General features: G+C 49.1%; 43 protein-coding genes and 2 pseudogenes. 14 read left to right on the top strand and 31 right to left on the bottom strand.

Translation table 11 applies throughout. The features are described 5' to 3' along the window. On the top strand, positions 1–326 hold a 326-nt coding region (locus Q0323_RS04730), incomplete at its 5' end, for an AIR synthase-related protein (RefSeq protein ID WP_298052035.1). 42 nt (positions 327–368) lie between these two features. Beyond that, complete coding sequence (locus tag Q0323_RS04725; RefSeq protein WP_297883025.1) at positions 369–728, top strand: Imm10 family immunity protein; 360 nt, start codon at positions 369–371, stop codon at positions 726–728. A gap of 228 nt (positions 729–956) precedes the next feature. Here the strand turns inward: Q0323_RS04725 and Q0323_RS04720 are convergent, their stop codons facing one another. Beyond that, a complete protein-coding gene (locus tag Q0323_RS04720) occupies positions 957–1121 on the bottom strand; it encodes a hypothetical protein (RefSeq protein ID WP_298052033.1) in 165 nt (54 codons plus the stop codon). A gap of 73 nt (positions 1122–1194) precedes the next feature. Then, positions 1195–2340 carry an iron-containing alcohol dehydrogenase gene (locus Q0323_RS04715; protein WP_298052031.1) on the bottom strand — a complete coding sequence of 382 codons (1146 nt, stop codon included), beginning with the start codon at positions 2338–2340 and terminating at the stop codon, positions 1195–1197. 280 nt (positions 2341–2620) lie between these two features. Between Q0323_RS04715 and Q0323_RS11260 the strand changes: the two genes are divergently transcribed. After that, positions 2621–2722: a hypothetical protein gene (locus Q0323_RS11260; protein ID WP_366939552.1), complete on the top strand. Its 102-nt coding sequence runs from the start codon at positions 2621–2623 to the stop codon at positions 2720–2722. A gap of 3 nt (positions 2723–2725) precedes the next feature. Here the strand turns inward: Q0323_RS11260 and Q0323_RS04710 are convergent, their stop codons facing one another. Next, positions 2726–2875: a hypothetical protein gene (locus Q0323_RS04710; protein ID WP_297923044.1), complete on the bottom strand. Its 150-nt coding sequence runs from the start codon at positions 2873–2875 to the stop codon at positions 2726–2728. Positions 2876–3482: 607 nt separating this feature from the next. Between Q0323_RS04710 and Q0323_RS04705 the strand changes: the two genes are divergently transcribed. The 3 genes from Q0323_RS04705 to Q0323_RS04695 are packed head-to-tail and all read left to right on the top strand — an operon-like array spanning position 3483 to position 5293. Next, positions 3483–3650 (top strand): hypothetical protein, encoded by a 168-nt coding sequence (locus Q0323_RS04705; protein WP_298052029.1) that lies wholly within the window; start codon positions 3483–3485, stop codon positions 3648–3650. Between the two features lie 9 nt (positions 3651–3659). Next, positions 3660–4397, top strand: coding sequence for a disulfide bond formation protein B (locus Q0323_RS04700; protein WP_298052026.1), 738 nt, complete (start codon positions 3660–3662; stop codon positions 4395–4397). Positions 4398–4405: 8 nt separating this feature from the next. Beyond that, positions 4406–5293, top strand: coding sequence for a hypothetical protein (locus Q0323_RS04695; protein ID WP_295150711.1), 888 nt, complete (start codon positions 4406–4408; stop codon positions 5291–5293). Positions 5294–5432: 139 nt separating this feature from the next. Here Q0323_RS04695 and Q0323_RS04690 read toward each other — a convergent pair whose 3' ends face one another. The 12 genes and pseudogenes from Q0323_RS04690 to Q0323_RS04635 form a co-directional block, all read right to left on the bottom strand. Beyond that, positions 5433–5693, bottom strand: a complete 261-nt coding sequence (locus Q0323_RS04690) for a hypothetical protein (RefSeq protein WP_298052023.1) — start codon at positions 5691–5693, stop codon at positions 5433–5435. Positions 5694–5817: 124 nt separating this feature from the next. Then, entirely contained in the window at positions 5818–6708 is an 891-nt protein-coding gene (locus Q0323_RS04685; protein WP_298052020.1) for an NTF2 fold immunity protein, read from the bottom strand. A gap of 130 nt (positions 6709–6838) precedes the next feature. Next, the gene (locus tag Q0323_RS04680; protein ID WP_298052017.1) at positions 6839–7810 is read right to left on the bottom strand and encodes a hypothetical protein; all 972 of its coding nucleotides are present in this window, start codon (positions 7808–7810) and stop codon (positions 6839–6841) included. A gap of 107 nt (positions 7811–7917) precedes the next feature. Further along, positions 7918–8625 carry a phosphoribosyl-ATP diphosphatase gene (locus Q0323_RS04675; protein ID WP_366939553.1) on the bottom strand — a complete coding sequence of 236 codons (708 nt, stop codon included), beginning with the start codon at positions 8623–8625 and terminating at the stop codon, positions 7918–7920. Then, a pseudogene (hisI, locus tag Q0323_RS04670) lies at positions 8620–8931 on the bottom strand (phosphoribosyl-AMP cyclohydrolase); the annotation flags it as partial. The gene Q0323_RS04675 and the pseudogene hisI, both read right to left, overlap by 6 nt. Before the next feature lie 289 nt (positions 8932–9220). After that, positions 9221–10297 (bottom strand): SPFH domain-containing protein, encoded by a 1077-nt coding sequence (locus Q0323_RS04665; RefSeq protein WP_298052013.1) that lies wholly within the window; start codon positions 10295–10297, stop codon positions 9221–9223. Between the two features lie 8 nt (positions 10298–10305). Further along, positions 10306–11232, bottom strand: a complete 927-nt coding sequence (locus Q0323_RS04660) for a branched-chain amino acid transaminase (protein ID WP_298052011.1) — start codon at positions 11230–11232, stop codon at positions 10306–10308. 153 nt (positions 11233–11385) lie between these two features. Beyond that, positions 11386–12522 (bottom strand): phospholipase A, encoded by a 1137-nt coding sequence (locus Q0323_RS04655; protein ID WP_298052010.1) that lies wholly within the window; start codon positions 12520–12522, stop codon positions 11386–11388. Continuing rightward, the gene (locus Q0323_RS04650) at positions 12512–13078 is read right to left on the bottom strand and encodes a molybdenum cofactor guanylyltransferase (protein WP_298052007.1); all 567 of its coding nucleotides are present in this window, start codon (positions 13076–13078) and stop codon (positions 12512–12514) included. Before Q0323_RS04650 ends, Q0323_RS04655 begins: the two co-directional genes overlap by 11 nt. A gap of 60 nt (positions 13079–13138) precedes the next feature. Continuing rightward, positions 13139–13915: a hypothetical protein gene (locus Q0323_RS04645; protein ID WP_298052006.1), complete on the bottom strand. Its 777-nt coding sequence runs from the start codon at positions 13913–13915 to the stop codon at positions 13139–13141. 253 nt (positions 13916–14168) lie between these two features. Next, positions 14169–14528 (bottom strand): nitrous oxide-stimulated promoter family protein, encoded by a 360-nt coding sequence (locus tag Q0323_RS04640; RefSeq protein WP_298052003.1) that lies wholly within the window; start codon positions 14526–14528, stop codon positions 14169–14171. Positions 14529–14629: 101 nt separating this feature from the next. After that, a complete protein-coding gene (locus Q0323_RS04635; protein WP_298052001.1) occupies positions 14630–15637 on the bottom strand; it encodes an AI-2E family transporter in 1008 nt (335 codons plus the stop codon). A 203-nt stretch (positions 15638–15840) separates the two neighbouring features. Between Q0323_RS04635 and Q0323_RS04630 the strand changes: the two genes are divergently transcribed. Together Q0323_RS04630 and Q0323_RS04625 are read left to right on the top strand one after the other, a co-directional pair. Further along, a complete protein-coding gene (locus tag Q0323_RS04630) occupies positions 15841–16929 on the top strand; it encodes a methyltransferase (protein ID WP_298051999.1) in 1089 nt (362 codons plus the stop codon). After that, on the top strand, positions 16929–17408 hold the full coding sequence (locus Q0323_RS04625; RefSeq protein WP_298051997.1) for a hypothetical protein: 480 nt from the start codon (positions 16929–16931) through the stop codon (positions 17406–17408). The genes Q0323_RS04630 and Q0323_RS04625 overlap by 1 nt, the downstream gene beginning before the upstream one ends. 580 nt (positions 17409–17988) lie before the next feature. Here the strand turns inward: Q0323_RS04625 and Q0323_RS04620 are convergent. The 9 genes and pseudogenes from Q0323_RS04620 to Q0323_RS04580 all read right to left on the bottom strand — a co-directional run bounded on the left by Q0323_RS04620 (position 17989) and on the right by Q0323_RS04580 (position 26851). Continuing rightward, on the bottom strand, positions 17989–18381 hold the full coding sequence (locus tag Q0323_RS04620; protein WP_177387146.1) for a hypothetical protein: 393 nt from the start codon (positions 18379–18381) through the stop codon (positions 17989–17991). Positions 18382–18889: 508 nt separating this feature from the next. Further along, entirely contained in the window at positions 18890–19504 is a 615-nt protein-coding gene (locus tag Q0323_RS04615) for a hypothetical protein (RefSeq protein ID WP_005871467.1), read from the bottom strand. Positions 19505–19581: 77 nt separating this feature from the next. Then, positions 19582–20433 carry a hypothetical protein gene (locus Q0323_RS04610; protein WP_298051995.1) on the bottom strand — a complete coding sequence of 284 codons (852 nt, stop codon included), beginning with the start codon at positions 20431–20433 and terminating at the stop codon, positions 19582–19584. Positions 20434–20822: 389 nt separating this feature from the next. Continuing rightward, the gene (locus Q0323_RS04605; protein WP_298051992.1) at positions 20823–21512 is read right to left on the bottom strand and encodes a hypothetical protein; all 690 of its coding nucleotides are present in this window, start codon (positions 21510–21512) and stop codon (positions 20823–20825) included. After that, positions 21512–22915, bottom strand: a complete 1404-nt coding sequence (locus Q0323_RS04600; RefSeq protein ID WP_298051990.1) for a hypothetical protein — start codon at positions 22913–22915, stop codon at positions 21512–21514. Before Q0323_RS04600 ends, Q0323_RS04605 begins: the two co-directional genes overlap by 1 nt. A gap of 128 nt (positions 22916–23043) precedes the next feature. Further along, positions 23044–24159: a chorismate synthase gene (gene aroC / locus Q0323_RS04595; protein WP_298051987.1), complete on the bottom strand. Its 1116-nt coding sequence runs from the start codon at positions 24157–24159 to the stop codon at positions 23044–23046. A 209-nt stretch (positions 24160–24368) separates the two neighbouring features. Further along, a pseudogene (gene rnc, locus Q0323_RS04590) lies at positions 24369–25031 on the bottom strand (ribonuclease III); the annotation flags it as partial. Positions 25032–25425: 394 nt separating this feature from the next. Beyond that, positions 25426–25848 carry a ribonuclease HI gene (gene rnhA / locus Q0323_RS04585; protein ID WP_291938667.1) on the bottom strand — a complete coding sequence of 141 codons (423 nt, stop codon included), beginning with the start codon at positions 25846–25848 and terminating at the stop codon, positions 25426–25428. Further along, the gene (locus Q0323_RS04580; RefSeq protein WP_298051985.1) at positions 25826–26851 is read right to left on the bottom strand and encodes a tetratricopeptide repeat protein; all 1026 of its coding nucleotides are present in this window, start codon (positions 26849–26851) and stop codon (positions 25826–25828) included. The genes rnhA and Q0323_RS04580 overlap by 23 nt, the downstream gene beginning before the upstream one ends. 60 nt (positions 26852–26911) lie before the next feature. On the opposite strand from Q0323_RS04580, the gene dnaG reads away from it, so the two are divergent. The 4 genes from dnaG (at position 26912) to Q0323_RS04560 (ending at position 30828) form a co-directional block, all read left to right on the top strand. Next, positions 26912–29068, top strand: a complete 2157-nt coding sequence (dnaG, locus tag Q0323_RS04575; RefSeq protein ID WP_298051983.1) for a DNA primase — start codon at positions 26912–26914, stop codon at positions 29066–29068. 9 nt (positions 29069–29077) lie between these two features. Further along, the gene (locus Q0323_RS04570) at positions 29078–30061 is read left to right on the top strand and encodes an argininosuccinate synthase domain-containing protein (RefSeq protein ID WP_298051980.1); all 984 of its coding nucleotides are present in this window, start codon (positions 29078–29080) and stop codon (positions 30059–30061) included. 213 nt (positions 30062–30274) lie between these two features. Continuing rightward, positions 30275–30451: a hypothetical protein gene (locus tag Q0323_RS04565; protein ID WP_298051977.1), complete on the top strand. Its 177-nt coding sequence runs from the start codon at positions 30275–30277 to the stop codon at positions 30449–30451. Further along, positions 30436–30828, top strand: coding sequence for a hypothetical protein (locus tag Q0323_RS04560; RefSeq protein ID WP_298051975.1), 393 nt, complete (start codon positions 30436–30438; stop codon positions 30826–30828). Before Q0323_RS04565 ends, Q0323_RS04560 begins: the two co-directional genes overlap by 16 nt. 99 nt (positions 30829–30927) lie before the next feature. Here the strand turns inward: Q0323_RS04560 and Q0323_RS04555 are convergent, their stop codons facing one another. From Q0323_RS04555 to Q0323_RS04535, 5 genes are all read right to left on the bottom strand, one after another. Further along, positions 30928–32280, bottom strand: a complete 1353-nt coding sequence (locus Q0323_RS04555; protein WP_298051972.1) for a CAP domain-containing protein — start codon at positions 32278–32280, stop codon at positions 30928–30930. Next, entirely contained in the window at positions 32255–33838 is a 1584-nt protein-coding gene (pckA, locus tag Q0323_RS04550; RefSeq protein ID WP_298051969.1) for a phosphoenolpyruvate carboxykinase (ATP), read from the bottom strand. Before pckA ends, Q0323_RS04555 begins: the two co-directional genes overlap by 26 nt. A 132-nt stretch (positions 33839–33970) precedes the next feature. Beyond that, the gene (locus Q0323_RS04545; RefSeq protein WP_298051967.1) at positions 33971–35809 is read right to left on the bottom strand and encodes a biotin/lipoyl-containing protein; all 1839 of its coding nucleotides are present in this window, start codon (positions 35807–35809) and stop codon (positions 33971–33973) included. A 41-nt stretch (positions 35810–35850) separates the two neighbouring features. Then, positions 35851–37212 carry a TRAP transporter large permease subunit gene (locus tag Q0323_RS04540; RefSeq protein WP_297961397.1) on the bottom strand — a complete coding sequence of 454 codons (1362 nt, stop codon included), beginning with the start codon at positions 37210–37212 and terminating at the stop codon, positions 35851–35853. 93 nt (positions 37213–37305) lie between these two features. Continuing rightward, complete coding sequence (locus Q0323_RS04535; RefSeq protein WP_298051964.1) at positions 37306–37875, bottom strand: TRAP transporter small permease subunit; 570 nt, start codon at positions 37873–37875, stop codon at positions 37306–37308. Between the two features lie 96 nt (positions 37876–37971). Between Q0323_RS04535 and Q0323_RS04530 the strand changes: the two genes are divergently transcribed. Continuing rightward, positions 37972–38601 (top strand): disulfide bond formation protein B, encoded by a 630-nt coding sequence (locus Q0323_RS04530; RefSeq protein WP_298051961.1) that lies wholly within the window; start codon positions 37972–37974, stop codon positions 38599–38601. A gap of 1 nt (position 38602) precedes the next feature. Here Q0323_RS04530 and Q0323_RS04525 read toward each other — a convergent pair whose 3' ends face one another. Both Q0323_RS04525 and Q0323_RS04520 read right to left on the bottom strand, forming a co-directional pair. After that, on the bottom strand, positions 38603–38986 hold the full coding sequence (locus Q0323_RS04525; RefSeq protein ID WP_298051958.1) for a type II secretion system protein: 384 nt from the start codon (positions 38984–38986) through the stop codon (positions 38603–38605). A gap of 63 nt (positions 38987–39049) precedes the next feature. Next, on the bottom strand, positions 39050–39823 hold the full coding sequence (locus Q0323_RS04520) for a 3'(2'),5'-bisphosphate nucleotidase CysQ (RefSeq protein WP_298051957.1): 774 nt from the start codon (positions 39821–39823) through the stop codon (positions 39050–39052). A gap of 149 nt (positions 39824–39972) precedes the next feature. On the opposite strand from Q0323_RS04520, the gene Q0323_RS04515 reads away from it, so the two are divergent. Continuing rightward, entirely contained in the window at positions 39973–40659 is a 687-nt protein-coding gene (locus Q0323_RS04515; RefSeq protein WP_298051956.1) for a SapC family protein, read from the top strand. The last annotated feature ends 564 nt before the right edge of the window (positions 40660–41223 follow it).

Here is a 41223-nt window from a genome sequence, read left to right as displayed (position 1 = left end):
CCAGGATTTACGTCGGCGACTTTTTAAATTTAAAAGACAAGATCCACGCGCTCGCGCACATCACGGGCGGCGGCATAGTGGAAAACCTGCCGCGCGTATTTCCGGAGGGGCTGGGCGCAAAGATCGCGCATGCCGCAATCCGTACTCCTGATATCTTTAAAATCATCGCGCAAAAGGTGGAGCCCGCCGAGATGATGAGGACGTTTAATATGGGCGTAGGTATGATCGTCATAGCTCCGAAAGAAAACGCGGACTTCGTACTGGCAAATACCGACGGCTACGTTATCGGCGAGGTCGTAAAAGGCGGGGGCGCGCAGCTTGCGTAAATTTAAAGCGGTAATTTGCCGCTTTTTGCCAAAGCAGAATTTATGTTTAGACTAAATTTTAAAGCAAGTATTGCGACCGCTTCCAAAAACAGCGCCGATAATTATTATATGATAGGTCTTGCGGACGACAAGTACGACTATAAGAACTATCTGCTTTTCCAAAGACCGATCAAGCTCGAGCGGTACGAGGACGCAGACGCGCCGCACAACGGCTTATACGCAGAGTGCAATGGCGACGTATGTTATAACGGCTGCAAGGCGGCGAAAATCACTAGCGAGCTTATTGTTTTTGAGATCCAATACAGCGTCATCACCGTGGATATTCGCGGCGTTAAAATTCCTAAACGTTTCATTCAGTATTGTAAAGAAATTTTCGGCGATCTGCTTAGCATCGAGGGATAAATTTAAATACGCAGCGGCACGTAAAAGCAAATTTCGCAATCACAAATATAAAGCCGAGATTCAAATTTAACGAGCGAATTTTTAGATAGCGCGAGATAAGAGCGTTTAAGCAAAGCCATTAAACGCGATAAAACTTCGCGCCGGAGTAAAATTTATTGCAAGATTTGCGTATCAAATTCGGTACAAGTATTATGTGGCAAAATTTACTCTTCCAAACATAGCTAAATTTCACGCTCGATCCGCAGTCGTCTGAGCTTTAAATTTAGGCGCACCGCTTGTCGCCGCCACCCTCTCACAGCGAGCCTCGCGGACTTTTAAGGGATACAAGACGATCATCTCGCTATCCGCGCAGCCGCTTGTTTTTTTAAAAAGGGTAATCTCTAGCGCGCCCATACTACTGCCTGCTTTTTCAGAAAAGGGCGATCGCTCGCCCCTTCGGTTTAAATTTTATCTATGCGCTAGCGACTTATTTTGCAAAATCTAAAATTTTAGCGATATTTTCGCGGCTGTAGAGCTCCGCCATATTCCACGCTTTAGCGTTTGTCGCGGCTACGTCTATGATCTCGTCCAGCACCTTACCTTCGATGCCAAGCTGCGCGAGGCTAGTCGGCGTACCGATCTTATCAAACCACGCCTTAAGCGCCAGGGTGCCTTCATTCGCGCTTTTAAGGCCGAAAATTTCACGAGCGAAACGCTCAAACGCGCTTAAATTCCTATCCTTATACCACCTCATCCACGCAGGCATCACCGCGCTAAGACCGGCTCCGTGCGCGCAGTCCACGACCGCACTCATCGCATGCTCGATCATATGATTCGGATAGCCGAAGCCGCCCACGCCCACGTAAGTTAGCCCGTTTAGTGCCATCGTCGCAGCCCACGCAAACTCGGCGCGTGCATCGTAATCGCTCGGATCTGCAAGCAGAGCTTCAGTCGTGCGGATGACGGTTTTGATGTTAGCTTCGATATAGGCTCGTACGATCTCCGGATGGACGCTAGCGGTAAAATACCCCTCGATGCTGTGCGCGATGATGTCGCTCGCACTATATACGAGATACTCGCGGCTGACGGTTACTTGTAGCTGCGGGTTTATGACCGAGACCTTCGGGTATAGACACGGCGCGCTGATCGCGTATTTTTGTTTAGTCTGCTCTTTAGTTACCACGCCGCCGCAGTTCATCTCCGAGCCCGTCGCGGCAAGGGTAATGATGTCAAAAATTTTAAGCGCGGCGCTAGGATTTTTGCCGGTGAAAAAATCCCACACGTCGCCTTCGTAGCAGGCGCCTGCGGCTACTGCTTTCGCCGAGTCCAGCACGCTTCCGCCGCCCACAGCGAGCACGCTATCGGCGCCAAATTCTTTGGCGAGCTTGATTGCTTCGTTTACCTTGCTTAGCACGGGATTTGATTTTATGCCGCCAAGCTGCGCAAATTCTATACCGTTTGCCTTTAAGCTGCTCTCCACCACGTCCATCAGCCCGCTCTTTCGCACGCGCTCGCTGCCGTATAGTACGAGAGCTTTTTTCGCGCCCGCTTCCTTCATGTACTGCCCGATATGTTTTTCTTTATCCCTGCCGAATTCTATCCTCACGGGGTTGCAAAAACTAAAATTTGTCATCTTCTCTCCTTTAAATAAAGTTGCTAAATTATAGCCTTTTTTAAAATTTTGCGGTAGCACGATAGTCCAAATTCCTTGCCTAATCGTGCAAATGTAAGTGTAATCTGCATAAATTTAAAGGAGCGAGCATGAACGAAGTAGATAAAATTTTAAAAGACGCCGCAAAGATCGCGGACGAGCTATATCCCGCCTAGAGGCACGCTCAGAAGCCTATAGAGGCGCTTAGCTTCTACCATCAAAGAAAGCCCCAGACTTCATCGCGACGATCTATGAGCCTGGCGTGTGCTTGTGTCTGCGTGGCGGTAAAATGGTGGAATTTAGCGGCAAGCAGTATCGCTACGACACGCAAAAATTCCTACAATACTGCGCTAAGCCCAATTGATTTTCAAAAGCACATTAGGTTGTAGGAAACTAGATATATCTTACAAAACGGCGGCACGAAAGCGTCGCAGGCGGCTTTTGACGTCGGATACGAAAGCTCGTCATAGTTCAGCAGGGAGTACGCAAGGATGTCTGCATGCCGCCTAAAGCCCACGCGCAAACATTTCGCGACTAAGAACGAGCAAAAATTTAAAGTGATCGGTTTGTGCAAGCTTTGTAAAATTTCAAAATTTCATTGCGCAATGCAAGCCGAAATAACTGCACAATAAAACAGCATCCGCAACCGACATAAACCGATCGCAAGGTATTGCTTGCTATCAACGAGGCGGCGTCCGCTACCGAAACGAGCACTCAGTAGGGGAAAACGCGGTGCAAGAATACAGCCTAAACGTAAGAAGATAGACATAATGCAAGAGACCGCTCCGCCGCAAGAAAAATGGATGCGCCCCAGCGATGATTGCCCCCACTCGCTTGCCGCTGCGCTAAAAGTCATTGTTCATCTTCTTACTAATTTTATAATTTCAATCGCGTGACGTTTTATCACGCGACTCGCATAAGCAAAATCAGGCTAATCGAAATGCTTTAGATAAATTTAAATCAAGCTGAAATAGAAAAAATTTTCTTAAAAATAGCTATTTTAGTATCATAAAATTTCATAAAAAATTTATTTACACTGATAAAAACACAATTTTTAATATATGTCTAATAAGCAAAATAGTAATATTTTTACGATATTAAATTTCAACGAGAAAGGAGAAAGCATGGAATTTTTGATGGTTCTGATGTTTTTCGTCGCGGGCCTTTTGTTGTGGTTTAGACCCGAGAAAAAGCGCGCGGTTATGGGCTTTGGTATCGCAGGCGTCGCGATACTCGTCATCATGATGGCATGGGTGAATAAATTTGCCGTCGTGCCTATGGGAAATTTTTAGGAGCGAGTAATGGAAAATCAAAATTTCGCGAACGGCTCCGAAAATTTGCCGAGCTGGGGCGAAGATGAAAAGCGATTTTTCAATCTTTTCGCCCTCGCGGCACTCGCCCTCATCGCTTTGCCCGTAGGTATCGCATGCCTTGTTTTGGGCTTTGGTATGGGCGATAGTCCCTGCATCATGTGCTGGCACGAGAGATTTTGCATGGTAGCGATCTCATTCGTGGCTTTGCTGATCATTAGATACGGATTTGCTGTCAAATACCTAGCCGCGATCCTCTTTTTAGGATGCCTTGGGCTATACGACGGCTTTTTGCACTACAGCCTTGACGGCACCGGCGGCGGTTACCTCGACATCAAGCAGGGCTTCGGGCTTGAAATTTTAGGCGCACACACGCAGTTTTGGGTCATAGTGGTGCATTTTTGCGTCATTATATTTTTGGGCGTGATTTTGCTGCTAGGCAAAAACGTAGGTAAAATAATGCAAAAAAGCGAAGAGGGCGCATACGGCGCGGTTTTACCCAAATTTGCGCTAGGCAAAGTTGCAGTTGCGGTCTTTGCGATCATTATGGCTTTTAACTGCGTGCAGGCCTTTATCACCGCAGGCCCGCCGCCCTATCTAGCCTCCGCGACGCCTTCGCGCATGAGCATCGATCCGTCAAAGTGGTTTTGGGAGCTTGATCACTGGGAAGAAACCGAAATTGACTTCCGCGAAAGCTGGAATCCAAAACTACCGAATTTACCGAAGTGAGGCTGAAGATGAAAAGATTTCTAAATTTGACCCTATTGTGCGCCACACTGGCGTTTGGCGGCGAGTTTAATCTAAATCCTGCGGATGGCGCAGTGACAAATTTAACGCCTCTACGCAAAAGCGGCGAGATAACGCTAAATTTAAACAACAATAATCCCGTCACGGGGCTTGACTACGACGCGGCGAGCGGAAGCTTCTTGCTCGGTACGCTAAAATTCGAGCTCTACGAAATGGACGGCGAGCTAAAAACCGTAAAAAGCTATCTACGAAGCACGCCCGATTGGATAATGCAGATGGAAGAAACCGTCGCAGCGAGCTTTTTTAAAGGCTCGGTAGGGCTCATGAGCTATAATAAAACCTATGAGTTTTTCAAGCCCGCACCGAACCAAAGCAAAGAGGAAGCAAACAAAGCGTGGCGCTATCTGCACGACGGATACGAAAATTTCACGCTCGATTTCAAGGACCGCTACTCCACTGTGCGCGCCAAACAGCAGTTCATCCTTTCGTGGGATCACTCGGATTTCTACGGCGAGTTTTTTGTCGCTAGCGTGCCAGATAACATAAAGCAAAGCTGGAGCGTGGCGAGCTTTAGCGACGCCGACAATCTACTCTCGAGCGAGTTCGTGCCGAGCTTCGATGAGGCTCTCGGCGTAAAAGACGGCAGGGACATAAACGACTACTATATCACGGGTATGGATGCGCAAGGCGAGTTTGTTTATCTACTCTCGAAGCAATACTCAAGCATCCTAAAGCTTGATCCGCGCAGCAGAAAGATCGTGGAGATTTATAGCTTTGAAGGCGCGAGCGACGCGCATGCGCTAGCTGTCAAGGATGGAAAATTTTACGTCGCATCTAGAGAAAACGGAGCGAATAAAGTTTTTGTTTTTGAGAAATGAAATTTAAGCCGTCTTTGGCGGCTTAAATTTAATTGATTTAAACGCAAATTCCACATCTAAAATTATAAAATTTTGATTAAACATTGGCTTCTAAAAAAATACATTAGTGCCGCTAAATTCCAGCGTCATTATATATGGATTATAAGTGCTGTGAAATTTTAAAGCTGCGGACGCCCGATATCGGCACCGCGATACCCTCTTCTGTGACCGCGCCCCCGTGCTCGGTCTGCGTAAAATAAGCAAGAGCGTCCCCGCTCGCAAGCCCGTGCTCATCCAGATAGCGCGCGAGTAGCGCGGGCTCGTACACCACGAAGCCGCCCAGCTCGGAGAAAATTCGCCTTTTCATTCGCACCTTTCTTTGATCGCCGTGCGCGTCGTACGCAGAAATTTTACCGCTCATTTGCCCTCTTTATCTTTGTTTTTGCAGCGCCGATGAAATTTTATCACAGTGCCCGCGGCAGGCTAAATTTTATCTCTGCGATCGCGCCGAGAATGAAATTTAAACCCCGTTTTGCGCTCAAATTTTACAGCCCGCGGTTTTTGCTGTCCATGCCTTGGTATTTATCTACGAGCCAGCGCCCATTCTTGCGCACGAGCAGGAAGCGGCGCGCGAAGCCGTGTTCGTCCTTGGCGTAGATGTAAATTTTATTTTTGCTCTCGCATTCGGCGTCCGTTAGCTCGTACCCGCCGTAGGTGCCGCCCTCCATCATCGAAAAGGAGATGCCCTCGGGGCGGAAGCCGCTGCGCCTAACGGGCGTACAGTAGCGCGCAAAGAGCTCCTCGCACCTGCGCTGCACCTCGCCGTCGTCTGCGTCATCGATTCGCGATGTGGCAAATTTCTCCCACTCGCTCATCGCCGCGAAAAATTCTAAAAGCGCACTCTGCGCCGCCGCCAGGTCATCTGGATCAAGCTTCTTTTTGCTCTTTGCGGCGTCTCTTTGCGCCTGCTCAAATTCCGCGATTTGCTCCTTGCTAAACTGCCCGCCGCTAAGATAAAACTGGATTTTCGTATCTGCCGCGGCTAGCAGCCCCGCAAAGCTCACGTGCGAATTGACCAGGCGCAGCGATTTTAGCTTCGGGATTTGCACGATCGCTTTTAGCCCCTCATCCGTGATACTGACGTTTTCGATGCCGACGTGTTCGAGCTTGGCGTGATTACGAAAATGCCTAAAGCCCTCGCCGCTTATCTTATCGCTATCTTGCAAAAGCAGATACGCAAGCTTCGGTAGCGTGGCTAGATGCTGTAGTGCCGCGTCCGTGATGGTCGTAGCTATAAAGCCCATATTTACGAGGCTTTTTACCTCGCAGATGCGGCACACCATCTCGTCGGTAAGTGCTACGTTTTCGTAGTGATGGCCTTTGCAGTAGCGCTCGCTAACCGCGACCAAAGCCTCCTGCATCGTGATCTGCTTCATCATCTGTCCTTTAAATTTGATTTTAAAATTTTAGTGAAATTTTATGATTTACGCAAGGCACTGAAATTTATAGCGCGGATTTGCACTCCGTCGATGTGTTTTAAGGCGCCGCGCCGCCGCGCGCTAGATTTCACGCCGTCCACTCGCCTAAAATTTTACCAAAATCCTCTATCATCGCGGCGAAATCATACTCAAGCTTGCTTTGCTTTTGCGCGATCTGCTTTAGCGCCGTCAAAAAATATTCGCCCATCTTTCGCTTTTGCTCCATGGGCGCTAGCTCGCTAAACTCGCGCTCAAAATGTATCAGCGCGCCCGTTTTGCCCGCGTCTTTTCTAAACGGCGAATACTCAAAGCGGTTCCGCATATAGTAACCGTCCGCGCGCTGCTCCTCCTCGCTCATCATTTCGCGTATCAGCTCCCAGGCGCGCTGCGAGCTTAGGCGCGGCTTATCGGGCGCGATGATGTAGTTTGTTTTGCAGCCGTCATCCGAGAAGCTAAATGCGCACGATAGCTTGATGTAGTTGATCGCGCAGCCGTAAATTTTAGGGCGCATTTTGGCATTTAGCGCCGGTTGTAGATCCGCAAAGAGGCTTTCTATCACGGCGCGCGAGTTTTCGTAGCAGTTGCTGATAGCGCGCGTGATGCGGATGGGGTTTTTGGCTATCCAGTTGCGCTGGCTGTTTAGCTTGAGGTCACAAATGTCCTCTTTCACGGGGCGTGCGAGCGTTTTGTCCGCCGCATCCGGGCTTTCGTGAAAAAACGTATCGCCGTCTTGCATGCTTAGCCCGGTTTTGCGTTTCGACCACATAGCTTCTACAAAGCGCGGCTCGCCGTGCGCATTTAAAAAATAGGTCATCGCATAACCGTTGTAAAATTTCCCGCGCAGCGCCTCTAAGCTCTCGCGCTCGCCCCAGCCTACGATCGCTAGGCATTCGCAAATTTTAACGGCCCTGTTCCACTCGCTAGCGTTTTTATAAAAGGCGCAGCGGTCAAATTCGCCTAGCAGCCGCTCGCGGATTAAAATTTGATCCTGGGCGCGCAGAAAAATTTCTAGTTCGGCGAGGTTTTCTATCTCATAAATTCGCTCTAAAATTTCGTTCATTATCAACCCTTAAATTTGCCTTCGCAGCGTAAAATCGCCCCCAAGCTTTACGGCTCGCTTCAGGCGTGCTTTGCTCTAAATAAACTCGCGGTCGCCGCAAGGCAGAATTAGCTTTTTTCTCGGCTGCGCTTCTCTTCGATGCCGCTTTGTCCTTGCCTGCGCGCTAGCTCGTCAAGTAGGGCGTCCGGGTGGATATTGTGCGCCGCAAGTGCGAGCAGAAGGTGAAATAAAAGATCCGCTCCCTCGTAAATCACGTCGTATCGCGGCTCGCCCACTCTATGCTCGCCGAAGCCCTCGCGCGCGACATCTGCGTAAAGTCCGCTGCGCGAGAGGTCCTTGCACGCCAGCGCGAATTCGCACGCCTCCTCGGCGATCTTTTTGAGATAGGCGTTTTCGCCCTTCGCGTAGAGCGAGGCGACGTAGGAGAGCGCGGGCTCACCGTTTAGCTTGCGATCCAAGCAGACGTGATAAATTTCGTCCAAAATGCCGTACGGGCTTTTTTCCGTAGAGTTTTTGAGCGTAGAATTTTGCGAGACGGCGTCTAAATTTTGAGTGCTGCGCTCTGCGGCGGAATTTGTGAACGCGGAATTCGTCGCAGCGGGGCTTTGCATTGCGGAGCTCTGATTGCTGCAGGAGGTAGTAGAATTTTTGGGCGTTAAATTCTGCAAGCCGTCGCAGGCGGCGAAATTTTGCCTTGCGCGAGAATTCGCGGAATTTTTCTGCGCGAGAGAGGCTGCAGAGCCGTGCTCTGCGAAATTTATCGCGCCGCAAGCGCTCGAACTATCGAAATTTTCGCCGCCTTTTTGTAGCGAAATCTCTTTAAAAAAACAGCTTCGCGAGCCCGTGTGGCAAGCGGATCCGCCGCACTGCTCGACTTTAAGTAGCAGCGCGTCGTTATCGCAGTCTAAAAACGCCTCTCGCACGAGTTGAACGTGCCCGCTGCTCTCACCCTTTTTCCAGATGCGCCCCTTGCTGCGCGAGAAGTAGTGCGCGTAGCCCGTTTGCAACGTCAGGCTTAGCGCCTCTTCGTTCATATACGCGAGCATCAAAACCGCGCCGTCACCCGCGTCCTGCACGATCGCGGGGAGCAGCCCGCCTAATTTTTGCCAATCTACCTTCATCTTTGATCCTTAGTTTGCGAAGTCGCGCGCCCTGAATTTAGCCGCCGCACGCGGAATTTGAGTTGTGAATTTACGAAGCGGCATGCCTCGTAAATTTAAAGGACAAATCTAGCGGCTAAATTTTAAGCGACCGCTAGACTTAAACCGTAACGGGCGCGAGTTCTGCTCGTCACGAGCTTTCACTCGCTACTAAGCTTGGCTCGCAAAATTACGAGTTAAGCTTATGCGCCCGGAGCAACTCGCTATTAAATTTAGTTCGCGAAATCGGGGCGTATAACCGCCTGAAATTTTAATTTTCCCGCTCGATGGCGCTTTGCTTTGCCTTATCTTTCGTATCGACCCAGATATTAGGCACCGCGCCGCCAGGAGTTAGGAAAATTTTCGCGTCGCTGTTTTCGCGCAACGCTTCGTTAAATTTAGCCTGCGTCTCGATCTGCTTGAGGCTTAAAAGATTTGCATCCAAACTCTTTGCGATCTCTTTGTTGGCGTAAGCTTGCGCGTCGGCTTCGATCTTGGCGGCATCGGCGCGACCTTGAGCCTCAATTTTAACGGCGTCTGCGTTACCTTTGGCAAGAGCAGCCTTTTTAAGTGCCTCTTGATTTGCGCGCTCGACCTCGTATTTAGTGCGCTCAGCCTCCTGCTTGGCGATCTGCACGCGCTCGATCTGCTCTTTTACCTTCGCCGGCAGGATGATCTCGCGAAGCTGCACGGCTAGCAGATCTACGGGCGAATTCGCCAGCGATTCGATAGTTTTGCGGATGCCGTCGTCGATCGCTTTAGCGATCTCGTCGCGTTTGGTAGGCAGCTCTTCGGCGGTGTAGTTGCCGATGACGCTACGCACGACGTCCTTTACGCGCGGGTCGATGATCTTATCCTCCCACAAAAAGCCCCACTCGGCGATCGTGTTGGGTGCCGTAGCTTCGTTGAGCCTGTATTGCACGGTAATGTCGATGCTGACGGGCAAATTTCGCGAATCCAAAACCGAGAGGGAATTTTTACGGATAATGCCGCCTGCGCCGCTTTTAGCTGGCATATCCGAGCTCAAATCCTCGCTGCTGGTGTAGTTGATGATACGCATGCGGGTATCGACTACGAAGATGTTTTGTATGAACGGCACGAAAAAGTGAAGTCCCGCGCCAAGAGGCGTCGGATCGTATTTACCTAAATTTGACTTGATCCCCACTTCGCCCGATTGGATCGTGACGAAGGGCTTTGCAATCACGAGCAGCGCGATTAGCGCGATTATCACGTAAAGCACGCCGCTAAACTTGCCTATCCCTCCGAAATTAGGAATTTTAAAATTTAAATTCCCGCCTTTTTTGTCGCTGTTTTTCTTATTAAAATAATCATTCAAATCCGCTGGCATGCGCGTCCTTATTTAACGTATGTGAGCCAATGCTCAAATTTAGGGTCTTTGCCCGTGACGGCGGCGAAATACGCCTTTTGCAAGTGACTCGTGATCTCGCCCATCTCGCCCTTGCCGATGATCCTACCGTCGATATTGCTAATCGGCGTGACCTCCGCGGCGGTGCCAGTAAAAAACGCTTCGTCCGCGGCATAGAGCTGATCGCGAGCGATGCGCTCTCTGCGGACTTCGTAGCCTAGGCTGCGCGCGATTTCTATGACTGAATTTTGAGTGATGCTCTCTAGGCTGGTGTCGTTAGGCGGAGTGATGATGACGCCCTCTTTTACGATAAATAGGCACTCGCCCGGCCCCTCCGCGACGAAGCCCTGCGGATCGAGCAGTATCGCCTCATCGTATCCCGCATCGACCGCTTCGAAATTTGCCATCTGCGAGTTGAAATAATTCGCGCTCGCTTTGGCTTTTGCCATCATCGAAAATTGCGCCGGCTTTATCCACGATGAAATTTTAGCCTTGATGCCCTTGCGTAGCGCCTCTTCGCCCATATACGCGCCCCACTGCCACGCTGCGACGACGACATTTACAGAGCAGTCCTTGGACGAAACGCCCATCGAGCCGTAGCCGAAGTACGCTAGCGGGCGGATATAAACGGTCTGATCGAAGAGGTTTTTCGCGACGACGTCGATCTGGGCCTGACGAAGCTGCTCGAAGCTAAACGGAAGCTTGATTAGGCAGAGTTTTGCCGAAATTTCAAGTCTGCGAGTGTGCTCGTCCAAGCGAAAAATCGCATAACCTTTGTCGGTTTTATAGGCGCGTACGCCCTCAAATACGGCATTTCCGTAGTGCAAAGAGTGCGTCAAAACGTGGGTAGTGGCCTCTGCCCATGGGATTAGCTTGCCGTCTTTCCAGATGAGCTCGGCCTCTTGAATTTGTGCCATTTCTTGATCCTTTTGTTTAAAATTTAATCTGCGATTTTAGCTAAAACAATATTAATTTCTAAGAAATTTAAAAGCGGTTGAAATTTGGTGCTATTTTAAGACGCACAACGAGTCGTGAGTTCAAATTTAGCTCGCAACTCTGTGCAGATGGCATTAAAATTCCACGAAAGAAAGTCCGATGCCGATCTTATTGACGCTGCGTTTGTAGTCCGCTAGGCTTTCGCCGTAGCCATTGAAGTAGCGCAGATAGCCGTAAAATCCGCTATTAAAGATCGGGAAGCTGTAGTTTAGCTCGATCGCGCCGCGGTTACTGCCGTCAAAATGCAGGTTGTTTCGCCACAGAGCGCTAAGTCGCTGCTTGCCGAAGGTGTATGATGCGCGCAGATCGCCGTAGCCCATATAATCCGCGATGTCCTCGTTCGTGCGGTCCAGCCAAAACGCATACCACGCCCTAGGCGTGATCGAAAATCCGTCCGCGCTCCAGGTGCTTTGCGCGTAGAGCCTATTCCACGAGCGCGATTCCTCGCCGCCCTTGCCGTTTGATTCGTGCATGGCGCCGATCTTTAGCTCATCCGCAAACGGCACCGGCGCGCTAACGTAGAGCTCGGGGCGGTAGTTACTCTCGCGAAAAGGCGCGCTATCTTGCGTGATCTGCCACCAGGAATTTTGCGCGTAAGCGAATGAAATTTTTTCTCCAAACCCCAGCGCGTCGTAGGTGATCGGGCGCTCGAAGCTAAACTCAAAATGCAGCTCATCCGCCTTGCGATCGGGCTTTTTACTGAAATCGTGGGTGAAAAGCATATAGATCGGCTCGTAGTATTTAAGCCCCAAAAATCCAAAATTTCGGCCATTTTGCTCGCCTTGCGGCGCGGAATTTAGTGCAGCGGAATTTTGCGGGAGCGAGGCGGAATTCGATGCTAAATTTGACGCGGAGCCCGACGCAGCCGAGCCTGCGTCTGCGAAATTTGATGCAGCGGAATTTAGTGCGCTGGATTTTGCCATGGCGGAATTTTGTGCTAAAGAATTTTGCGGTTTGGCGGAGTGTAAAACGGCGGCATCATCGTGCGAAGCGCGGTTTTCTGCGGACGAGGTAGAATTTTCTGCGACTTTTCGGCGCGGTTTATCGCCTTTATCCGCTAGGCTTGCCGCGGCGATCTTTTTGTAATAGATCATCGCGTTTTTGTAATCGCCTTTGGCCTCGTATTCGCTAGCCTTTGCGTACAGCTCGGTCAGGTCTTGCGCGGCTAGACTCATGGCACAAAGCGCGAGCGCTAAAGCTTTAAATTTCATCTGCGCCCTTTAAATCGTTTTGATAATTTATATTTAAAAACTGCTCTTTGTTTTTGAAATTTAGCACTTTGGAATTTGCAGATCCGATGAGCGTGCCGATCTTATGCTCTCCTGCGCGGTAGAGCTCAAGCGCGTGCGGAGCGAGAGCTGCGTCAAAAAATCCGCATAGGCTATGTCTGTGCGTCTCGTCGCCCGCCACGCAAATTTGCCCCTCCTGCTCGCTAAGAGCGCGAATGGTGGAAATTTCTACAAATGGCATATCGGCGGGGGTGATAAAAAAGCGCCCGCCGCTAAATGGTTTCAACGCCGAATACAGCGCGCCCATCGGCGAAAATTCCTCAAATTCGTCGTAGATCATAGGAAGCGGCGGGTTAAATTTAGAGCTTTTGGCGCAGGCGAAAACCCGCTCAAACTCACAGCTTAAGCGCGAAAAAAGAAAGTGCGTCATGCTGGGATGCCCGCGAAATGGAAACAGCGTTTTGTCGCTGCCGAAACGCGAGCTTTTGCCGCCGCAGAGAATGACGCAGGTTTTCATCGAAATTTCACCGGCTTTCATCGATTTATTGCGGCGAAATTTTAAATTTGAAAGTAAAATTTGAAAAGAAGCGCGGACATATCAGTCTTTTTGCATATATTTAGCTTTGCCAAGGGCGTTGTTTGCGATGAACTGATAAAGGCTCGGCGCCTGAAGCTTGGCTAACTCGGGGTATTTGGCTTTAAGCGTCTTCCAGATATCATAGACTCGCATGCCGCTTGCGTAAAGCTTCATAATCTCGCTAAAATGCGGATCGTAAAGGCTCGGCTTTTTATACAGCGAGAGTTTGCGGTCGGTATCCAGCACCGCGTTTGCCTCGATAAAAGCCGCTAGATCGCGCTCGCTTACTTTGGCAAAATCCTTTTCGTAATGAGCCTTCATATATTTTAAAATTTCTTTATTGCTAACGCCTTGAAAGTGCATTTTCTTGATCTCAAAGCGATATGCGTATAAGAAATCTTCGCTTTTTTTTGCGATTGCGCGAAGTCTTGTTTTTTCATCTTTGAACGTCACGGAGATAAAGTGCGTAAGCCCGGGCGCAGTAACGGCATTTTTGAACGCTTCGTCCTCCTCGCCGATCTTTTTTAAGATCGCCTTGACGGTATAGCCCTCGGCAATAAGGTTTGAAATTTTATCTTTATATGGCTTGTAGTCGAATCGCACGCGCCTAAAACCCGTCTCGACGCTGATTTTTTTGTAGATCCTCGCATGCTCTCTAGATGTAAAATATCTCGATTTCAGCCCTTTGCGGAGTTGTTCGGCAACCGCGGTAAAATCGTCATAATCGGCGATGGACGCGATTAATTCCTTTTCGTTTACGACCCTGCCGTTAACGACCGCGATGGTAATGACCTTCATATTTTCTCCTTTGATTGGGCACAATTCTAACTTAAAACTATAAACTCAAATTTAATTATTTATTATCAAGGATTGTGGAGGATTTGTGTTTGCGAGGTAGAATTTTACGCGCTAAGATTTAGTATTTTGATTGATTTTTATATCTTTTTTGCGCTTGTTCTCACGCCGCTTTTTATACTTTTTTGCATAAGGATGAAGCGAGCTTGCAAAGATAAATTTTACCCGCAAACTCTAGCTAAATTGCCCGCACAAATTAGCTTTTTTTAAACGAAAAAAGTTTTTTGATCTTCGTAAGCCCAAGCTTCATACCGCTATATTTCATCATCTTAGCCATATTTACCCACATTTCGCGCTCGTAGCACGGATGCGGGCAGTGGTGACAGCGTGGCTTTTCGGTATGCGGGCAGGCGCGCAGGCGTGCGTAGGCGTAACGCAACATCCGCTCGCAGTCGCTACAGAGATGAAAGTGCGTCTGCACTAGCCCCTTATCGTCTTTGTAGTCATGAAGCACGGCACCATCTCTTTTAGGCGCATCCACATGCTTACCATCGCAGTAAATTTGAATAAATTTCGTCACCGTATTTACTTCGTAAATAAATTTTTCGCTAGTCATATTTGATCCTTTGGGCGGATTTTATCTAAAAGAGACAAAAATACTCTTGAGCGCGCTCAAGCTAAAATTGATGGAATTTTAAAATTCCGCGGAATTTCGCTTTATCTTTCGACCTTGTTGCTTAATAGAGTCGCGATGAAGCGTGTTTTGTCGTTTGAGGCAAGCGCGATTTGCAAGCTCATCGTAAGCGGTACAGCCAAAAATAGCCCGCCGATACCAAGCACGAAGCCCCACAACAGTAGCCCTGCAAGCACGCTGATCGTTGAAAGCCCGAGCCCTTGTCCTAAAAATCGCGGCTCGATGATATTTCCGATCGCTACGTTTACGACTAAATAGATTGCGATAGTCCAGATGCTAGAGCTTATATCCATCGTAGCTAATGTCACGAAAAGCGTCGGAAAGACCGCTACGATCGAGCCAATGGTGGGGATGAAATTTAGCACGAAGGCTAAAATCCCCCACAGCGCGGCATATGGAACACCAAGAGCCCACAGCCCAAGCCCGATGAGCGCACCGGTGCAAGCTGAAGCGATAGTTTTGATTAGCAGATATTTTTTGAGGCTGGAGGCAAATTTCTTCACGAAAGTGTGCGTAGCGCGGCTACTTTGCGAAAAATAGCAGATTTTTTCGTCGATCACGGAGCTTTCAAAGACCATAAATGAAACCATTATAAAAATGAAAAATCCCGTCGAAACTATTGAGCCTGTCTTACGCAGTAATGCCGATAGCTGCGCGGCGGCTTCGCTCGGATCGATGCCTAGGCTTGCGGCGTTAAGCTCTATGCCGAATCGAGAGAGCTTCGCACTCACGCCTCCTAGCACCTCTTCAAATTTCGCTTGAAGCTCGGGCAGGCGCGCTGAAAATTCCTTGATCGCATCGAAGATGACTGCGCCGAAAAACACTATAATCGCCACGAAAGCGAAAGTGATGATGAGGAAGCTAAAAACGCGCCCGACGCGGATCTTTTGGACATAAAGCACCAGCGGCGAGACGAGCACCGTGATGAAAATAGCTAGCAAAAATGGCACGACGATAGCCTGCGCGGCTTTAAGACCAGCCAGGATGATTATGACGCAAGCAACCGACATCAAGGACATTTGAAGCTTCAAGGATTCTCCTAAATTTGACATTTTCGCAGAGCTTTTACGCGAAATTTTGATGAAAAGATTTTAACTAAAATTCCATAAATTTTAAGACGGAATTTTAAAATTTCATCGCAAAATTCTAAGATGCGCGCAAATTCTTAGCGGGCGCAAGAAAAGTTAGAATTTTTTGCTAAAATTTTGCGAAATTTACACGAGCAGGATCGAAAATGAAACTCCCTAAACATCTTTTAGACCGTTACGCCGCGGAGCGCCAAAGCGCGGGCGAGGCGCAGCGGACGGCGAATGAGATCGCCTTTGCGCCGGTGGTCTTTCAAGTCTCGCGGCTGATGAAAAAATTTGGAATTTTAAGCGCGCTTAATGAGGCGCGGGACGGACTAAGTATAGAAGAGATCGCGAAGAAGACCTCGCTTAGCGAATACGCCGTAAAGCTGCTTTTGGAAAGCTCGCTTAGCATCGGCACGGTGCTGCTGTGCGGCGAGAAATTTCGGCTTAGCAAGGCGGGATATTTTCTGCTCACCGACGAGCTCGTCGGCGTGGATATGGACTTCATCCACGACGTGTGCTACGAGGGGCTATTTAGGCTCGAAGAGACGCTAAAATCGGGCAAACCAGAGGGGTTAAAGGTTTTTGGGCAGTGGGCTACGATCTACGAGGCGCTTTCGCATCTGCCGCCGCACGTGCGCAAGAGCTGGCTCGCGTTTGATCATTTTTATTCGGATTTGGCGTTTGAGCCCGCGCTAGAGATCATTTTCTCGCGCAAGACGGATAAAATTTTAGACGTAGGCGGCAACACGGGGCGCTTTGCTAAGCGGTGCGTAGGCTACGATGAAAATGTGCGCGTCACGATAATGGATCTTGCGGGGCAAATTTCGATGATGAAAGACGCCGTCGCAGGCGCGCAGGGCGCTGAGCGCATAGAGGGGCTTGCGGCCGATCTGCTAGATGCTGCTACGCGCTTTCCGCGCGGCTTTGACGCGATCTGGCTTAGTCAGTTTTTGGACTGCTTTGCAGAGGAGCAGATCGTAAGCATCCTCTCGCGTGCGGCGGAGTCGATGAGCGAGCAGGCGCGGCTTTATATTTTGGAGCCGTTTTGGGATAGGCAGCGCTACGAAACCGCCGCGTATAGTATGACGCAGATCAGCGTGTATTTCGCCGCGATGGCAAACGGCAATAGCAAAATTTATCACTCGGACGATATGATTAAATTTGCTCAGCGCGCGGGACTTAAAATTTCGCAAATTCACGACGGGCTGGGCGTCGGACACACGCTGCTGTGCTGCGAAAGGGCGCGCTGATGGACGCGCAAAGTTTAAGCGCGCGGCTAAATAAGCCGATTAAAATTTTGCTAGTGCTCTTTGGAATAGGAATTTTGGCAAATGTGGCGATGGAATTTTATGCGGAGAAAAAACGCGGCGAGCTAGAGCGAAATTTCTGCGAAAGCAAACAGGTGCGAGATGCGCTAGCGCGGATAAACGAGGGCGCGCCGCGCAGGATCGACGATGCTACGATTTTAAAAGGCGTCGCATGCGAAGAGGGTAGCTTCATATACGATTATGCGTTAAATAGCTCGTCAAATTTAGACCTTAGCGCGCTGGATGCGGGCGATGCGGAAATTTTAAAAAAGATGCTGTTTGCTAAGGCGAAGGCCAGCTTTTGCAGCACGGAATTCTCGCAACGCCTGCGGGAGCTAGGCAAAACGATGGTGTTAAATTACGAGATAGAGGGTTTGCCGCCAATACAGCTAAAGCTTGATAAAAATAGCTGTGCGCGGTGAATTTTAAAACCCAAGCGAGGCATTTGATTAGCCGCGTTTTGTGTGGCGGCGCGTTGGTGGCTGGTACCTCTGTAAGCTCGCAAGCAAGCTCATGGTTTGACGCAGAATTTTATTGCGAGCAGGTCGAGAACGAAATTTAGCAAAATTTCATCGCAGCAGGTGCAGCGTAGTAATAAATCCTAAAATTTTGACTCAAAATCTACGATGCTATTTCAAATAAAATTCCGCGCAAATTATAGAATTTCGCGTTAAAGCTTTACGTGGTGTTTGCGCTGCTACACAGATATAATCCCGCGTGAAATAGTCAAATTTTAATGAAAAACGCCACTGGCAGAATCTGACGCAAAATTAGATCGCGGCTTAAAAAAGACTCGGCGCGTTTAGCGCTTTGTGACGGCAAAATGCACGCTGATCCGCGCCATGCTATACGCGGCGGCGCTGTAAAAGCTAAGCAGAGATTTTAGCATGTTGCTTTTGCACAGGCGAAATCAAAAGCGAAGCGGATAAATTTTAAACGAATTCGGCGCGAGCAAGCAGGCAAAGACTCACGCCGCGCTAAATTTTAAATCTCGCGCAAGCCCTACTTGCAGTCGCTAGGCTTAAATTCTACCCTTATAAATTCTTCGCCACTTTTTATCTTATAGCTCCATATCGCGCTGTTTATTAGCGGATGCATTACCTTCATCTGATTGCAAAAAATTTGCTTATTTTGGCTATCTATGACATTTTGTATCACGGTTTTTTGATCATTTCCGACACTGTCAAATTTCATCCCCATGCCGTCATTTAGCTCGTAGTTATAGATGAAGCTACCATCCTTGCACTCGGCGCCCGTTAAAGTGGTAATCTCATCGACTCTCAGCGGTGCACTCTTATTGATACCTTCCACAGCCGCTTTGAGCTGGACATTATCGCAGCTTGGTGCCGCAAAAAGCGCCGCGAAAGCAAACGGAAGTAATAAAAACTTTTTCATAATTCTCTCCTTAAAAAATTTAGTAATGATATAAAAATTAATATTAATCGGTGCTTTAAATTTAGATCGAATTTTTGGTACTGCAAATATGGAATTTTATGCAAGTGCAGCAGCGAACGCGAAAAGTTTATTTGCGGAGATTAGCCCTAAAAAACGGAATTAGGCGGTATGTCAAGGTGAGGAATTTATCGGCTCGCCGCACTTAAATACAAACTGCTGAGTTAAATTTCATAGTGCATTTTACGGAATTTACCCAGCTTGCGGGATTAAATTTGATGCCTGGAGCGCTGGCAAACTCGATATCAAAATCCAATGCCCCAAATGAGTAAATACCGCAAGAAAGCGCGTCTATGGGAGCTTTAAAGCCATGCTAATTATATCGCAGAGCTTTAGGCGCAACGATCCGCAAGTGCGTGTCGTAAGATCGCCGCGACAAATTTTACCACAAGACGGCAGGCAAAAATAATCGACCAGATGCCGCTTACCACGCACAAAGGCGCAAGCGCGATTAATTATCGTTGATTACGTCCAAAATCTCTCTGGCGTGTACGGCGTAATCATTCGCCATAGATTTTTGAAAGATCCCGCCGATCTGCGCATACGAGCCCTGACCGCCGCCGAAGAATTCCTCCTCGCCGAAGTTGCGCTCGTTTACGGCGATATTTTGGTTGTAGATCGGCTTTCCGTTTTTAAACATTTTTAGACGTAGATTGTAGCGCACGTAGGGCTTTGCCGAAACGTCGATGCCGTCGGAGCTGTAAAAGCCAAAGCCGAATGAGCTAAGCTCGGGTGCGATGACGAGCCCTTTGCCTTGCAACGCTTTTTCGTCGTCGGTGACGCTCACGCGCCTTAGGTAGGTGCCAAAGAAGCGCTTTGCCTCGCCTGCGACGAACTCGCCGACATCGATTTTAAGCTCATCGTCTCTGCCTAACTTCGAGCTTGCGGCGTAGCTTTTCGTCCCCATTAGCTCGCTAGGGATATAAATGAGCGCACTTTGCATGGCGTTGGTCGCGCTTATAGTGTCGTCAAACGGCGCCACATCGGCGTTTTGATTAAACTGCGCTTCATATGCGCAACCGCTAAAAAGCGCGCAAACTATTGCGGCTAGAAAGAAATTTTTCATTGTTTGCTCCATGTAAAAATTTTTGTAATTCTACCCCGCGGGTCTAAATTTTACGCTGAAACGGACGGAATCGCTCTTTAATCCAAGCTAAAAAATCGCCTAAGCTTACGCTTAAACGTATCTTTTGGAATTTGCGTATCACCAAAATCATCGCTCCAAATTTCGTTCTTATCGGCAAAGAGACCTTTATTTTGTGCTTGTGGCATAAAGACTACTTTGTCTACAATCTGGATATTCTTTTGCTTAAAATACTCTAGTATCTCATCCAGATCTCGCCTAGAATATATATTTATAAGGAAGTAATTTCTATTTTTGAACCTTAACACGATATTTTTGCGGATTAGACCTAAAGACTCTCTCGCTCCTATTAGCATATAAATTTTAAACGGCAAGATGAACAATATGAAATTTATCGTATGATATAAAAACAATACAACCTTTCCTATGTGTACCCCTATGGACGACTTTTTATACAGCTCGTATGACGAAAAATAATGAAATCTTCCGTAGCTATCATATAGCTCTGATATAATGCAAAAACTTACCTTATCTATATCGCAGGCATCGCAAATTTTTATTACTCCCTCTTTCTTGACAAAATAAAAATCATTTAGCGCCTGATTTAGCGATCCGGGCTTATCGTCGAAAGCATTTATATAGCTGATTTTATTATTTTCCAATAAAAAATACGCGGGACTGCCCTTTCTTTTAATAGGCCAAAGTAATGTAGCCGGCAACAATAAAAAGACCACTACGATAAACATAACTAAATCGGCACTAAAATGCGTGTAAAATTTCAAGTTTAACGGAGTAACTTCTAAATTGAATATTTTATATAAGCAACCGAGTGAAAGAAAAAGAACAATATTGTTTTGAAAGTAAACCGCCCTATCTATGATTTTGATCGGCTCTTTGTCATAGTCTCGCATAAAATTCCTTTTCGGTATGATTTTCGTATTTTATCGTCGTCTAGCTTTCGGTGCGTTTAAAGATGCGGGGTATTTGCCGAGGCGCTTGCGGCGAGGCGAGTTGCGACGAGCGGCGATCATCCTCGTTAAGCGGACGGACAATGTGAATCTTTGCAACTAATTATGGGGCTTTTCAGACACACAGAGCGAGCTTGTCTGCGACTACTTCGAGGATTACTTCGGGTGCCGAGTGATCTCATCTGCGATTGCCGCGGGCAGAATTTTGCTCGAAATCAAGCCCCAATCTCGCCGCGAAATACTCGCGCGGCATCCGCCTTTGCGCTTCGTTTACGTTTAGCTTTATCCGGACATCTAGCGGGTCTAAATTTTACGCTGAAAACCGAAAAATTTCACGCCTTAATGTCGTAGCTGAAATTTCTCAAAAAATATATCCGTAAAGCTTCGCGCTCGGCGCGGCTAGGACGGATGCAAAAAAATACCGCCGCACCCGTATCGTCCCTCCCGCGCAGTAGCAAGCAATCGCGTAGTCGTAGCCCCGCTCGTCCGTCTAACCTTCGCGCTACTACGAGCTTTGAAGCGATTAAAATCGCAAAAATGCCCGCCGCTGCATAGATTGCAGCCTCAGCAAAGTCAAATTTGATCGTCAAAAACACGCCCGCGGCGTATGCAAAAAGAAGCAATAATTTTAAAATTTCTTGCAGTTTCAAAAACCGTTCGTAGCTTAGAAACGGCACGCGAAACGTCCGCACGAAGCCGAACGACGGCTCTATCAGATCGACGCATCCAAGCATAAGATCGTATTTGTCTAGCCCTCTGCGAAAGGATATTTTAAGCTCGTCAAATTCCACGCGCGCCGTCTCTTTGCTACCGCTTCGCAGATAAAGTAACGCCAAAAACAAAAAAACGATCGTCAGGCTGGGCTTGGCTCGCTGCGAGCGTAGCGGGCTGTCCGTGTAAAATAGCTCCCCCGATCCGCCGATGTCCAAAGAGATAAAAATGCAAAAAAACGCAAGGATAGAGGCGGAGAAAATTCTATAAAACGTATCGTCGCAGATGAGGCTGAATTCGGGCTTTTGCATCAGTTTTTATATAGCGGTGCGTCGGTGATTTTAAATCTAAATTTATTGCCCGCGCCGATAAATTTCACGAAGCTCGCTACGCCAAATCCCTGCTGCGGCGCGCTTAGCGGCGGCTTGGCAAGGATCTCGAAGCTTAGACCTGCATAGTTGAAAAACTTACCGCAGCACCGAAAGCCGTGCCTGCCGTAGAATTCTATGCGGCGCAGGCGCTGCGCGAGATTGGGCGCGTCCTCGTGCGGCGGCTCGACGTCAAGGACGATTTGCGCGCGCGGATTTTGCTCGGCGATGAGCGCGAGTAGCCTTGAGCCAACCCCCAGCCCGCGAAATTTCGCATCGATGCCGAGGTAGGCCACGTAAAAAATCTCGCCCTGCTTGCCGCTTGAGGGTTCGCTCTTCTCGCAACTCGAAATTTTACTTTCATCGCGGCACGAAATCCCGCTTTCATCGTAGCACAAAATCTTTCCCTTTGCGGCATCGGACGAAATTTCGCCCTCCGTAGCGCTCGGTAAAATTTCGTCGTGCGCGCTCACATTTGAAATTTTATCTGTCGCGACACCGCGATATAGAATTTCTTCCGCACTCGCCTGCTTTAAATCGTCGTCCGCATGTTTTATATTTTCGCTCGCTAGCCCTTGATCCGCGCCCGCGCCCAAAACCCCGTCGCTAACGCTTAAATATGAAATTTCATTGCTCGTAACGTAGTTTGAAATTTCGTCGCTCGCAGTACCGAAAGATCCCGCATCGCAAGCGAATTCCGCGCCGCTATGGGCTTTGGATCTTAAAATTTTATCCGCATTTAGGCGAAGCGGTGGCTGTTTGTGGTTCAAAACCGCGCGCTTGTAGGTTTGCTCGGTCCTATAGACGCAAAACCCCACCAGCTCCTCGCCGCTTAAATTTTGCGCCGCCGTGGCGCAATTACCCGCAGAGCCGCAATTTTGACTCGCTTCGCCGTAATCTTGCAGCGCGCATAAATTTTCGCTCGCCGCGCTGGAATTTTTACTTTTCAAGCTGGATTTTTCATACGTCGTATTAGATTTTTTATCTGCCGCGTCGCGATTTTCGGAACTCAAAGAGGCGAATTCTGCCGCGCCGCAGTCGCTCGCATCGGAATTTTTACTCGCAGCATCGCGATCTTGGCTCGCTTCGCCGCAATCCCGCTTTACCGCGCAAAAATCTTGTTTCGACGCGTTTAAATTTTCGCTCGCCGCGTGATGTTTATCAGCCGCGCCACCGCCCAGGGCGCTAAAATCCTCGAAAATCGCCGCGATTTCAAGCTGTCCTTTGCGCGACATTTTTAAGAAATTTTTTATGCTGATACGCTCGATTTCGGGGAACGCCGCGACGTTGATCGCCTCTATGCGCGCGATCAGCGCCGAGTCCTCGCCGATACGCTCAAGTCTCATTTTGCCCTCCTTGTCGCGATAGGTCTACCGTGTAAATTTAAAATTTGCCCGCCTAACTCGCGGGGATTTCATAGCTCGGCCCTGCAATTTCATGAAATTTTACAAAATTTAAGGGTGCCCGTCTAAATTTAATCCTCGCCGTAAATTCGCTTTAAATTCCCCAGCGTCGCGCTCGCGTTTAGCAGCAGCGCATCGGCGATTACCAGTCGCGCCATCGCGGTAGCTACGACGCTGCCGCGCACGGCGATACACGGATCGTGCCGCCCGCGCAGCTCGCAGACCGCGTCTGCGCCGCGCACGTCCACGCTGCGCTGCGCCATGAAAATGCTCGGAGTGGGCTTAAAATGGGTCATAATCTCGATAGGCACGCCGCTGCTTATACCGCCTAAGATCCCGCCTGCGTTGTTGCTTGCGAAATTTGCGCCGATCTTGCCGCCGTTGGTGCGGATCGCATTCTTGCTAGCGCCCATAAAATCATTGTTTTCACTGCCTTTTAGCGCGCTTACTTTCACTCCGGCGCCGATCTGCACGGCCTTTACGCCGTTTATGCCCATCAGCGCGCCCGCAAGCGTCGCATCCAGCTTGCCGTACAGCGGCTCGCCGAGCCCCGCAGGCACGCCCGTGACGCGCGTTAGCACGCAGCCGCCGATACTATCGCCAGCATTTTTGACGCTTAGAATTAACTCCTTCTGCGCGCCCTCCACAGCGGGATCGAGCGCGAAAATTTCGCTGTTTTGCGCAAAGTCGAAGTCTAAATTTGCGGCGTAAATTTCGCCCACGCCGTAAATCCCGCTTTTTACGGAAATTTTAAAGTGATTTAGCAAAATTTGCGCAAACGCTCCCGCAGCCGCGCGTACGGCGGTTTCGCGCGCGCTTGCTCGCCCGCCGCCTCGGTAATCGCGCAGTCCGTATTTGGCAAAATATGAAAAATCGGCGTGTGCGGGGCGGAAAATATCCTTTAGATTTTCGTAGTCCTTCGAGTGCTGGTTTGCGTTGCGGATGATAAATCCGATCGGCGCGCCGGTGCTACGACCGTCAAAAATCCCGCTTAAAATTTCGATCTCGTCGGCTTCTTTGCGCGGCGTAGCGTATTTGCCGCCCGGCTTGCGGCGGTCAAGCTCGCTTTGGATATTTGAAATCTCGATCGCCACGCCTGCCGGAAAGCCGTCCAAAACGCCGCCGATCGCCGCGCCGTGGCTCTCACCGAAGGTGCTAAGGCGCAATCTCTCACCGAAGGTATTCATAGCGCGCCTCCTTGATCGCCGCCGTCCGTATCGCGCCCGCTTCTTTTACCGCCTCGATTATTATGCTCGCTCTTTGTGCTGCCCCGCGCTCGTTCGCCGCTTCGTGAGCCTTTTTTGCCGTTCTGAGCGCAGTTCGCGCCGTTTTGTGCGTCGCTAGGGTATGCTGTTTGCTCGCCATTTGTTGCGCCAGTGCCGTGCGAGACACCGTTTTGTAAAAGCTCGAGCGCGATTTGCGCGCATTTTTGCTCGGCCTCCTTTTTGCTTGCTCCCACGGCGGATGAGAGCCGCCTGCCGCCAACAAGCGCCGCCATTTCGAAGCTTTTTTTGTGATCGGGGCCGCTCGAGCCTAAAAGAACATATTCGGGCGTGACGCCGAATTTTGCCTGCGTGAGCTCTTGCAGCGCGGTTTTGTAGTCTCGCACGAGCTCGTTAAAGCTTATGCGCGGATAGAGGATTTCTAAAATTGCAGTCGCGATGCGGGCGGTGTTTTGCAGCCCGCTCTCAAGATAGACGGCGCCCATTATCGCCTCAAACGCGTCCGAAAGCAGCGATGGCTTCTCGCGTCCGCCGTTGCGCTCCTCGGATAGCGACATATTCAGGTTCTCGCCGATGCCTAAAAATTTTGCAAATTTAGAAAAGCTGCTTTCGTTCACGAGCGCGGCGCGCAGCTTGCTCAGATCGCCCTCGTCGCTGCTAAATTTTTTGAAAAGATACTCGCCGACGATCAGATCCATCACCGCATCGCCTAAAAATTCCAGTCTCTCGTTGTTGTGTCCGTTTTTGGCGCTTTTGTGCGTAAGAGCGATCTTGAGGTGGGTTAAATTTTTAAATTTGTAGCCCAGTTTTTCTTGTAATTTTTCTAAATTTTGCATTATCAACCTTTTTATAAAATTCTACGAAATCCGCGGCGGTCCGCACGCAAACGACATCTGGCGCAAACAAAACCTACGCAAGCGAAACGAACGCGAGCAGGACCTGCGCTAAATTTGTATTAACGCCGAATGAAACGCGCTAGTGCCAATCTGCGACGAATAAAATTTAAACGTGCCCGCCAATTCTAATGCAAACCGCGCCGAAGCTCGCCTGCCGCGAATTTAATTCTCGCCAAAAACGCGCCTGCTTTCAAATATAAGAACCCAATTGCGTGAACGAGCGCACTAAAACCGGCTTCGGGCGATAAAATTTACGCCGAAGCGGCTCTGCGTGCAAAGCAAACGCGGGTAATCTATGCTAAATCCGCGTAACCGCAAACTTCGCCGCAGAATTTCAGCCCTTTATCGCTTCTGCAGCTGCGCGAGCCATAGCGTCGCACTCCTCGTTTTGCGGATGACCAGCATGCCCTTTGACCCACGAGGCCTTGATCTCGTGAGGCGCCGCCGCCGCAAGGTATCTGCGCCACAGATCCGCGTTTTTCTTGCCCTTAAAATCGGTAACGACCCACTTTGCGAGCCAGGAATTTATCGCCTTTACGACATATTCACTATCGGTAAAAAGCTCGACGCGGCAGGGCTGCTTAAGCGCGCTAAGCCCCATTATAGCGGCTGTTAACTCCATTTGATTATTAGTCGTCATCGCTTCTGCGCCGCTTGCCTTTTTTATCGCGTCGCCGTATTGCAGTATGTAAGCCCAGCCGCCCGCTCCAGGGTTTCCGAGGCAGCTGCCGTCGCTAAAAAGTTTGACCGATTTCACCGGTTTTCTCCGAAATTTGCGCTCTGATCTCCATGCTACCTAGCTCGTAGCAGACCGGACAGCGGTGCGAGAAAAGCCCCACCGAGCTTTTGCACTTCGCGCAGGTGTAGCTAAAGCTAAGCCCCGCGTCCTCAAAGCCCGCGTCTTTCATAGCCATAAGCGCGTTGATCTCAAAAATTTTACTCGCGCTCTGCGGCTTTTGATCGCTTTTTCCAAGCGCGTAAAAAAGCGCATTGTACTCCGCATCCTGCGTATTTACCGCCGCAGGGAAATCATAGATCAGATCGATCGCCTGCTCGATCGGCGGGAAGCGGTCAAAGCCCTCCATAGGCTCTTTGTTTTTGATAAAAAGCTCCATGCAAAACCGCCCCGCGCCTTTGAAGTTTAGCTTTGAAATTTTAGCGATTTTCTTGTTAAACGGCGTATTGGCGTCGTTTGCGATGATCTGAGCGCGCTCGAACTGGCTTTGAGCATATACTTCGGCGTCCTGTTCGCGCAGCGCGTCAAGCACCTCAAGCGCCTCATTAAAGCGCTTTAGCCGCTCATAAATCACCGTAAGATGCGTAAGAGCCTCTTTGTTTCTGGGGCGCAGCTTTAGCGCCTGCAAAAATACCTCTTCGGCGCGCCCTAAAAAGCCCGCTTTGAAATATACGATACCGAGATTGGTGAGGATAAACTCCCTCTGCACGCCGCCGCTAGCCTTGCCTAGCGCGATTAGATAAATTTCTATCGCGCGCTCGAAGTCGCCGCTTTTGACGAAAGAGCTAGCCAAAATTCCAAGCGTCGGGATGTCTATTTGCGGGCTTGCTAAAAGCTGTCTATGCTCGGTGCTAAGCGCGTCTAGGGTGTCAAATTTTTTGATGAAATTCTCTAAACTCTGCCTCTCGTTTTTTTTAGAAAAAACTCCCCAGATGTAGCTTAGAATCGACACTAGCAAGATTATGCTTATCAGCATGATAAGCCCGAAAATCGGGTCGCGATCGTCTAAGAAAAAATTATCCAAATCAAACCTCGTCGCAAAAATAAAGGGCAATTATAGCAAAGTGCGGGTATAATTTCGCTTATGATTAAAAACGAAAGCATAGAAAATCTGCTGGCCACCGTAGATATCGTAGACGTCGTAGAAAAATATGTCCCGCTTAAGCGCAGCGGCGCAAATTTCGTGGGCGTCTGCCCATTTCACGACGATTCGCACCCGAGCATGAGCGTGAGTTCAAAGCTTGGAATTTTTCACTGCTTTTCGTGCAAAGCAGGCGGCAACGCGATTAAATTTATCCAAGATTATGAAAAGATAAGCTTTCCAGAAGCGGTCGAAAAGCTTGCGGGGATGTATAATTTCGCGCTGCAATACACCGGCGCCAAAGTCCAGGAGCGCAGCGAAGAGAAAAAGGTGCTCGGGATTTTAAACGCCTATTACCAAAGCTGCCTTTATCAAAACCCCGCCGCCGTAAAATACCTGCACGAGCGCGGCCTAAGCGATGCGACTATTCGCAAATTTGGCCTTGGCTACGCAGGAGCTAGCGCGCAGACGATCAGGGTTTTGCAAAACGAAGAAATTCCGCCGCAAGACGCGCTAAATGCGGGCGCGGTGAAGCAAAACGAGCGCGGGCTCTACGCTAGCTTCATCGAGCGCATCACCTTTCCAATCTACAACCACGCAGGCAAGCTCGTGGGCTTCGGCGGTCGCACGATAAGCGATAATCCCGCCAAATACGTCAATTCGCCGCAGTGCGCGCTGTTTGATAAATCTAAAATTTTCTACGCATTCGACCTTGCTAAAAAAAGCGCGATCGCCAAAAAAACCCTCATCATCACCGAGGGCTATATGGACGTCATCATGCTGCATCAAGCGGGCATCGACAACGCCGTAGCGGTACTCGGCACGGCGCTGACGCCCGCTCATCTGCCGCTTATAAAGCGCGCGGAGCTTAACGTCGTGCTTAGCTTCGACGGCGACGCCGCGGGCATCAATGCGGCGATAAAATCGGCGCGGCTTTTATGCCTGAATAAGATCGACTCAAGCGTCGCTATAATCGGCGGCGGTGCCGATCCTGCGGATATGATAGTCGCAGGCAAGGTGCGCGAGCTAGAGCAAATTTATGCTAGCGGCATGGAGAGCGGGGAGTTTCTGATCCGAAGAATCGCTAAAAAATACGACCTCGCCCGCCCCGTGCAAAAAGAAGCGGCGCTAAATGAGATCAAAGAATTTACCTCAGCGCTCGGCCCCGTGCTCGCCGAGTCCTATCAGAGCCTAGTAGCGCAAATTTTAAACGTTTCGCCGGGCTCATTCAATCTCGCCGCTGGCGGTAAAAATTTCGGCGCGGGCTTTGAGGGGCGAAATTTTAACGAGGGCGGGAGCTTCGGCTCTCGCGATTTCGGCTCTTACGGAGGGCGCGGTGCAGACGGCGGGGGCGGTGCGAGCGGGGGTTTAAACGGCGGAAATTTTATTCGCACGCAAAACACGGCGCGCTATGAAAGCTCTGCGCCGCCTGCGGCTTCGGCGAGGTCCGGGCGGACGCTACTACGCCGCAAGGAGATCGCGGAGCTTCAGATCATAAAATCGATGCTGCTCGATGGCGAGATGGCACAGCTCGGGCTCGGCTGCTTGGAGCGGCGCGATTTTCGCATGCACGGCGATATTTTCGAGGCGTTTTTGGCTTTCGCTCGCAGCGGCGAGAATTTTAAAAATTTCATCGCGGGCGAGGGCGGCAATGTAGACAACGCCTCCGAAAATTTTACCGCGCGCGGTGCGGGAGAAAATTTTATCCGTAGCGAGGGTGTGAATTTAAAAGGCGGCGAGAGCTCTAGCGGGCAAAATTTTATCGGGCAGGGCTCTGCGGACGCCTTAAATTTAAAAGGTTCTGCGCAACAGGGCGCAAACGGCAGCGAGAAGCAAGAGGATACAAATAACGGCGAGAAACGGAGCTCAAACAGCGGTGCAAAGCAAGGCGAGAGGGAAGCCGTAGCTCAAAATGTTCAAAGCACTCAAAATGCCCAAAATGTCCAAAACGCTGAAACCGAAGCCAGCGAAAATCTGCGCGCGCTCGCGCTGGATGATGAAATTTTGCCGATCGGCGGCGCGGCGCTTTTTAACGACGCGTGCAAAATTTTACGCCGCAACGCCCTGCAAGATCTGATGCAAAAGCTCAAAAACTCCGACGCGCCCGACAAGATCGAGCGGATCTTAGAGTATCAAAAAAAGATCAATCAACTCAAGTAAAGGAACGAAATGAAGGCATTGGCGCTCTTTAGCGGCGGGCTTGACTCTATGCTCGCGGTCAAACTTATCGTCTCGCAAGGCATCGAGGTGCTCGCGCTGAATATGGATATCGGATTTGGCGGCAAGGACGATAAGAGCGAGATCATGCGCCGCAGAGCCGCAGCTGCGGGGGCGGATTTTAAAATCGTCGATATCAGAAGCGAATATCTGCGGCAGGTGCTTTTCGAGCCCAAATACGGCTACGGCAAGCACTTCAACCCCTGCATCGACTGCCACGGATATATGTTTAAGACCGCGCTTGCGATACTGCAAAGTGAAGGGGCGAGCTTCATCATCACGGGCGAGGTGCTCGGACAGCGCCCGATGAGTCAGCGCGCGCAGGCTCTAGCTCAGGTCGGCGGGCTTAGCGGCGATGAGGAGGGGCTGATCCTGCGTCCTCTGTGCGCGAAGCTGCTGCCGCCCACGACGCCCGAGATCAAGGGCTGGGTAGATCGCGGCGCCCTACTTGACATCAGCGGGCGCGGGCGCACTAGACAGATGCAGCTGGCGGCAGAGTTTGGCTTCGAGGATTACGAAACGCCCGCGGGAGGCTGTCTGCTGACCGTGCAAAGCTTCAGCGAGCGGATCAAGGATGCGGTAAAATTTGAAAAGATCGAAACGCCCGCGGACGCTGAAATTTTAAAATTCGGGCGCCATCTGCGCTTGCCGGGCGGCGCGAAGCTCATAATCGGACGCGACGAGAGCAACAACAAGAAGCTTGCCGCCGTGCAAAATCCGAAATTTAGCGAGATAAAATTTAAAGATGACGTCGTGGGCGCGCTTAGCCTGCTAAGCAGGGGCGCGAGCGAGGCGGATAGAGAGCTTGCGGCGAGGCTGGCGCTGACCTACGCCAAAACGGACGCCGCGCGCCGCTACACCCTGCTCATAGAGGGCAGCGAGCTGAGCGCAAGCCCATTTGAGAGCAAGGATGCTGCGCGCGAGTATTTTGTGTAAAATCTAAAACCGCCATCCAGGTTGTATTTGATAGGCGTAAAAACGATATATAAGCGCAAGAAGCTGCGATAGCAGATACAAGAGTAAAATTTAAAACGGCGGCGTCTGAAAAACGAGCCGAAAATGCGTCAGGCTCAGAGTTAAATTTAACCGCCGCGAGCGCTAAATTTAAAAGCAAAAGCGAGCAAATTTTTATAAGCTTAAGGAGCGTTTATGGAGTATTTCAAACCGTTTTTCGTAAAGATCGCAGGTCGCGCCAGAGATGACGATCACACGAGCGCGCACGAGCAGGTCATCGCGCCGCTACTGCAAAATGCGCTCACCGCCTATGTCTATAACGGCCGCAAAGATAGCATCGTGGGGGTCTCGGTAGCGTGGAGCACCCGCTAAACTTAAGCGAGTTTAGTTTTCTCGTGCGCGAGCGGGGTAAATTTCGCCTCGACCTTTCGCGCGAATGCGTAAACGGCGCCGAGATCTTTTGGAACGCTTGCAGTTTTAGGCGAGGCTCGGTTATTATTTTGCTCGAGGGAGAGTTTGATTTAGCGCCTATTTTACGCTGCTGTGCCGAGATAAGTATAGACGAAACGCCAAATATGGGCAACAGCCCCTCGGCGACCAAGCTTGCTAAGCGCGCAATGAGCGAGGGGCGGATCGCCGTGCTTTTTAGTGCTGGGGGCGGGATAGAGTGGGTGGATATCTATGCGCCAGGTGCCGTGCGAGATAAAATTTTAAAACTTGCGGATGAGATGAACGGGGATGAAATTTAAAAATTTAAAAACCAAGTTCCGCATTAAATTTCACGCCAGAAAGCATTATGAGCCCCTGTGCGCGCAGACAAAAGCAGAGGTCGCGAAAACAGGTCTCGCCTATCGCCCTCTTCTTCTTGCCAAAAGATAAAACAAAATGATCGCCGCCAAAACCACCGCGATTGCGGCGTAAATTTTGCCCATGCCGCCGTAGCTTTTGGAGTCGTCGCTTAAATACAGATTTATTATCGCACCGTTGTCTGTCGAAATTTCAAGCTTCGCGCCCTTTGCGCCGTTTAGCTTTACGCGCAGCATATTCGCCGCGGGGCTTGAAATTTCGGGCTTATCCATAAAAGAGTAGCTGGTTTTGTAGCTTTTCATCAAATCGTTGCAGTCTTTGGGGGCTACGAATATATCGTAAAATGCGCCGTTTTTTACGCTCAGATTTTCTCCACCTTGCACGACGAAATATCTAAATTTAGGCGCTTGCGTGATAAACTCCCACCGTAGCGTTTTTTGCTTGCCGCCCTGCTCGTAATTAAACTCCGCGCCGTATTTGGTGTCAAATTTAAAAACCTCTCTGCTGAAAAGCACGAACTGCCTATCGCTTAAAATGGCGTTAGGATCGGAGTTTTTGTCTAAAATTTTAACGTTTTGAAGCTCCCTGCCGCCTTCGTAAATTTTAAAACTTTTCATCGCTACGGGCGGTCCCTCGGCATTAAATTCCACGCTTACAGGATTTGCGGTGATTTTGCACCCCGGCATGGGGTCCGGAATTTCATTGCTGAAAAACGCAAGCGCAGGCTCGTCGTTCGGGTAGTAGACGTAAGGGCGCGAGTTCAGTGCGGTGGCGCCTTTGAACTTATCCTCCCTCATCCGTAGCGTTTCGTTTTTACACATCCCAAGTAGAAATTTGCCGCTTCCTTCGTCGTTTAAATTTTGCGAGCAAAAGGCGTTGAGGCGCGAATTCCCCATCTCAAAAACGTAGCTGCTTTTTTTGCCGTGTTCAAAATAGCCGATGCCGATCTCATCCGAGGTAAAATCCAAAAAGGCAAATCTATGATAAATCGCGCTAAGTAGCCCGTCGATCGCGCTTTTTAGATCGCTTGAATTATAGGATAAATTTTCCCTCACGACGGCATTATAGCCTGCGTAAAAAGCGCGCTTTGACGGATTTTCACCCGTAAAATTCGGCTTGCCCGGGCTCTCGTCGTGCGACATCGCCTCGTTTGCGACGACATATTTTGCGTGATTAAGCGCAGAGATATTTAAAATTTCATTCTGCGCAAGCTGATTTAGCCCCGATTTTGCGCGCACATTGTTGATGTAGCTTAGCGGATCATCGTAAAAGGAAAAGCCGCTCATCGCAACGAGCGGCTGTTTTAAATTTGAGGGGGTATTTTCGCATGCGGCAAAAAGCGCACAGATCGCCCCGAAGCCCAGGAGCCTAAGCCGTAGGGCCCGCTTTAGCAAACTCGACCCCTTCTTTTACGTCCTCGTAGCGTTTAAAATTCTCTTCAAACATCTTTGCAAGCTTATCGCGCGTGATCTTATATTCCGCCGGGTGCGTCCACGTATTAATAGGATTTAGCAGCTTAGTCTCGACGCCTGCGAGCTCTTTTGGGATCGCGAAGTTAAATTTCTCGAAATTTTCAAATTCGCACTTTTTGATACTGCCGTCAAGGATCGCGTTTATGCATGCACGCGTGGCTTTGATGCTCATTCGCTTGCCCACGCCGTACGCGCCGCCGCTCCAGCCTGTGTTTACGAGATAGACGCTGACGTTGTGCTTGTCGATCTTTTCGCCCAGCAACTTAGCGTAAACGGTCGGGTGTAGCGGCATAAACGGCTCACCAAAGCACGCGCTAAATGTCGCCACGGGCTCGGTGATGCCGCGCTCGGTGCCTGCGACTTTGGCCGTGTAGCCGCTTAGGAAATAATACATCGCCTGCTCTTTAGTAAGCTTTGCGACCGGCGGCAAAACGCCGAATGCGTCGGCTGTTAGGAAGATGATGTTTTTCGGATGGCCGCCCGCAGAGCTTGGCTCGTAGTTATCGATGTGATAGATCGGGTAGCTAACGCGGGTATTTTCGGTCTTGCTGCCGTCTTTGTAGTCCACGATGCCAGCCTCGTTGGCGACCACGTTTTCAAGCAGCGCGTCGCGTTTGATCGCGGCGTAAATTTCAGGTTCGCTGCTCGGGTCCAAATTTATGCACTTCGCGTAGCAGCCGCCCTCGAAGTTAAATATCCCCTCATCGTCCCAGCCGTGCTCATCATCGCCGATTAGCTTGCGGTTTGGATCGGTTGATAGCGTCGTTTTGCCCGTGCCGCTTAGACCGAAAAATAGCGCCGTATCACCGTCCTTGCCCACGTTTGCCGAGCAGTGCATCGACATCTTGCCCGCAAGCGGCAGCCAGTAGTTCATCATCGAAAAAATTCCTTTTTTCATCTCGCCGCCGTACCACGTACCGCCGATAACGGCGACGTTTTCCTCGACATTAAATATAACGAAAACGTCGGAGTGCAGCCTGTCGCTCGCGTAATCTTCGTTTTTGCATTTGCACGCGTTGTAAACGACGAAATCGGGATGAAATTCCGCAAGCTCGCTCTCGCTTGGGCGGATGAACATATTTTTAACAAAATGCGCTTGCCACGCGACTTCAGTTACGAAGCGCACGTTTTTACGGCTGGATTTGCTGGCGCCGCAATAGGCGTCTTGGATAAAGATTTCCTTGCCGCTTAACTGAGCTTTAGCTTTGGCTAAAAGTTTATCGAAAAGCTCTTTTGAGATAGGCTGATTTATCTTGCCCCAGGCGATGTATTTTTGGCTCGGGTCCTGCTTTACGAAGTACTTATCCTTTGGGCTACGACCCGTAAAGATGCCCGTATCGACCATAAAGGTGCCGTTACTTGACACGCGTCCCTCGCCCATAGCCTTTTCAAGCTCGAAAAGCTCGTCGTAGCTTAGGTTGTGGTTGATTTTTTTGATATCTTTAAGGCCTAGTTTATCCAGATCGTTCGGAGTTGTCATTTTGCATCCTTTTTAAATTAAATTTTGATAAAAGATTGCGCTATTATAGCTTAAAATTTAGGTGAGCTCGCTTAAGCACCGAGGATGGTCGCCATGAAATTTAGGCGGAAGCGCCCGCCTAAATTTTAGAGCTTATCTTAAAATCGCAAGCACTTGATCGGCATCGACCGTATCGCCTTGAGCGACTAAAATTTTATCGATTATGCCTTTGCGCGGGCTTTCGATATTTATCTCCATCTTCATCGCTTCAAGAACGATGACATTCTGTCCCGCCTTAACAGCGTCGCCTTCCTTTATTAAAATTTTAAATACGTTGCTAGGAAGCGTCGCTTTTACTTCGTTGCCGTCCGTACCACCTCGCGCGTCAGCAGTGGGCTGCTCGCCGGCGGAGCCTTGCGGCTGCGGCTTTGCGGGCGCTGAGGTATCGAAGCTGACGTCGTATCGATCGCCGTTTACGAGCACGTTTTGCCCGGCGAATTCTACGCTGTAAATTTTGCCGTTAATCTTAACGTCAAATTTGCCATTTTTAGAAATACCGTTTTGATGGCTTGCAGCGGGCGCTACGTCCTCTTTTTTACGACTCATCACCTTGCCCTCGCCCTTTAAAAACGCGATACCCTTTTCTTTGCACGCAAGCGCGATAAATATGTTCTCCTCGCTAGGCTCGATGCCCTGCTCGCGTAGAATCTTCTGCGCATACGCGACGCTCTTGCTCTCGTCGGCATCGGCGATATCTACGGCATGTTTGGTCGTAGGCTGTAGTCCCAGCTGCTCCGCCGCCATCTTAATCACGCCGTCGTCGGGCTTAACGGGCGTTTTACCGAAATAGCCTAGCACCATCTTGCCGTAGCCCTCGGCGATCTTTTTCCACGGGCCGAACATTACGTTGTTAAACGCCTGCTGGAAATAAAACTGACTAACCGGCGTCACGCTCGTGCCGAAACCGCCCTTTTCGACGACTTCGCGCATAGCCTTGATGACGGCCGGGAATTTGTCTAAAATTTTATTATCGCGCATCATCTGAGTATTTGCGGTAAGCGCGCCTCCGGGCATCGGGCTAAACGGAATGAGTGGGCTTACCTGCGTAGCCTCTGGCGGCATGAAGTAATCCTTCAAGCACTCGCCCAAAACCTCTTCGTATTTTAAAATTTTCTCTGCATCCAGCCCCAGGTCGAAATTTTGCCCCTTCGTCGCGTGCAGCAGCGTAAGAATGTCCGGCTGGCTAGTGCCGCCGCTAACCGGATGCGCGGCAAGGTCGATGCCGTCTACGCCCGCAACGAGCGCAGCTTGATAGCATGCGACGCTAACGCCCGCCGTCTCGTGCGTGTGCAGGCGGATATGCACGCCGTCGCCTAAAATTTTACGCGCGCGCTTGATCGTCTCATAGACCTTCTGCGGGCTGCTGGTGCCGCTTGCGTCTTTGAAGCAGACGCTGTCGAACGGGATCTGCGCTTCTAAAATTTGACGCAGAATTCTCTCATAAAACGCCGCGTCGTGCGCGCCGCTGCATCCCGGCGGCAGATCCATCATCGTAACCACGACTTCGTGTTTAAGGCCATGACGATGTATGCACTCGCCGCTAAATTTTAAATTTTCCACGTCGTTTAACGCGTCGAAATTTCGAATCGTCGTCGTGCCGTGCTTGGCAAAAAGCTTGGCGTGCAGATCGATGATCTCGCGGCTGCCGGTATCGAGCGTGACGGTATTTACGCCGCGGCTAAGGGTCTGCAGATTCGCCTCAGGCCCCACGATGCTTCTAAATTTATCCATCATCTCAAAGGCGTCTTCGTTTAGGTAAAAATATAGGCTCTGAAACCGCGCGCCGCCGCCAAACTCGAAGTGTGTGATGCCCGCGTCTTTGGCCGCGCTAACGGCGGGCAGGAAGTCCTCCATCGCCACGCGCGCGCCAAAAACTGATTGAAATCCGTCGCGAAAGGTCGTATCCATAACATCGATAAGCTTTTTAGCCATTTTTAGCTCCTAGGTTAAATTTAGCGTGAATTTTAATATTTCTAGCCTAAAAAAGCTTTTAAACCAAAAACTCCCGGAAAGATTGCGAGCGTTAATAGCACTAGAATTTGCAATAAAATAAAAGGGAGTACGCCCTTATAAATGTCCGTGGTGTGGATTTGCGGCGGCGTCACACCCTTTAAGAAAAATATCGAAAATCCAAACGGCGGCGTCATAAACGACGTTTGTAAATTTACAGCGATTAAGATCGCAAACCACACGGGATTGATATGCAAAGACTCTACTATTGGCAAAAGTATCGGCAAAATGATATATGAAATTTCGACATAATCGAGAAAAAATCCAAGCACTATGATAACTACCATCGTAAGTGCGATAAATCCCCATGCTTGACCGGGCAGATTCTCCATAAAATTTTTTACGACCTCATCTCCGCCCGTGTAAGAAAAAATCATCGAAAATGCCGTGGCGCCCATCAAAATCATAAAAACCATACCTGAAATTTTAGCGGTATTTTTTAGCGCGTCATAGATCAGCCTAAACGAAAACGTGCGGTATAAAACGGCTAGCGCTATCGCACCCAAGCAGCCTACCGACGAGCTCTCCGTAGGCGTAGCGATGCCCGCAAAAATAGATCCCAAGACGAGCAAAATCAGCACAAGCACCGGCACGACGTTTTTAAGCGCGATAAAAATTTGCTTTGATTTGCTAAGCCCCTCTATCGGCGGAACAGGCGGAGCATAATCTTTGCAAATATATGAAATAATCGCGATATAAATCACGTAAAAACCCACTAGCACGAGCCCAGGAATAACTGCTGCAGAAAAAAGATCACCCACAGAAACCGAAAGTATATCGCCTAAAATAATCAGCACGATCGAGGGCGGGATAATCTGCCCAAGCGTGCCCGCAGCAGCGATGGTGCCGGTAGCCAGCGGCTTATCATAGCCGTATTTCATCATCACGGGCAGACTGATGACGCCCATAGCGATGACAGTCGCGCCCACGATGCCCGTCGTAGCCGCAAGTAGCGCGCCCACCAAAACAGTGCTGATCGCCACGCCGCCTCGTACGCCGCCGAATAAAAATGCCATCGACTCTAATAAACGCTCCGCAAGGCGGGTCTTTTGCAAAATCATACCCATCAAAATAAAAAGCGGCACCGAAATTAGCAGCTGATTTTCCATAATCGAGTAAATTCTATTAGGCATCAGTGAAAAAAACTGCCTGCTCATATCCTCGAAAGCTTCGGTTAAAATTTCAAAGCCCTGCGCGTAATCCCACGCCTCACTAAGTCCGTAGATAAAGCCGAAAATCACAGCCACGGCGCCGAACGTAAACGCAACGGGAAAACCGAGTAACAGCATAAAAAGCGCTGCCGCAAACATCACTATGCCTATCATAGCTCGCCACCTTTTATCTTGCCATGGCAAAATTCCGCCCAAGAGCGAAAAGCGTAAAATTTATAGAATTTTAAATTTAAGCTCATTTTGCCTTCACACACTCTGCGCGCCCGAAGAATTCCCACTAAGAAATTCCGAGCCTTTGTTTTCCCTAACATCAAGCAGGGCGTTAATATTTTTAATCAAAAATCCAAATGCGTAGATAAATAAAAACGCGTAGCTAAGTGTGATCGCGGACTTGATGATCCAAAGATGCTGCATGCCGCCGGGATTGGCGCTGGCCTCATGGCTCGTATAAGCCTCGCTCACGTAATCGATCGAAAAGAATGCCACGAGCGCTACGAAAGGCAAAATGAAAAATATCGTGCCTAAGATATTTATGAGCGCTTTTGCAGTGGGACTAAAATTTTCGTAAAAAATATCCACGCGAACGTGGGCATTTTCTTTGAGCGCATAGGTCACGCCGAATAAAAACATCGCCGAATATAGCCACCACGTAAGTTCTTGCATAGCGACGGAATTTGCGGCTGGAAAAAGATAACGCGCCACAACATTGTAAAAAACAACTATAACTAAAAGCGCCAAAAATACGATACTTAATACGCCTAAGATATTTGCGAACACATCAAAAGCCCTTTCTAATTTGCGTAAAAAATTCCTCAAAATTTTACCCTTTGCTTGAAATTTTTGCTATGAAAGCTGGGATTTTAGCAAAAATATCTGCAATTTATTATAAAATTATGCGCGGAAAGGATTTTTATGATTTTAAAATTTCAAAACAGATACTCTAAAAGATTTCTCGCCTTTTGCGCTATTTGGGCGCTTTGTTGGCTAGCATTTTCATATTTTTTCTTGCAAAAATTCCTTTTTATCTATCCGGAAAGCTTTAGCATTCACGTGAGATTCGCGCTTTGCGCCATAGCGCTAGGAGCGGTGATTTTAGCGGTTTGTGGCAAGGACGTTTACGGCGCGATCTGCGGATATGCGGTGTGGTTTTACGGCGCGACGCTGGGCTTCGTATCGTCATTAAATTTAGCTAAAATTCACACGATACTGCGAGGGAGCGGAGATATGAGCGGGATGAGCGGCTGCGGTGGAGCGGTGAGATTTTTAAATTTTGATCTAAGCGCGGTGCCAATTTTTAAGCCGTTTAACAGCTGCGCATTCGACGTACCAGCGGTGCCAACCGATACAACGCTAGACGGACTGCAAGCCAAACTAACGGCGTTTTATAGCGGAGGCTGGTATCTATTCCCGGCAAGTAAAAGCGTGGATCTGGCGCAATTTTGGAGTTTTATCTTTATATTTTTCGCAATTATTTGGATGATTGGAATTTTACTTGGATTTTTGAATAAAAAGGCGTGGGATTTTAAATCCCACGCAAAATAGGTCATTGGACTATAATAAGAGCATTTGAGCTATAGATATTATCTATATTTTTAAGTCCCGGCATACTCCATACCCGATCACATAAGCCATCTCTGCTTTTGGTTAAAGTCACTTGCTCCTTGTTATCATATGTGTATGTAGCGCAGATATGACCTTTAACCTTTATAGGATTTGGCACATTCATCATTTGTGAAAAATCCTGGTTATATTCACCTTGTGCCGTATAGTAACCCATTAAATCGTTGAGTGACGTAGCTACGTTATGCGCTGTCCTCACCACCTCCGCATCATCGCGTGTAGCTGCTAGTTTTGGAATGGCAATTGCCGCCAAAACACCTAAAATCACGATCACGAAAATTAATTCGATCATAGTAAAGCCCTTCATGTTTTTATCCTTTGATAAAAAATTTTTGGACTTATATTATAGAGCGTTTACTATAAATTTAGCTTAAAAATTCTTTGCGAATTCCAACATTTTAGGCAATAATTTTACCGCACTCGCGCCAACCGCTAAATAATGATTATTTATCAGGCTTTTTCCGTTGTAAAGCGGCGCCTTCATCGTCTTTAAATCCACTACCACCCCGCCGCTTTGATGCAGCAAAAAATCCCCCGCCGCGATGTCCCAAAGCGAACAATCGCTAAATCTCGCATACGCGCTCGCACCCCCCTCGGCTAAGATGCAAAATTTTATCGCAGAGCCTTTGCACATTAGTTGCATTCCAAATTTCTGCGCAAATTGCACGTATTTTGCGGATCTGCTATAGTGTCCTTGCATGAAGATTTGCGGCGCACTAGTGGGGCGAGCGAGCAGTACGCCGTTTTTATAAACTCCGCCGCCGTTTGAGCTATATATATCGCCGCTTATAGGGATGCCGATTATCGCTAAAATCGGGCGCCCATGCTCGATCAACGCGATGCAGACGCAAAACTCGCCGTTGCGCGCGATAAACTCCTTCGTGCCGTCCAGCGGATCTATCAGCCAAAATCTCTCCTCGCTCATGCGCCGCTTGCTATCCAGCACGCACTCTTCCGAGCAGATCGCGATACCGCTAGGCTCCAGGGTGCTCATTATTACATCATTTGCCGCGAGATCCGCATTCGTAAGCGGCGATCTATCCGCTTTAAGAAAGATATCAAATTTATCGTAGTTTTGCATTATTGCGGCGTTTGCCTTTTTTGCGGCATCCTCGGCAAGCGCCAAAAGCTCATCCAAACCCACTTTAGCTCCTTAAATTTAACGGTGATTCTATCAAATTTAAAATTCCAAACGTCTAAATTTATGCAAGCAAAAACAGCCGAAATTCCAAAACCCTTTAGAATTTTAATATTCTTTTTTATATAATTGCTAAAATTTTTTAAAGGACCAACATGACCCCAGTCGTATTAGATAGCGTTAAACACGCGGATTTACAGTATCACGCGGATGCATTCCCTACCGCGCCTTTCGTGCCGGTGATCGCACCGGAGATCCCGTTTTGCGCAGATAACCTCGTTATAGTATTTACTATCGAAAAAGAGCCCAAAATGGTGGCGCTGCTAGGGCGCACCAAAAACGTTCTAATCGATAAGGATTATAAAGGAACGGTGCCCTCCTCGGTGCAGAATTATCCGTTTTTCCTAGCCCAGATCGGCGAGCAGACCGTGATCTGCTTCGATAAGGACGCGCAGCAGATCAAAGGCGACGGCGAGGCACTTTTTAAAGATGGTAAGCCGACGCCGTTTTTACAAAATTTAAAAGAGGTGATGAAAAATTACGCCGATTTAGATATGCGCACGCGCGTTGCGGCGGCGGAATTTCAAAAGGCGGGGATTTTAGAGGCCAAGGAGCTCGGCATCAACTCTAGCGGCAAGGAATCGTCTCTGCTGAACGGCTTTTCGGTCGTAAATCGCGAGAAGCTTTTGAAACTAAGCGATAAAAAACTCGCGGATTTCGCGCGCCGCGGATATCTGGAGCTAGCGTATTTCCATCTAAAAAGCCTTGCAAATTTTCAGCGCCTAGGCGATAAGATCATGCAGCTTGATCCGCCGACTGTGCCGAAAGAAGCGAAAAAATAGACGTTTTCGCCTCCTAAGTAGCTCATAATTTTTAGGATTTAATATCGCGGATTTATAAAACTTGCAAAACTTACGATCGTTTCGGGGCTTGAAGTTGCCATAACCGCATGCGAGCTTGAAGCCCTAGGAAACTTTATTCGCGGCTAAACTAAATAAACCGCAAATTTAGTCCTAAAATTTTAGCATAGGGTTTTATAACAAAAATTTTGCAACAACACAGTACGCAAGATTCCACGCTTAAAATTTCAAGCGAGAAATTTTACTATAAAATTATATTAAATTTAAAATTTAATTTAAGTAGATCAATTTATAAAATTTTATCCACACTGCCTAAAACTTTAGTTTTAAATTTAATCCTGCTCTTGCGCCGAAATTCCGCCCGCGATTTATAGAAATTCCCGCGGCTCGTAGATTTGCACGCCGCACGCGTCGCTGCGAGCTGCATTTATCATCGCGCGGGCGATACTTGCGCCGCTAAGCGGTCTAAATTTACCGAACACGCAGGCGGGCAGCAGTTTAAAAAACGCCGCAGCGATCTGCTCTATTGGGCGAGTGTCGAATCTC

Source organism: uncultured Campylobacter sp. (genome assembly GCF_938030145.1).
In the GTDB taxonomy this organism is placed as follows: Bacteria; Campylobacterota; Campylobacteria; order Campylobacterales; family Campylobacteraceae; genus Campylobacter_B.
This window is presented reverse-complemented; position numbering and strand designations above follow the sequence as displayed.

Bases quoted from the DNA above. Each gene is read 5' to 3' on its own strand.
- Q0323_RS04725 (WP_297883025.1), top strand. From the start codon at position 369: ATGTTTAGACTAAATTTTAAAGCAAGTATTGCGACCGCTTCCAAAAAC.
- Q0323_RS04720 (WP_298052033.1), bottom strand. From the start codon at position 1,121: ATGGGCGCGCTAGAGATTACCCTTTTTAAAAAAACAAGCGGCTGCGCG.
- Q0323_RS04715 (WP_298052031.1), bottom strand. From the start codon at position 2,340: ATGACAAATTTTAGTTTTTGCAACCCCGTGAGGATAGAATTCGGCAGG.
- Q0323_RS04705 (WP_298052029.1), top strand. From the start codon at position 3,483: ATGGAATTTTTGATGGTTCTGATGTTTTTCGTCGCGGGCCTTTTGTTG.
- Q0323_RS04700 (WP_298052026.1), top strand. From the start codon at position 3,660: ATGGAAAATCAAAATTTCGCGAACGGCTCCGAAAATTTGCCGAGCTGG.
- Q0323_RS04695 (WP_295150711.1), top strand. From the start codon at position 4,406: ATGAAAAGATTTCTAAATTTGACCCTATTGTGCGCCACACTGGCGTTT.
- Q0323_RS04690 (WP_298052023.1), bottom strand. From the start codon at position 5,693: ATGAGCGGTAAAATTTCTGCGTACGACGCGCACGGCGATCAAAGAAAG.
- Q0323_RS04685 (WP_298052020.1), bottom strand. From the start codon at position 6,708: ATGAAGCAGATCACGATGCAGGAGGCTTTGGTCGCGGTTAGCGAGCGC.
- Q0323_RS04680 (WP_298052017.1), bottom strand. From the start codon at position 7,810: ATGAACGAAATTTTAGAGCGAATTTATGAGATAGAAAACCTCGCCGAA.
- Q0323_RS04665 (WP_298052013.1), bottom strand. From the start codon at position 10,297: ATGCCAGCGGATTTGAATGATTATTTTAATAAGAAAAACAGCGACAAA.
- Q0323_RS04660 (WP_298052011.1), bottom strand. From the start codon at position 11,232: ATGGCACAAATTCAAGAGGCCGAGCTCATCTGGAAAGACGGCAAGCTA.
- Q0323_RS04655 (WP_298052010.1), bottom strand. From the start codon at position 12,522: ATGAAATTTAAAGCTTTAGCGCTCGCGCTTTGTGCCATGAGTCTAGCC.
- Q0323_RS04650 (WP_298052007.1), bottom strand. From the start codon at position 13,078: ATGAAAGCCGGTGAAATTTCGATGAAAACCTGCGTCATTCTCTGCGGC.
- Q0323_RS04645 (WP_298052006.1), bottom strand. From the start codon at position 13,915: ATGAAGGTCATTACCATCGCGGTCGTTAACGGCAGGGTCGTAAACGAA.
- Q0323_RS04640 (WP_298052003.1), bottom strand. From the start codon at position 14,528: ATGACTAGCGAAAAATTTATTTACGAAGTAAATACGGTGACGAAATTT.
- Q0323_RS04630 (WP_298051999.1), top strand. From the start codon at position 15,841: ATGAAACTCCCTAAACATCTTTTAGACCGTTACGCCGCGGAGCGCCAA.
- Q0323_RS04625 (WP_298051997.1), top strand. From the start codon at position 16,929: ATGGACGCGCAAAGTTTAAGCGCGCGGCTAAATAAGCCGATTAAAATT.
- Q0323_RS04620 (WP_177387146.1), bottom strand. From the start codon at position 18,381: ATGAAAAAGTTTTTATTACTTCCGTTTGCTTTCGCGGCGCTTTTTGCG.
- Q0323_RS04615 (WP_005871467.1), bottom strand. From the start codon at position 19,504: ATGAAAAATTTCTTTCTAGCCGCAATAGTTTGCGCGCTTTTTAGCGGT.
- Q0323_RS04610 (WP_298051995.1), bottom strand. From the start codon at position 20,433: ATGCGAGACTATGACAAAGAGCCGATCAAAATCATAGATAGGGCGGTT.
- Q0323_RS04605 (WP_298051992.1), bottom strand. From the start codon at position 21,512: ATGCAAAAGCCCGAATTCAGCCTCATCTGCGACGATACGTTTTATAGA.
- Q0323_RS04600 (WP_298051990.1), bottom strand. From the start codon at position 22,915: ATGAGACTTGAGCGTATCGGCGAGGACTCGGCGCTGATCGCGCGCATA.
- aroC (WP_298051987.1), bottom strand. From the start codon at position 24,159: ATGAATACCTTCGGTGAGAGATTGCGCCTTAGCACCTTCGGTGAGAGC.
- dnaG (WP_298051983.1), top strand. From the start codon at position 26,912: ATGATTAAAAACGAAAGCATAGAAAATCTGCTGGCCACCGTAGATATC.
- Q0323_RS04570 (WP_298051980.1), top strand. From the start codon at position 29,078: ATGAAGGCATTGGCGCTCTTTAGCGGCGGGCTTGACTCTATGCTCGCG.
- Q0323_RS04565 (WP_298051977.1), top strand. From the start codon at position 30,275: ATGGAGTATTTCAAACCGTTTTTCGTAAAGATCGCAGGTCGCGCCAGA.
- pckA (WP_298051969.1), bottom strand. From the start codon at position 33,838: ATGACAACTCCGAACGATCTGGATAAACTAGGCCTTAAAGATATCAAA.
- Q0323_RS04545 (WP_298051967.1), bottom strand. From the start codon at position 35,809: ATGGCTAAAAAGCTTATCGATGTTATGGATACGACCTTTCGCGACGGA.
- Q0323_RS04540 (WP_297961397.1), bottom strand. From the start codon at position 37,212: ATGATAGGCATAGTGATGTTTGCGGCAGCGCTTTTTATGCTGTTACTC.
- Q0323_RS04530 (WP_298051961.1), top strand. From the start codon at position 37,972: ATGATTTTAAAATTTCAAAACAGATACTCTAAAAGATTTCTCGCCTTT.
- Q0323_RS04525 (WP_298051958.1), bottom strand. From the start codon at position 38,986: ATGAAGGGCTTTACTATGATCGAATTAATTTTCGTGATCGTGATTTTA.
- Q0323_RS04515 (WP_298051956.1), top strand. From the start codon at position 39,973: ATGACCCCAGTCGTATTAGATAGCGTTAAACACGCGGATTTACAGTAT.